Annotated in this window: 39 protein-coding genes; 19 read left to right on the top strand and 20 right to left on the bottom strand. The window is 64.7% G+C overall.

Annotated features, from left to right (window positions below; translation table 11 throughout):
* Positions 1 to 429: 429 nt before the first annotated feature.
* The 4 genes from ACX80V_RS20905 to ACX80V_RS20890 form a co-directional block, all read right to left on the bottom strand.
* Complete coding sequence (locus tag ACX80V_RS20905) at positions 430 to 2,478, bottom strand: ABC transporter ATP-binding protein (RefSeq protein ID WP_485844756.1); 2,049 nt, start codon at positions 2,476 to 2,478, stop codon at positions 430 to 432.
* Positions 2,475 to 4,208, bottom strand: coding sequence for an ABC transporter ATP-binding protein (locus tag ACX80V_RS20900; RefSeq protein WP_485844755.1), 1,734 nt, complete (start codon positions 4,206 to 4,208; stop codon positions 2,475 to 2,477). Before ACX80V_RS20900 ends, ACX80V_RS20905 begins: the two co-directional genes overlap by 4 nt.
* A gap of 323 nt (positions 4,209 to 4,531) precedes the next feature.
* A complete protein-coding gene (locus ACX80V_RS20895; RefSeq protein ID WP_485844754.1) occupies positions 4,532 to 5,170 on the bottom strand; it encodes an NUDIX domain-containing protein in 639 nt (212 codons plus the stop codon).
* Between the two features lie 38 nt (positions 5,171 to 5,208).
* Entirely contained in the window at positions 5,209 to 5,601 is a 393-nt protein-coding gene (locus ACX80V_RS20890; RefSeq protein WP_485844753.1) for a DUF4406 domain-containing protein, read from the bottom strand.
* 47 nt (positions 5,602 to 5,648) lie between these two features.
* Between ACX80V_RS20890 and ACX80V_RS20885 the strand changes: the two genes are divergently transcribed.
* On the top strand, positions 5,649 to 6,410 hold the full coding sequence (locus ACX80V_RS20885) for a DeoR/GlpR family DNA-binding transcription regulator (protein ID WP_485844752.1): 762 nt from the start codon (positions 5,649 to 5,651) through the stop codon (positions 6,408 to 6,410).
* Between the two features lie 80 nt (positions 6,411 to 6,490).
* The gene (locus tag ACX80V_RS20880; protein WP_485844751.1) at positions 6,491 to 6,847 is read left to right on the top strand and encodes a VOC family protein; all 357 of its coding nucleotides are present in this window, start codon (positions 6,491 to 6,493) and stop codon (positions 6,845 to 6,847) included.
* Positions 6,848 to 6,930: 83 nt separating this feature from the next.
* On the opposite strand, the gene ACX80V_RS20875 is transcribed toward ACX80V_RS20880, so the two are convergent.
* Positions 6,931 to 7,554 (bottom strand): TetR/AcrR family transcriptional regulator, encoded by a 624-nt coding sequence (locus ACX80V_RS20875; protein ID WP_485844750.1) that lies wholly within the window; start codon positions 7,552 to 7,554, stop codon positions 6,931 to 6,933.
* A 132-nt stretch (positions 7,555 to 7,686) separates the two neighbouring features.
* On the opposite strand from ACX80V_RS20875, the gene ACX80V_RS20870 reads away from it, so the two are divergent.
* Positions 7,687 to 8,400: an SDR family oxidoreductase gene (locus ACX80V_RS20870; protein WP_485844749.1), complete on the top strand. Its 714-nt coding sequence runs from the start codon at positions 7,687 to 7,689 to the stop codon at positions 8,398 to 8,400.
* Positions 8,401 to 8,538: 138 nt separating this feature from the next.
* On the opposite strand, the gene ACX80V_RS20865 is transcribed toward ACX80V_RS20870, so the two are convergent.
* Complete coding sequence (locus ACX80V_RS20865; RefSeq protein ID WP_485844748.1) at positions 8,539 to 9,405, bottom strand: alpha/beta fold hydrolase; 867 nt, start codon at positions 9,403 to 9,405, stop codon at positions 8,539 to 8,541.
* Positions 9,406 to 9,471: 66 nt separating this feature from the next.
* Positions 9,472 to 10,467 (bottom strand): NADP-dependent oxidoreductase, encoded by a 996-nt coding sequence (locus ACX80V_RS20860; RefSeq protein WP_485844747.1) that lies wholly within the window; start codon positions 10,465 to 10,467, stop codon positions 9,472 to 9,474.
* Between the two features lie 578 nt (positions 10,468 to 11,045).
* Between ACX80V_RS20860 and ACX80V_RS20855 the strand changes: the two genes are divergently transcribed.
* The 6 genes from ACX80V_RS20855 to ACX80V_RS20830 all read left to right on the top strand — a co-directional run bounded on the left by ACX80V_RS20855 (position 11,046) and on the right by ACX80V_RS20830 (position 18,608).
* Positions 11,046 to 12,599: a glycoside hydrolase family 32 protein gene (locus ACX80V_RS20855; RefSeq protein WP_485844746.1), complete on the top strand. Its 1,554-nt coding sequence runs from the start codon at positions 11,046 to 11,048 to the stop codon at positions 12,597 to 12,599.
* A 239-nt stretch (positions 12,600 to 12,838) separates the two neighbouring features.
* Positions 12,839 to 14,275: a glycoside hydrolase family protein gene (locus tag ACX80V_RS20850; protein ID WP_485844745.1), complete on the top strand. Its 1,437-nt coding sequence runs from the start codon at positions 12,839 to 12,841 to the stop codon at positions 14,273 to 14,275.
* Positions 14,276 to 14,322: 47 nt separating this feature from the next.
* Entirely contained in the window at positions 14,323 to 15,657 is a 1,335-nt protein-coding gene (locus tag ACX80V_RS20845; protein WP_485844744.1) for an ABC transporter substrate-binding protein, read from the top strand.
* 49 nt (positions 15,658 to 15,706) lie between these two features.
* Positions 15,707 to 16,588, top strand: a complete 882-nt coding sequence (locus ACX80V_RS20840) for a carbohydrate ABC transporter permease (protein WP_056341101.1) — start codon at positions 15,707 to 15,709, stop codon at positions 16,586 to 16,588.
* Positions 16,585 to 17,490, top strand: coding sequence for a carbohydrate ABC transporter permease (locus tag ACX80V_RS20835; RefSeq protein WP_485844743.1), 906 nt, complete (start codon positions 16,585 to 16,587; stop codon positions 17,488 to 17,490). The genes ACX80V_RS20840 and ACX80V_RS20835 overlap by 4 nt, the downstream gene beginning before the upstream one ends.
* A gap of 38 nt (positions 17,491 to 17,528) precedes the next feature.
* Positions 17,529 to 18,608 carry a LacI family DNA-binding transcriptional regulator gene (locus ACX80V_RS20830; RefSeq protein WP_485844742.1) on the top strand — a complete coding sequence of 360 codons (1,080 nt, stop codon included), beginning with the start codon at positions 17,529 to 17,531 and terminating at the stop codon, positions 18,606 to 18,608.
* A 140-nt stretch (positions 18,609 to 18,748) separates the two neighbouring features.
* Here ACX80V_RS20830 and ACX80V_RS20825 read toward each other — a convergent pair whose 3' ends face one another.
* From ACX80V_RS20825 to ACX80V_RS20815, 3 genes are all read right to left on the bottom strand, one after another.
* A complete protein-coding gene (locus tag ACX80V_RS20825; protein ID WP_248764054.1) occupies positions 18,749 to 19,336 on the bottom strand; it encodes an adenylate kinase in 588 nt (195 codons plus the stop codon).
* A 66-nt stretch (positions 19,337 to 19,402) separates the two neighbouring features.
* Positions 19,403 to 20,926 (bottom strand): acetaldehyde dehydrogenase ExaC, encoded by a 1,524-nt coding sequence (exaC, locus tag ACX80V_RS20820; protein WP_485844741.1) that lies wholly within the window; start codon positions 20,924 to 20,926, stop codon positions 19,403 to 19,405.
* A gap of 174 nt (positions 20,927 to 21,100) precedes the next feature.
* Positions 21,101 to 21,484, bottom strand: a complete 384-nt coding sequence (locus ACX80V_RS20815; protein ID WP_485844740.1) for a MarR family winged helix-turn-helix transcriptional regulator — start codon at positions 21,482 to 21,484, stop codon at positions 21,101 to 21,103.
* 84 nt (positions 21,485 to 21,568) lie between these two features.
* Here ACX80V_RS20815 and ACX80V_RS20810 point away from each other — a divergent pair, with 84 nt between their 5' ends.
* Positions 21,569 to 23,080, top strand: coding sequence for an MFS transporter (locus ACX80V_RS20810; protein WP_485844739.1), 1,512 nt, complete (start codon positions 21,569 to 21,571; stop codon positions 23,078 to 23,080).
* Positions 23,081 to 23,187: 107 nt separating this feature from the next.
* Here the strand turns inward: ACX80V_RS20810 and ACX80V_RS20805 are convergent, their stop codons facing one another.
* The gene (locus ACX80V_RS20805; RefSeq protein ID WP_485844738.1) at positions 23,188 to 23,592 is read right to left on the bottom strand and encodes a class F sortase; all 405 of its coding nucleotides are present in this window, start codon (positions 23,590 to 23,592) and stop codon (positions 23,188 to 23,190) included.
* A 340-nt stretch (positions 23,593 to 23,932) separates the two neighbouring features.
* The gene (locus ACX80V_RS20800; RefSeq protein WP_485844737.1) at positions 23,933 to 25,012 is read right to left on the bottom strand and encodes an ice-binding family protein; all 1,080 of its coding nucleotides are present in this window, start codon (positions 25,010 to 25,012) and stop codon (positions 23,933 to 23,935) included.
* A gap of 459 nt (positions 25,013 to 25,471) precedes the next feature.
* Between ACX80V_RS20800 and ACX80V_RS20795 the strand changes: the two genes are divergently transcribed.
* Positions 25,472 to 27,115, top strand: coding sequence for an alkaline phosphatase D family protein (locus ACX80V_RS20795; protein WP_485844736.1), 1,644 nt, complete (start codon positions 25,472 to 25,474; stop codon positions 27,113 to 27,115).
* Positions 27,112 to 28,410 carry an alkaline phosphatase family protein gene (locus ACX80V_RS20790; RefSeq protein ID WP_485844735.1) on the top strand — a complete coding sequence of 433 codons (1,299 nt, stop codon included), beginning with the start codon at positions 27,112 to 27,114 and terminating at the stop codon, positions 28,408 to 28,410. The genes ACX80V_RS20795 and ACX80V_RS20790 overlap by 4 nt, the downstream gene beginning before the upstream one ends.
* Before the next feature lie 54 nt (positions 28,411 to 28,464).
* On the opposite strand, the gene ACX80V_RS20785 is transcribed toward ACX80V_RS20790, so the two are convergent.
* The 6 genes from ACX80V_RS20785 to ACX80V_RS20760 form a co-directional block, all read right to left on the bottom strand.
* A complete protein-coding gene (locus ACX80V_RS20785; protein WP_485844734.1) occupies positions 28,465 to 30,219 on the bottom strand; it encodes a thiamine pyrophosphate-dependent enzyme in 1,755 nt (584 codons plus the stop codon).
* Positions 30,220 to 30,273: 54 nt separating this feature from the next.
* Positions 30,274 to 31,794, bottom strand: coding sequence for an amino acid permease (locus tag ACX80V_RS20780; RefSeq protein ID WP_485844733.1), 1,521 nt, complete (start codon positions 31,792 to 31,794; stop codon positions 30,274 to 30,276).
* Positions 31,795 to 31,865: 71 nt separating this feature from the next.
* Positions 31,866 to 32,798 carry a glutaminase gene (locus tag ACX80V_RS20775; RefSeq protein WP_485844732.1) on the bottom strand — a complete coding sequence of 311 codons (933 nt, stop codon included), beginning with the start codon at positions 32,796 to 32,798 and terminating at the stop codon, positions 31,866 to 31,868.
* Complete coding sequence (locus ACX80V_RS20770; protein ID WP_485844731.1) at positions 32,795 to 34,393, bottom strand: PucR family transcriptional regulator; 1,599 nt, start codon at positions 34,391 to 34,393, stop codon at positions 32,795 to 32,797. Before ACX80V_RS20770 ends, ACX80V_RS20775 begins: the two co-directional genes overlap by 4 nt.
* Positions 34,394 to 34,816: 423 nt before the next feature.
* Positions 34,817 to 35,566 carry a hypothetical protein gene (locus ACX80V_RS20765; protein WP_485844730.1) on the bottom strand — a complete coding sequence of 250 codons (750 nt, stop codon included), beginning with the start codon at positions 35,564 to 35,566 and terminating at the stop codon, positions 34,817 to 34,819.
* Positions 35,567 to 35,694: 128 nt separating this feature from the next.
* Positions 35,695 to 36,546 (bottom strand): LysR family transcriptional regulator, encoded by an 852-nt coding sequence (locus ACX80V_RS20760; RefSeq protein WP_485844729.1) that lies wholly within the window; start codon positions 36,544 to 36,546, stop codon positions 35,695 to 35,697.
* Between the two features lie 85 nt (positions 36,547 to 36,631).
* On the opposite strand from ACX80V_RS20760, the gene ACX80V_RS20755 reads away from it, so the two are divergent.
* The gene (locus ACX80V_RS20755; RefSeq protein ID WP_485844728.1) at positions 36,632 to 37,597 is read left to right on the top strand and encodes an EamA family transporter; all 966 of its coding nucleotides are present in this window, start codon (positions 36,632 to 36,634) and stop codon (positions 37,595 to 37,597) included.
* On the opposite strand, the gene ACX80V_RS20750 is transcribed toward ACX80V_RS20755, so the two are convergent.
* Together ACX80V_RS20750 and ACX80V_RS20745 are read right to left on the bottom strand one after the other, a co-directional pair.
* The gene (locus tag ACX80V_RS20750; protein WP_485844727.1) at positions 37,506 to 38,849 is read right to left on the bottom strand and encodes a formimidoylglutamate deiminase; all 1,344 of its coding nucleotides are present in this window, start codon (positions 38,847 to 38,849) and stop codon (positions 37,506 to 37,508) included. The genes ACX80V_RS20755 and ACX80V_RS20750 overlap by 92 nt on opposite strands.
* Positions 38,849 to 40,048 (bottom strand): allantoate amidohydrolase, encoded by a 1,200-nt coding sequence (locus tag ACX80V_RS20745; RefSeq protein ID WP_485844726.1) that lies wholly within the window; start codon positions 40,046 to 40,048, stop codon positions 38,849 to 38,851. Before ACX80V_RS20745 ends, ACX80V_RS20750 begins: the two co-directional genes overlap by 1 nt.
* A 258-nt stretch (positions 40,049 to 40,306) precedes the next feature.
* Here ACX80V_RS20745 and ACX80V_RS20740 point away from each other — a divergent pair, with 258 nt between their 5' ends.
* The 6 genes from ACX80V_RS20740 to hutU all read left to right on the top strand — a co-directional run.
* Positions 40,307 to 40,993, top strand: coding sequence for an IclR family transcriptional regulator (locus tag ACX80V_RS20740; protein ID WP_485844725.1), 687 nt, complete (start codon positions 40,307 to 40,309; stop codon positions 40,991 to 40,993).
* Positions 40,990 to 42,096: an ABC transporter ATP-binding protein gene (locus tag ACX80V_RS20735; protein ID WP_485844724.1), complete on the top strand. Its 1,107-nt coding sequence runs from the start codon at positions 40,990 to 40,992 to the stop codon at positions 42,094 to 42,096. The genes ACX80V_RS20740 and ACX80V_RS20735 overlap by 4 nt, the downstream gene beginning before the upstream one ends.
* On the top strand, positions 42,093 to 42,743 hold the full coding sequence (locus tag ACX80V_RS20730) for an ABC transporter permease (RefSeq protein ID WP_058930984.1): 651 nt from the start codon (positions 42,093 to 42,095) through the stop codon (positions 42,741 to 42,743). The genes ACX80V_RS20735 and ACX80V_RS20730 overlap by 4 nt, the downstream gene beginning before the upstream one ends.
* Positions 42,740 to 43,456: an ABC transporter permease gene (locus ACX80V_RS20725; RefSeq protein WP_248763816.1), complete on the top strand. Its 717-nt coding sequence runs from the start codon at positions 42,740 to 42,742 to the stop codon at positions 43,454 to 43,456. The genes ACX80V_RS20730 and ACX80V_RS20725 overlap by 4 nt, the downstream gene beginning before the upstream one ends.
* A 96-nt stretch (positions 43,457 to 43,552) precedes the next feature.
* Positions 43,553 to 44,458: an ABC transporter substrate-binding protein gene (locus ACX80V_RS20720; RefSeq protein WP_485844723.1), complete on the top strand. Its 906-nt coding sequence runs from the start codon at positions 43,553 to 43,555 to the stop codon at positions 44,456 to 44,458.
* A 27-nt stretch (positions 44,459 to 44,485) separates the two neighbouring features.
* A partial coding sequence (gene hutU, locus ACX80V_RS20715; RefSeq protein WP_485844722.1) for a urocanate hydratase occupies positions 44,486 to 45,320 on the top strand: 835 nt, incomplete at its 3' end.

The raw sequence follows: 45,320 nt of genomic DNA, 5'->3' as shown, positions 1-45,320 counted from the left end.
ATCACCAGACGCCAGAGGAATATGAGCAGACATATTATGATCTACAAACCGGCTCGTTACCCGACGACGCCGCCAACAAACAGGCGGCATGATTCCCGGGACGGTTCAGGCCTATCCGGGCCGGGCTTGAATATGGGGCCCGATACGGGCGTCATGTTTGAGTGTGCTTTGCACCAGGCACAAACGGTGGTTGTCATGGGGTCCTATTCTTTGGGTCGCTGCCACTCAGCATAACGAGCGGGACTGACAGTCAACACGACACAAACCGCCTAGAATAAGTAACCTTTCACCACCGGCACCACCATGTCGTTCCCTTTTTTTGATTCCGGCTTCGATTAGGTCCCCGTCGACAGTGTTACAGTCATCCCGGTCCGAGGCAGGAAGCACGTCTGGCAGGCGTGCGCCCACGCCACAGAACCGAAGGTACCCCTAGACCTCCGCCACCGGAGCCGCGAACTGGGCCTCGTACAGGCGCGCGTAAGCCCCACCCGCCGCCAACAACGAAGCGTGCGTCCCCTGCTCCACGATCTGCCCGGCTTCCATCACCAGGATGAGGTCGGCGTCGCGGATAGTGGACAGGCGGTGCGCGATCACGAAGCTCGTCCGGTCGGACCGCAGCGCACGCATGGCCTTCTGCACCAGCACCTCGGTCCGTGTGTCCACTGAAGAAGTCGCCTCGTCCAGAATCAAAACAGAAGGCCGGGGCAGGAACGCCCGGGCAATCGTCAGCAGCTGCTTCTCCCCCGCTGACACGTTCGAGCCCTCGTCCTCCAAAACCGTGTCGTACCCCTCCGGCAGTGAGTGCACGAACCGGTCCACGTACGTCGCCCGCGCAGCCTCCAGGATCTCGTCCTCGGTCGCTGAGGGTCGGCCGTACGCGATGTTGTCCCGGATGGTCCCGCCGAACAGCCACGTATCCTGCAGCACCATGCCCAGCCGCGAGCGCAGCTCACGCCGCGGCACTGAGGTGACGTCCACGCCGTCGAGCGTTATCCGCCCCGCATCCAGCTCGTAGAACCGCATCATCAGATTCACCAAAGTGGTCTTGCCCGCGCCGGTCGGCCCGACAATCGCCACCGTCTGCCCCGGCTCCGCCACCAAAGAAAGCGAAGAGATGAGCGGCTTGTCCGGCGAGTAGGAGAAGGAGACGTCCTCAAACACCAGCCGCCCGCGCCCGGCGCCATTGGCCGAAACGCCAGCAGCAGGATCCGGCGACTCCTCATCCTCATCCAACAACGAGAACACCCGCTCGGCGGAAGCCACCCCGGACTGCAGCAGGTTGGCCATGGACCCCAGCTGCGCCAGCGGCATGGTGAACTGCCGCGAGTACTGGATGAACGCCTGCACGTCGCCCAGCTGCATGGTCCCGGACGCCACCTGCAGGCCGCCCACCACTGCGATCCCCACGTACACCAGGTTCCCGATGAACGTCATGGCCGGCATGATCAGCCCGGAAATGAACTGCGCCCCGAAGCTCGCGTCGTACAGCTCCACGTTCTTCTGCCGGAACCGCTCCTCCACCTCGCGCTGCCGGCCGAACACCTTCACCAGCGCATGCCCGGTGTACGTCTCCTCGATCTGCCCGTTCAGCTCCCCCGTGTTCTTCCACTGCGCCACAAACAGCTTCTGCGAGCGCTTGGCGATCAGCGCCGTGATCCCCAGCGTCAGCGGCACGGTCACCAGCGCGATCAGCGCCAGCGTGGGCGAGAGGATGAACATCATCACCAGCACACCCACCACTGTCAGCACCGACGTGACCGCCTGGCTGATGGACTGCTGCAGGCTCTGGGAAATGTTGTCGACGTCGTTGGTCACCCGGCTCAACAGCTCGCCGCGCTGGATCGAATCGAAATACCGCAGCGGCAGCCGGTGGATCTTCGCCTCGACCTCCCCGCGCAGCCCGAACACCGTCCGCTGCACCACCCCGTTCAGCACATACGCCTGCACCCACATAAACGCCGACGCCAGCACGTACAGCACCAGCGCCCACAGCAGCACGCTGGACAGCGCCGCGAAGTCGATCCCCTCCCCCGGCGTCAGCGCCATGGGCGTCAGCATGTCCGCCCGCTGGTTCTCCCCCGCCGCCCGCAGCTGCGCGATCAGCTCCGCCTTACTCACCCCCGCGGGCAGCTCCCGGGACACCACCCCGGCGAAAATCAGGTTGGTGCCCTCCCCCAGCAGCCGCGGCCCGATCACCGAGAGCGTCACGCTGGCCACCCCCATGATCAGCACCAGCAGCAGCCACGCCCGCTCGGGCCGCAACGTGCCCAGCAGCCGCTTGGCCGACGGCCCGAAACTCATCGCCTTCTCCGCCGGAACGTTCATCCCCGCAAACGGCCCGCCCTGGCCCGGTCCCCGGACCGGACGGGGAATACGTGCGACGTCGGCTGTCCCGGTTTTGGAGGCCGGTGCGGTTCCGCCGGGGGCAGCATTGTGAGAAGCGGCAGCGCCCGACGGCGGCCGGTGCGGCGCGCTCATACCGTCTCCTCCGCTGCCAGCTGGGAGGAGACGATCTCGCGGTACGTCTCGGACGTCTCAAGCAGCTCACTGTGCGTTCCGCGCGCGACGATCCTGCCGTCGTCGAGCACTAATATCTGGTCCGCGTCCACGATGCTGGACACCCGCTGGGCGATGATCACCAGCGTGGCACCGGCGGTACTTCGCTTGAGGGCACGGCGCAAGCGGGCGTCGGTGCCGGTGTCCAGCGAGGAGAACGAGTCGTCAAAGATATACAGCTCGGGCCGTTTCACCAGTGCCCGGGCGATGGCCAGCCGCTGCCGCTGCCCGCCGGAGACGTTGGTGCCGCCCTGGGAGATGGGCGCGTCCAGGCCGCCCTCCATTTCCTCCACGAAGTCCCGGGCCTGCGCGATCTCCAGCGCGGTCCAGAGCTCGTCCTCGGTGGCGTCCGGCTTGCCGTACTGCAGGTTGCTGCGGACGGTTCCGGTGAACAGGTAGGGCCGCTGCGGGACCAGGCCAATGTGCCCCCAGAGCAGGTCCGGGTGCAGCTCACGCACGTCCACACCGTCGATCCGTACCGAGCCGGTGGTGGCGTCGAACAGCCGCGGCATGAGGTTCACCAGGGTGGTTTTGCCCGCGCCGGTGCTGCCGATGATCGCCGTCGTCTGCCCTGCCTTTGCGGTGAAGCTGATCCCGGAGAGGACGGGCTGGTCGGCACCCGGGTAGGCGAATCCGGCGTCGAGCATTTCCAGCTCCCCGCGGCGCACCGCGCTGCTGACGGGATTTTTCGGCGGCCGGACGCTCGACTCGGTGCCCAGCACCTCGCCGATCCGGTCCGCGGAGACCGCGGCGCGCGGGATCATCACGGCCATGAACGTGGCCATCATGACGGACATCAAGATCTGCATAAGGTAGCTCAGGAACGCGATGAGGGTGCCCACCTGCATGGAACCGTCCTCGATCCGGAACGAGCCGAACCAGATCACCGCCACGCTGGAGACGTTCAGCACCAGCATCACCACGGGGAACGCGAGCGCCATCAGCCGGCCGGCACGCAGCGCGGTGTCCGTGACGTCCTCGTTGGCCTGGGCGAAGCGGGCGGTCTCGATGTCCTCGCGGACGAAGGCGCGCACCACCCGGATGCCGGTGAGCTGCTCGCGGAGCACCCGGTTCACGGTGTCGATCCGCTTCTGCATCTTCCGGAACAGCGGCACCATCCGGATGATGATCAGCCCCACCCCGATCATAAGCACGGGCACGGCGACGGCGATCAGCCAGGACAGCTGCACGTCCTGCCGGACGGCCATGATCACGCCGCCGATGGCGAGCATGGGCGCGGCCACCATCATGGTGGCGGCCATCAGCACAAGCTGCTGTACCTGCTGGACATCATTGGTGGACCGGGTGATCAGGCTGGGCGCGCCGAACTTCGTGACCTCCTGCTCTGAGAACTCCCCCACTCGCGCGAAGATCGCACCGCGCAGGTCCCGGCCCACGCCCATGGCGGCCTTCGCCCCGAAGTACACGGCAATCACGGCGCACACGATCTGCAGCAGCGTGATTCCCAGCATGAGGCCGCCCAGGCTGAGGATAACGCCGGTGTCCCCCTTGGCCACGCCCTCATCGATGATGTCCGCGTTCAGCGTGGGCAGGTACAGCGACGCGATGGACTGCGCCAGCTGGAAAACCACGACGGCGATCAGCAACTGCCGGTGCGGCCGCAGGTATTCAACAAGCAGTTTCCAGAGCAATGCGGCTCCAAAGGTTCTGTCCCGCTGGTGTTCGAGCTGGAGGTAGTGCGAAGGTCAGTTTACGTCCGGAGGCTGGGATTCATCCGGGCTGCGACGGGGAAAATGGGACGGTTCTCCGACAGCGTATTCGCCTTGTCTCTGGGGCGCTTACTTCGCGTGTTGCCCTACCTCTTCAGATCCTGCCCTGCTCCTAAGTAAAGGACGCGGCGGCAAGGCAAGGCGGGGCTCGACGTGGAGCTTCGTCATCGCCGACGAGTGGTGGTTACGCACCATGCCATGCGCAAGGTGCAGTTGGTTAGCGAGGCCTTCGACTTCCGACCGGCTTAGAAAAGGTGCGTGATAGCGGCCCATTGAAGAAGAATGACGGTCTTGCCGTCGACGATCCTGCCATCGGATGTCATGGCGAGTGCTTCGTCGAAGGGAATCTCGACAACTTCAATATCTTCTCCCTCCTCCTGGAGGCCGCCCCCGGGGCCTGTCCGATCGTTGGGGGCGTAGGGTGCGGCGTAGAAGTGGACGCGCTCGGTGACAGACCCGGGGCTCATGTAGAGGTCGAACACGTGCTGTAGATCCCCGAGCCTGACGCCGAGTTCTTCGCTTGCCTCCCGTCGGATCGCGACATCGGGAGCATCATCATCCAGGAGGCCAGCGGCTGTTTCGATGAGCATGCCGTCTACGTGCTCGTTGACGTATGCGGGGAACCGGAACTGTCGGGTCAGGAGGACAGTTCTCCGAACCGGGTCGTACACCAGGATGGTGGCACCGTTGCCTCGGTCATAGGTCTCCCGCTGCTCAATGACCTGCTGCCCGTCCCGTCGGCGGTACGTGAAAGTGGTTCGTCGCAGAACATGCCACCCTTCCGATGTCACCTCGACACGAGTGATCCCGACGTCTGGGTTACGGCGCAGGCCGAGACCTTCACGGTCCAGTCCTGTTCGCCCCCTGCTATCCGGAGTGTCCACGCCCGGCTGTCCAAGCGAAGCATCCAGCCAGGTCGATTTCACTGCATCACGCCCGTTCGCGTCCGGACGACGCCGGGGATCTCATCGAGACTGTAGTACACAGGGATGCCGCGTCCTCGGGCTATCGCAACGTCCTGGTCTGCGCCGCGTGACTCGCCGGCAAGCCGCAGTACGGCATCGCATCGCTCGAGCAGGCGTTCAGCTGTCGGATACATCACCTCGCCGGCCAGCGGATCCGAGAGATCATCTACTCCCGCGCTCTCCAGGACGGGGAGTGCGACCCACTCACCGATCATAGGCAAATGCCCGGCCTGGAAGATCGGCCACGCCGCCTTCTCAAGGCGGGCAAGGTTGCGGCGCAGCAGAACCGGGTCATCACCTGTCCCGGAACGGTATGGGCCAGCGATCAGGATCATCATGGAAGTAGTCATGACCCTTAGAATAGTGTAAAAACATGCGAAACTCGGAAGGAACGTGAATGCTAGCTGCTGAACGTCACACTCTCCTCCTCAACCGCCTCGCGGAAGAAGGAAAGCTTGTCGCCAAGGAAATCGCGGCGGAACTCGGTCTGTCCGGTGACAGTATCCGCCGTGATCTTCGGGAACTCGCCGCCGCCGGACTGTGCCAACGCGTGTACGGCGGAGCCCTGCCTATCTCTCCGGCGATTGCGGACTACGACGCCCGCACCACCGTTCAGCCGGAAAGCAAAGATCGGGTCGCCCGCCGCGCCGCCCGCCTTATCGATCCAGGCAGCACCGTCATCCTCGACGGCGGCACCACAACCCTCGCCGTTGTTCGGGCCCTCGCACCCTCCCTCTCATGCACAGTCATTACGCACAGTCCCACGATCGCAGCAGCGCTTGTGTCGCATGCGGGCATCGACGTCTTCCTCATCGGTGGTCGTCTGTTCAAACATTCGGCGGTAACCTGCGGTGCCGCGGCGGTTGAGGCCGCACAGTCAGTCTCGGCCGACCTGTTCCTGCTCGGCGTGACCGGCGTGCACTCCTCCGAGGGGTTGACCACGGGGGACGTTGACGAAGCTGCCATGAAGCGGGCACTCGCAAGGCGGGCAGCCGACACCTACGTTCTCGCTAGCGCCGAGAAGATTGGAGTCTCCTCCCGCTACAAAGTCCTGCCCCTCGACGAGATCGCGGGAATCATCACAGACGGCCCAAAGAGTGACCCCACCCTCAGCGATCTCCGGAGGAATGGCACGTCCATCCTTTACGCAAACGACTAACCACCGGGACTCGCCGACCGGGCGACGGCCGAGGCGGGTATCTGGACTTCGCGTCTCCGGCGCGGCGGTAGGCTCAGGAAATGATTGGACGCGTTGATGAGGTCGTAGTGGATTGCCAAGAGCCCGCCGCACTCGCCGAGTTCTGGTCCACGGTCCTCGGTGGTGAACCAGTGCATCGAAGCGATGCGTGGTCCTTCATCGATCCGCCGGGGTGGTCGCGCCTAGCCTTCCAACGAGTGCCCGAGACCAAGCAAGGGAAGAACCGTCTACACATAGACGTGCACGTTGACGACGTGCCGGCAGCCTCCGTCGCCGCTGAAGCCCTCGGAGCTGTCAGAGTGGGCACGATCCAGGTGAGTGCCGTGGGTACGTTCCAAGTGCTCCAGGATCCGGAGGGCAACGAATGGTGCGTTGTGCGATCAGCAACTGCTGGATGACAACGCGTCGGGAGAGCGTCGTCACATCGTAATTCCTGGCCAACGGCACTTGCACCGAAGGCCAGACGGTCGCGGATTCCTCTTCATCGACCTGCGGCACTTTTCTTCGGGCTCAGGAGGACCTCGGTCTGCCTCCTAATGTCCTGCAGAAGGTCGTCGACGGTGCTGCCGATATTGACGGTTGCCGCCATGCTGACAAACATAATGGCGGAGATGATGTGCGCCTGGGCCGCGGCCTCGGGTTCGCCGACGCTTTCATCGCGCCGCAGGATCGCGACGATGGCTTCCTCAGTTTGACCCGTCAGGGCGAGTGCGTCCCGGTGGTGAGGTTCTTCGGGATCCCCGAAGATCATTTCCCGCAAGTAGGTCCGTCCGTTGTCAATCTGGGTGCGGTTGCATTCCACGACGGGCCGCACGATTGCCATCACGGCATCAAGGACTTCGGGGATATCCGCGGCCGCCGCCCGGCCGCGCACCAGCGCGTCGACATAGCTGGAGTTCTGAACGAGAAGGAGGAGCTCGCCCTTGGTCTTGGCGTAGAGGAACAGCGTGCCGGTGCCGATGTCGGCCCTATCGGCGATCTGCTGCGTGGTGACCTCGTCGACGCCATGCGTTGAGAAGAGTTCCCTGGCCGCAGCGGTGATGCGGTCAAGCTTCTCCTGCTTGTTGCGTTCGCGCCGGCCGACGGACTTGGATGCGAGCGACATGGTGACCTTCCCGGGAATAAACTCTGACTACACTCAGTTATGATCGCAGTCACTAATGCTGCTGCTCAGATACTGCTCTCATCTTCGCATGGCCTCTGAACACGGCTTCATCGCAACGGAAGAAGACACACCATGCCCTCACTTAAGGGATCCATCGTTCTCGTAACTGGTGCGAACGGAGGCATTGGAACGGAGTTCGTTCACGACGCCCTCGCCCGCGGCGCAAGCAAGGTGTACGCCACAGCCCGGTCTCCCCGCAACTGGGAGGACGAGCGCATCGTCCCGCTCACCCTCGATGTCACGGACCCGGCCTCCATACAGGCAGCGGTCGAGGCCGCCGGGGACATCACGGTGTTGATCAACAACGCCGGAGCCTCCGTGGCCAGCAGTGGCATTCTCACCCACACCATTGAAGAAATCCGAACCAACGTCGAGACGAACTTCCTCGGCCCATTGTTCCTCACCCGGGCATTCGCTCCGACCCTGTCAGCGAGGGAAGAGTCTGCGATCATCAACATCCACTCCGCCCTGAGCTGGTACGCCGTCGCCGGCATCTACAGCGCCACCAAGGCGGCCCTCTGGTCGGCCACCAACTCAATGCGCCTGGAACTCGCCCCCGCAGGCGTCCACGTTGTGGGCGTACACGTCGGCTATGTCGACACCGCGATGGCAGCACACACCACCGAGCCCAAGACGGACCCGGCCGATCTCGTGCGTACCGTATTGGATGCCGTGGAAGCCGGTGAGTACGAGGTTCTCGCCGACGACACGTCCGTACAGCTCAAGGCCGGACTCAGTGCCCCCATCGAGGCCGTATACCCACAGCTGACCGCCAAGACGTCGTAGGCGTGGACCGAGGGAGGCGAAGACGCCAGGGGGTCGGACAGGCCAGGGGTGTCCCAGAGCTTCTCGTTTTCTCAGGCTCAGCTGCCGCCGTCGGGGTGGTGTTCATTTCTCTCCTGCTTTGCTTCCTAAGGAACGCCGTCAGCGGGAGAGGAACTGTGCCGCGATGGGGGCGAACTTGTCGTGGAACTGAAAGATACCGCCGTGGCCGGAACCCGGGTAGATGATCAGCTCGGAGCCGTTGATGCGGCGGTGCAGATCCTGAGAGAGGATCGAGGGCGCCATCCGGTCGTTGTCCCCGTTGGCGATCAGGGTGGGCTGGGTGATCTTCGACAGGTTAGCCGGCGTCCCGCGCCCCCACTTCCTGATGGCTTTCAACTGGGTCTGGAACGCCTTGACCTTGATCGGCGCGTCGCGGTCGGCGGTTCGCTCCTCGAGTCGCTTCACGAATGCTTTACCGGCTTGCTTGCCCGCGGTGTCGCGGTTGAAGAACAGGAATTCCTTGGGGTCGGACCGGGTCAGGGCCGCGCGGAGCATGTCGTAGTAGGTGGTCCCGGCGACCTTGTCCATGTCCTTGCCGCCCCTGGGGCCGGTGCCGGTGAGGACGAGCTTGCGGACGAGGTCGGGGTGCTTGAGCACCAGGTCCTGGGCAACCATGCCGCCGAGGGAGAAGGAGAAGATGTCGATCTTGTCGAATCCGAGCGCCTTGATGAAGGTGTAGGCGTCGTCGGCCATCGCCTCGATGCTGTCGGGCACCCGGCCGGTCGAGGCGCCCACACCCTGGTTGTCGAACGTGATGACGTGGTGGTTTTTTGCGATGGGGTCGATGATGCGTGGATCCCAGTTATCCAAGGTCGCGGCGAGATGGACGAAGAAGATGACGGGAATGCCGCCCTTGGGTCCAAGCTCGCGGTAGGCGTAGGTGACGCCGCCGGCGCTGATGGCGCTGGCCGGCGCTTTGGCGTAGGACATAACTACGGGTTCGTTCAAGGGCTCGTGCGCGTTCATGACGGTTCTCCTGTGAAGTTGGTTGGTAGTCGCCTGGTGAAGATGGTGTCGGTGCCTTGGTTGTCCTCAGGGGTTGCTGATGACGGCCTTGCCACGGATGCCGCCCTTTTCCAGACCCTCGAGGGCCTCGATGGTCTGGCCGAAAGGGAAAACGCGGCCGACGACGGGGCGGAGCGCGCCGCCGTCGATCAGTGCGGTGATCTGGCGCAGCTGGTCGCCGCTGGCGCGCATGAACAGGAACTCGTAACTGACGCCGAGCTTCCTGGCCTGCCGGCGGATCCCTGCGCTGAGGCCGCTGATCGCCAGGCGGAGCACCGGGTTCAGGCCGGCTTCGCGGGCAAATGCCGGGTCCGGAGGCCCGGCAATGCCGATCGCTTTGCCGCCAGGCTTGAGCACGCGCAGGGACTTCTCGAGATTTCCGCCGCCCAGGCTGTCCAGCACCAAGTCGTAGCCGCTCAGGAGCTGTTCGAAGTCTTGGCTGCGGTAGTCAATGACGGTGTCTGCGCCGAGCTCGCGCACGAAGTCCATGTTTGAGGCACTTGCTGTGGTCGCGACGGTTGCGCCGAGGTGCTTGGCGAGCTGGATCGCGATCGATCCGACTCCCCCGGCGCCGGCGTGGATGAGGACCTTCTGGCCGGGCCCCACGTTGCCGCGCTCAACAAGCGCCTGCCACGCGGTCAGCGCGACCAGTGGAAGCGAGCCCGCCTCCTCCATGCTGATTGAAGCCGGTTTCAGCGCCAGATCGGCCTCGGCGATGGCGATTCGCTCGGCGAACGTGCCGATGCGGTCCTGGCCGGGGCGTGCGTAAACCTCGTCGCCAGGCTTGAACGCGCGTACCTTCGAACCGACACGGATGACGGTTCCCGCGACATCATTTCCGGCGATCAAAGGAAGCCGGTACGGCAGGATCTGCTTGAACTCGCCCGCCCGGATCTTCTCATCGAGCATATTGAGGCCCGCGGCCTGCACCTGCACCAGCACATCCCGCTCCCCCACTGTGGGCTCAGGAACATTCGATTCCTGCAGTGCGCCCTTGTACTTTGTGACGACGAACGCTCTCATGGTTCCGACTCCCTCTTGGTGATGTGGCACCACTCAATTACTGACTGAACTCAATTCTGAGTCCAGTCAGTAATTGATGTGGCACCACTCAATTACTGACTGAACTCAATTCTGAGTCCAGTCAGTAATTTTGTCAAGGGAACCTACCCCTGCCCAACATCCGACGTAGGCGTCAGCCGGTCCGGGTGAAGCGGTACAGAACCACCTGGTCGGGGTGGATCCGCGGGGATGCGACACCGACCTTTGACAGCACCCTGCCGGGCAAGCTGGCTCCGGGAAAGATCACGTCATCCTGGGCGGCTCGCCGCAGGGAGGCGGGTTCAATCGCCTGGCCGGCGGCTGTCGGCCGGCCCCACCACTCGGGCGGCAGAAGCCCCGAGGGCGTGGTCCCGCGAAGGTCAGCTTGCGCCCGGAGGCTGGGATTCCGCCCGGCCCATAGAAGAGATTCAAAAAATGATCCGCTAAAACGCTTGATCACGACAGGCGCCAACACTTATCTTTAGCTTGATCAAACGCTTAAGCAGGACCGGGCATCAAAGTTGATGCCTGCAGCTACCACCCTTTGCGAGGAAGCAAACATGACCCACGATTTTTCTCGGCGCCACGTCCTGCAAGGCACAGGAGCAGGAGCACTCACCCTGTTCATGAGCAGCGGCATGCCCATCACGGCCGCCCAGGCCCAGGGATCACTGCGTGCCGTCTACCACCTGACCCCGCCGTCCGGTTGGCTGTGCGACCCGCAGCGCCCGGTGTATGCCAACGGCGCACACCACCTGTACTACCTGCACTCCGGGCAGAACAACGGCCCCGGCGGGTGGGACCACGCCACAACCACCGACGGGGTGACCTTCACCCATCACGGAGTCGCGCTGCCGCTGCAGCCGGACTTTCCCGTGTGGTCGGGCTCGGCAGTCGTCGACACGTCAAATACTGCGGGCTTCGGCGCGGGGGCCATCGTGGCGCTCGCGACGCAGCCCACCGACAACATCCGCAAGTACCAGGAGCAGTACCTGTACTGGTCAACCGACGGCGGCTACACCTTTACGGCACTCCCCAATCCGGTGATCGTCAATACCGACGGCCGGACCGCGACGACACCGGCGGAGATCGAGAACGCGGAATGGTTCCGCGACCCGAAGATCCACTGGGATGCGGCGCGCAGCGAGTGGGTGTGCGTCATCGGCCGAGCCCGATACGCAGCGTTCTACACCTCACCGAATCTGCGCGACTGGCAGCTGAAACGCAACTTCGACTACCCGAATCACGCGCTTGGCGGCATCGAGTGCCCCGACCTTTTCCAAATGACCGCCAATGACGGCACACGGCACTGGGTGCTCGGCGCAAGCATGGACGCCTACAGCATCGGCCTGCCGATGACCTTCGCCTACTGGACAGGCGCCTGGGATGGCGAACAATTTATCACCAAAAACCTCGACCCGCAGTGGCTCGATTGGGGCTGGGACTGGTACGCCGCCGTGACCTGGCCGGCGGTCGATGCACCGGACGAACGACGGTACGCCGTCGCCTGGATGAACAACTGGAAGTACGCCGCGCGCGATGTTCCCACCGATGCCTCCGACGGGTACAACGGCCAGAACTCGATCGTGCGCGAGCTGCGCCTGGAGCGTCAGCCAGAAGGCTGGTACAGCCTACTCAGCGCCCCGGTCGGGGCGCTCTCAAACTACGTCAGCTCGACAACCGTGCTGCCCGACCGCAGCGTGAACGGCAGCGCCGTGCTGCCGTGGAGCGGCAGCGCCTACGAACTCGAACTCGACATCTCATGGGATGCTGCCGCGAACGTCGGCGTATCGGTGGGGCGCTCCGCCAACGGCACGCGCCACACGAACATCGGCAAGTACGTTGACGAGGTCTATGTCGACCGCGCCCCTTCGGACCAGGGCGGCTTCTCGCTCGTGCCGTACACTCGGGCGGCGGCGCCCATCGACGCCGCCGCACGCTCAGTGCACCTGCGCATATTCGTCGACAAACAGAGCGTCGAAGTCTTCGTCAATGCCGGGCAAACGGTGCTCTCGCAGCAGGTGCACTTCGCAGACGGCGACACCGGAATCTCACTGTACGCCGACGGCGGCCCTGCGACCTTCTCCGGAATCACCATCCGCGAATTCAGCTAGTACCTGAACCAGACTGCCGGCCCTCAGGAGCTTCCTGTCGGCCGGCAGTGCTGTTTCGTCCGAAGCTTCCGGAACCGGGCCCGTGGGAAGTCTGAGGCTGCTTCCGCGCTGTCCGCATCTTCCGGATTAAGACCAGCGAAAGAATAAACCTAAACTTTGCTAAAACGCTTGATCAGGATTCCGATTAGGGCTAGATTACAGGTGATCAAACGTTTTAGCAGAAATGGACATCAGTGCCGATGAAACGCTCAGTTTTCTTCCAGCCCTCCGATGGATGGGTTGGCGATCTTATCCCCTTCGAGAAGGACGGGGAGTTCTGGCTCTTCTACCTTCACGAGGTCCGCTCAGACCCGAAGCCGGGGACCTCGTGGAACCTGGTCACCACCAAAGACCTCACGCAGTTTGCGGACCAGGGTGTTTCGCTCCACCACGGAAGCGACACCGACCTGGACTTCAACGCTTACACGGGCAGCGTCGTCGTCGATGAAAGCGGCAACCACCGCCTGTTCTACACCGGACAGAACCCACGGAACCTCGGACCGGACGGCGTTCCCCTGCAACTGGTCATGCAGGCCACCAGCACCGATGGCATGCAGACCTGGGTGAAGCACCCCGAGCTCACTTTCGGCGCCCCGGACGGCTATGAGTCCGGGGACTGGCGGGATCCGTTCGTCTTCCGGGATGAGGCGTCAGGCCAGTGGCGGATGCTGCTGGCGGCACGGCACTCCACAGGACCTGAACGCCGACGCGGCGTCATTGCGCAGTGCGTGTCCGATGACCTGATGAACTGGCGGCACACCGAACCGTTCTGGGATCCGCGCCGCTACATCACGCATGAATGCCCGGATGTCTTCGCGTGGGGTGACTGGTGGTACATGGTCTACTCGGAGTTCTCCGAATCGTTCACCACCCGGTACCGCATGGCCAAGAGCCCCGACGGCCCGTGGACGGTACCGGACCTGGACAGCATCGACGGGCGCGCCTACTACGCCTCAAAGACCGCGGAGCGGGACGGGCGCCGCTTCTTTTTCGGCTGGATCGCCAGCAAGGAAGGCAACCGCGACGACGGACCCTGGCAGTGGGCAGGCACGATGTCCGTCCTGGAAGCCCGCCAAAATGCGGACGGAACGCTCGGGTTCGCCTTCGCCGATGAACTGGTGGACAGCTTCTGGGAGGACGTCCCGGTGTCTCTGGCGCACGATCTGCCCACCCGGCTCAACGTCCCGGACGGATACACCGCGGTCGTCTCGGAGGAAGAACTGCCCAGCCAGTTTTACGCGAAGGCAGTGCTGGACATTGCCCCCGGGACAACGGAATGCGGTCTGCTGCTGCGCTCAGGGCCAGACGGTGACCAGTCCTACGTGCTGCGCCTGGAACCGAAGCGCGGCAGGCTCGTCTTCGACCGATGGCCAAGGACCAGCACCGGAGACGCGCAATGGCATGTCTCCGGCGACATTCCGTTCCACATCGAGTTGGAACGCCCGTGCGACCTTTCCCCCGGCGAACACACCCTGGAAGTCATCGTCGACGGCGACATCTGCGTTGCCGTCCTGGACCGGCAGGTGGCCCTCAGCACCAGGATCTACGACTTGCCCGCGGGGCGGATCGGCGTTTTCGCCGGCGAAGGATCCGTCACCGTCACTGAACTTCAAATACGTCAGCGCACCGACAACTAAATACACACCACCCTCATCCTCCGTTCCAATCAAAGGAGATTGCCCTCATGAAAAAACTCTTCCGTGCTGCCGCTGTCGCAGCCGTCACCGCCCTGGCTTTGACAGCCTGCGGCGGCGGAGGGTCCAGTGACCCTTCCAACGTCAGCCCCACCGGGGAAATCAAAGCCCGTGAAATCTCGTGGCTGCTTTCGCGGCCGGCCGACGGGGCCGTCATCAACATCATGAAGAAGCTGGCGGACGAGTACGCCAAAGACCACCCGGGCTTCGAACTGAAGCTCATCACCACTCCCGACCGGCCCTCCTACATCCAAAAGCTCGAGACGCTGGCCGCGGCCAACAAGCTCCCCGAGCTCTTCGACACCGACGCCACGCCCTTCGCCCAACAACTGGCCAAACAAGGCAAAATGGTCGACGCCGAAAAGCTGCTGAAGTCCCTGGACGTCTACGACGACTACCGGCCCAGCGCGCTGGATTACCAACGGTTCGACGACGGGTCCCTGAACATGATCCCGTTCCAGTTCGAGCTGGAGTTCGTCTGGTACAACAAAGCCCTGCTGCAGAAGGCCGGGGTCTCCGTCCCGAAGTCCCTCGATGACATCCCCGCCATGTGCACCGCCCTGCGCGATGCCGGCATCACCCCCATCGCCATCGACGGCCAGGACCAGTGGCCGCTCGAGCGGTACGTCGCCTACCAGCCGTTCCGTGAAGCCGGGCCGGACTTCATCCAGAAGCTCAAGAAGGGCGAAGCGAAGTTCTCTGACCCCGCAGGCCAGAAGACCGTCGAATGGCTGGCGGCGCTGGGCAAGGCCAAGTGCTTCCAGGATGGCTTCTCATCGCAGGGCTACTCCGACGCCCAGAACCAGTTCACCTCCGGCCAGGCAGCGATGTACAACATCGGCACCTGGGAGCTGCCCAGCCTGGCAACGGACAAGCTGAATCCTGAAGTGCGCGAGGACATCGATTTCTTCACCTTGCCAACCACTGCAGGATCCGTCACGGCGGCAAACGAGTTCGTGTCGCCGTCGGGCATTGGAATGGCCGTCAACTCCAAGACCTACGACCCGCTGGTCAGCGACTTCCTGAAGTTCGCGCTGAAGAAGTACCCGGCCGAATACGCTGCCACCGGTGCACTCTCGCCGACCACCAATGTGGAGACCGCCCTGCCGGCCAACGCCACACCCTTGTACAAGAAGGCCCTGGAGAAGGCCAACGACCTCGGGGGCAAGCAGGCCATGCCGTGGGACACCCAGCTTGACCCGACAACCAACGGCCGGCTGCAGCAGGAGCTAGTGCTCCTCGTCCAGGGCAATATCACGCCCGAACAGTTCACCAGCACGATGGACAGCACCATCGCGCAGAACGCCCCGAAGTTCTTCAAGTAATCACAGCGGTGGGGGCTGCGGCTGCGGCCCCCACCCGAAAGGCCTAGCCATGCTTCCCAACAGGTCACGACTTTCTGTCCTGGTGTTCCTGCTCCCACCCTTGCTCCTTTACTGCGTCGCCGTGCTGTTCCCCATCGTGCAGTCGCTGTTCCTCAGCTTCTTCTCCTGGAACGGCATCAGCGACATGGAGTTCGTAGGGCTCGCCAACTACGTGCGGATGCTCACCGCAGACGACATCTTCTGGCGCTCCTTCTTCAACGCCCTCGGATATCTCGCCATCTGCCTGGTGCTGCAGCTCGGCGGCGCCCTGCTCGTGGCCAGCCTCCTCACCTCAATGCGACGCGGCCGCGAGCTCATCAAGACCCTCTACCTGCTGCCGGCGGTGATCTCCACCGTGGCCATCGCGTTCCTCTTCGTGCGCATCTACTCGATCGAACCGGTTGGCCTGCTCAACCAGCTCCTGCACTGGATCGGCCTCGGCGCCCTTGAACGGCCGTGGCTCTCGGACATCAACACCGTGCTCACCGCAGTATCGGCTCCGGAAGGGTGGCGGTTCACCGGCCTGTACATGCTCATCATCTACGCGGCGCTGCTGTCCGTCCCGCAGGAACTTGAGGAGGCGGCCCGCCTCGACGGCGCCTCGCGGTGGCAACTGTTCACCAAGATCCGCTTCCCGCACATCATGCCCGTCTGGATCACCACCACGATCATGGCAACCACCTACGGCCTGCGCGGATTCGACATCCCCTACCTCATGACCAACGGCGGCCCCGGACAGTCCTCGGAGCTGCTGACCACCTACATGTACAAGACGGCCTTCTCGAGCACCGACTTCGGATACGCCAGCACCATCGCCGTATTCATCGTCGTCGAGTGCCTGGTGGCCGTAGGGCTCATCCTCTTCCTGCTCAAACGAAAGGCGGACGCATGACCGCGCCGGCAGCTCCGATCACCAGGCCTGTGGCAGTCCCATCAGACGGCCTGCCGCCGCTCCGCCGACGCAAGCCGCCCACGCTTCACAGCACCCTGTCAAGAGTGCTCATCGCCCTCATCGTCATCGTGCAGGTCTACCCTCTCGCCTGGCTTTTCATCACCAGCCTCCGCACCGAACACGACTTCGCGACCGGCGACCCCTTCGCACTGCCAAAGTCCCTGACGTGGGAGAACTACGCCCGCGCCTTCGAGACGGGCAACCTCTGGTTGAACATCCTGAACAGTTTCATCGTCACCATGGGAGCCAATGTCCTGATTGTGCTGCTGGGAATGATGGCAGCCTATGCGTTGCAGGTCCTCGGGTTCCGGTTCAGCAAGTTCGTCCGCAGCCTTTTCCTGGTCGGCATCATCGTGCCCGTCCAGATCGCCCTCGTGCCGCTCTTCATCGACTACTCAACCATCAACCTGCTCGACACGTACCCGTCGATGATCATTCCCCTGGCCGGCTTCGCCCTTCCGATGTCGATCTACCTTTTCTCCTCGTTCTTTGAATACATCCCCCGGGAAACGTACGAGGCCGCGTCCCTTGACGGAGCAGGTCCATACCGGATCTTCGGACTCATCACGCTGCCCCTTTCGGTAAATACCGTCGTGACGGTCGTCCTGGTCAACAGCATCTTCATCTGGAACGATTTCATCTTCGCCAACACCTTCGTCCTTTCCGAAGAACTGAAGACCATTCCACTGGGCCTGCAGAACTACATCGGCGCCATGGGAAAGACGGACTGGACGGCCACGTTTGCCGCCGTCTGCATCACCATCACGCCCCTGCTGCTGGTCTTCCTCGTGCTGAACAAAGCCATGATCCAAGGCCTGGAGAGCGGTGGGAGCAAGGGATGACAGCAGGAACAGCCGGATATACTCCTCAAGGAGGACTCATGAATTCGCAGGAGAACAGTTCGGTCACACCCCTGGGTGCGGCTGCACCCCTCGAACGTCCCGGGCGCCCTCAACCCGTCACGCTCCGGCAGGTAGCCGAGGCCGCGGGCGTTTCGACTGCCACCGTCTCCCTGGTAGTGAACAAGAAAAAGACTGCCCGGATATCCGACGAAACCCGCCAGCGCGTGCGGGACGCCATCCGGGACCTGGGCTATCGGCCGAATGCCATGGCGCAAACCCTGGTCAGCGGGAGTTCGCGGTTCATCGGGCTCGTAGCCGATGCCATTGCCACCACCCCGTTTGCCGGCCAGATCATCCACGGCGCCCAGGATGAAGCCTGGAAGCACGGCTACGCACTTCTCATCGCCAACACCGAAGGCAACCGCGAGCTGGAGACGGACGCGATTGCCATGATGCTCGAATACAAGGTGCGCGGAATCCTCTACTCCACCTGGTTCCACCGGCCCACGGACATCCCGGCCTCCCTTAAGGAGTCGGACTTCGTCCTCGTCAACTGCTTTTCCACGGAACCAGGCTCCCGGGCCGTGGTCCCGGATGAAATACAGGGCGGCCGTTCAGCCACGGAGATCCTGCTGAAACACGGTCACCGCCGCATCGCCTTCATCAACGCCACCATCCCGGCCCCGGCTAAGGACGGACGACTCCAGGGCTACAGGGAAGCGCTGGAAGCGGAAGGCATCCCGTTCGACGCGGGCCTGGTCTTGGAAGCCTACCCAGACCAGGAAGGCGGGTACGGAGCGACCGAGGAACTCCTCAAGCGCGAAGCCACTGCCGTGTACTGCTACAACGACCGAATGGCGATGGGGCTATACGACGGGCTACGCGAGCACGGGCTCTCCATCCCCGAGGACATGGCAGTGGTGGGATTCGATAACCAGGAAGTCATCGCCGCCCACGTCCGGCCCCCACTTTCCACCGTAGCTCTCCCCCACTACGAACTGGGCGCAGCCGGAGTGCGGATGCTCCTGGGCCTTGAAGAAGCACCGGCCGCTGACCCCACAAAAATCCACTGTCCCACCGTGGAACGAAACTCGGTGCGGGCTCTGGCCCCCGCATAGCCGCACCCAGGAATTGGCCAGTGCCGCCGTCAATCGTCCGTGCGTTCGCCCGTACAGCCAGGTCGAGCCTGTCGGATTCCGGTGGTGGTTTCCGACAGGCTCGATCACCGCTATTCATCAGCGGTGCAGGCGGTTGAGTACTACCGTCCGATTACGGCGGAGACCTTAAGAAGATCTCCGAGCGTGCTCATCACTCTGTCCGTGACCTCGCCGACCCCGCCGATGCCGTCAACCTGGGTCAGGATGCCGCGTTCGGCATACTTGGCCACAACGGCCTCGGTCTGCTCGTGGTACAGGTCCAGGCGGTGGCGGATCACGGCTTCGTTGTCATCGCTCCGGCCGGTTTCCTTGGCACGGCCCAACAGGCGCGAGACGAGTTCCTCGTCGTCGGCCGTGAGCTGCAGGACGACGTCGAGCTTTTCTTCGCTGTTCGCGAGGATCCCGTCAAGGTAGTCCACCTGCGCCGTGGTGCGCGGGTAGCCGTCCAGGAGGAAGCCGTTTTCGACGTCGGACTCGCTGAGGCGGTCGCGGACCATCTTGTTGGTGACGCTGTCCGGAACAAAGTCCCCGGCGTCCATGTACTTCTTGGCCTCGATGCCAAGAGGAGTTTCGCCCTTCACGTTGGCGCGGAAGATGTCGCCGGTGGAGACCGCGGCTACACCGAGGCGCTCCGAAATCCGTTCGGCCTGCGTTCCTTTTCCGGAACCGGGTGGTCCGATAATCAGCATTCTCGTCATGTAAAAGCCCCTTCGTGGTACCAGTTTGTTGAACGCTAGCTGTGCTATCTGCCCGGGCTAGAAGAAGCCGAGCTTGTTCTCTGAGTGGCTGACCAGGAGGTTCTTAGTCTGCTGGTAGTGGTCCAGCATCATGGAGTGGTTTTCACGTCCGATGCCCGAGGACTTGTAGCCGCCGAACGCTGCCCCGGCAGGGTAGGCGTGGTAGTTGTTCACCCACACCCGGCCGGCCTGGATCTCACGGCCGGCACGGTAGGCCACGTTGCCGTTACGCGACCAGACGCCGGCGCCAAGGCCGTACAGGGTGTCGTTGGCCATGCTGACTGCGCCCTTGTAGTCGCCGAAGCGTGCAACGGAGACCACCGGGCCGAATATCTCCTCCTGGAAAATCCGCATGCTGTTCTGACCCTCAAAAATGGTCGGCTGGACGTAATAGCCGCCGGCCAGGTCCCCATCGAGCTCCGTCCGTGCACCGCCGGACAGGATTGTGGCGCCCTCTTCGAGTCCGATGTCGATGTAGGAGAGGATCTTCTCCATCTGGCCCACGGATGCCTGGGCGCCGATCTGGGTGTTGGTGTCCAGCGGGTTGCCCTGGATGATCTGTTCTGTCCTGGCCACGGCATCGGCCATGAAGGAATCGTAGATACCGTCCTGGACGAGGGCACGGGAGGGGCTGCTGCAGACTTCGCCCTGATTGAAGGCGTAAAGGGTGAAGCCCTCCAGCGCCTTGTCGTAGAACGCGTCGTTGGATTCGGCAACATCGTTGAAGAAGATGTTCGGGCTCTTGCCGCCGAGTTCCAGGGTGACCGGGATCAGGTTCTGGCTGGCGTACTGGCTGATCAGGCGCCCGGTGGAGGTCTCGCCGGTGAACGCGATCTTGCGGATCCGCGGGCTGGAGGCCAGCGGCTTACCCACTTCCGCCCCGAAACCGTTGACGATATTCAGCAGGCCCGCAGGCAGCAGGTCCGCAATGAGTTCCGCCAGGACCAGGATGGAGGCCGGGGTGTTGGAAGCGGGCTTGAGCACCACCGCGTTGCCGGCCGCCAGGGCAGGAGCCATCTTCCAGACGGCCATCAGGATGGGGAAATTCCACGGGATAATCTGGCCCACGACGCCGAGGGGTTCGTGGAAGTGGTAGGCCGTGGTGTCGTCGTCGAGCTGGGACAGCCGGCCTTCCTGGGCGCGGATGGCGGAGGCAAAGTAGCGGAAGTGGTCCGCGGCGAGCGGAATGTCCGCATTCAACGTTTCGCGGATGGGCTTGCCGTTGTCCCACGATTCGGCGACGGCGAGCATCTCAAGGTTCGCGTCGATCCGGTCGGCGATCTTGTTCAGCACGGCGGCGCGCTCTGTGGCCGAAGCCTTGCCCCACGCCGGTGCGGCCTTGTGCGCGGCATCGAGTGCGAGCTCAACGTCCGCGGCGGCGCCGCGTGCCACCTCGGTGAATTGCTTTCCGTTCACCGGGGAAACGTTCTCGATGTATTGGCCGGTCGTTGGAGCCACCCATTCTCCGCCGATCCAGTTCTCATAGCGGTCCTTGAACTGGACCTTGGATCCTGATTGGCCGGGCTGTACATAAACAGTCATGGTCACTCCTCTGGAAAACAGACGTCTTCGTCCTGGCCCCCATGCTAGAACTTCAAAGGTTGCGACCAGGCTGCAAAGGGTGCCGCCAGCTACCGACCTCGGACCGGACGCGTCGTCCCCGCCACTTGACTCGGCGGCCGCGACGACCTTGGCCCGTTCCCTACGGAAAGTTGGTTAGTCTTCGCCCAGGTTTTCCCTGAGCAGGGCGCGATGTTCGATGGCGGCTTGCCTGTGGAGCGCGCGGCCGGCGTCGGTGAGTTCCAGGAACAGTGAGCGCCGGTCATCTTCGCAGGACTGGCGGGAAATGAGTCCGGCTTTGTCGAGCCGGTCCACCACCTTGGACATGGCGCTCTGGGTCATGGGCGTGCGCTCACCGAGCTGCTTCATGCGGCATGCCGCATCCGTGCTTTCGGCCACAAGGTCCAGGATTTCAAACTCCGTCAGGCCGATGCTGAACTTCGATTCCAGCGCACGGTCGATCGCGGCCGCGGTGCGGAAGTAGGTGCTCTGGATGCCGCGCCATTGGTCAACCAGCTGGCGGTCCTGCGGTGTTGCCATGCAGCGATTCTAGTTCATGACTAATTAAAAGTCCACGTCATAATATTCCTTGTCATTCAATGACGTGTCATATAAGTTGTTCCCATGACTTCAACTTCCACCCTTGAAAGATCAGCCGGAGACCGGCTTACGGCCGTGCGCTGGACCCGTGCACAATGGATGCTCCTCCTGGTCCTGTGCACCGTTCTGGCCCTCGACGCACTGGACGTATCAATGGTCGGTGTGGCCCTGCCCTCGATCGGCACCGAACTTAGTCTCGGAACCGAATCCCTGCAGTGGATCGTCTCCGCCTACGTGCTCGGCTACGGAAGCCTGCTCCTGCTCGGCGGTCGCATGGCGGACCTGCTCGGCCGGCGGCGCATCTTCCTGATTGCGCTCAGCGTTTTCGCCGCCGCATCCCTGCTCGGCGGACTGGTGGATGACCCGGCCCTGCTGATCGCCACCCGTTTCGTCAAGGGCCTGGCCGCCGCATTCACGGCTCCCGCTGCCTTCTCGATCATCACCACCAGCTTCGCTGAAGGGCGCGAACGCAACCGTGCCTTGTCCATCTTCACCACGTTCGGCGCCAGCGGATTCTCCCTCGGCCTGGTCGTGGGAGGCCTCATGACTTCCCTGAGCTGGCGCTGGACCTTCCTGGTCTCCGTTCCGGTGGCAATCGCCGTCGTGATCCTTGGCCTGAAGTACATCCCCCGGGACGGAGCGCCAGGCCGGGCCGCCGACGGGGAGCAGGAAAGCGGGCATGACGTCTGGGGCGCCATCACGCTCGCGGGCGGCATGCTGGGGCTGGTGTACACGCTGGTAGCGGCGCCGGGGAACGGCTGGGGATCTGTGGCAACTATCGCCGGATTCGTAGCCTCCACCGCGGTGCTGGCAGCGTTCGCCGTGATCGAAAACCGCGTCAAGCACCCCCTGATCCGGTTCAGCATCCTCAAGGAAGGCTGGGTTGCCCGGGCCAACCTCAGTGCCGTGGGGCTGTTCGGCTCCTACCTGAGTTTCCAGTTCATCCTGACGCTCTACCTGCAGTCCGTACTGGGATGGAGCCCCCTTGGCATGGCCATGGCGCTGCTCCCGACCGGCCTGCTGGTTGCCTCGAGCGCACCCTTCGCGGACCGGCTCATCGAGAGATTCGGTGCCCCGCGGCTGATCCTGACCGGACTGGCGTCGTTGACGCTCGGATACGTGCTGTTCCTTCGCGTAGGCACCTCACCAAATTACGTGACCGACATTCTGCCGTCCGTCCTACTGCTGGGGATCGGTTTCGCCCTGGCCTTCCCGTCCATCAACGTCCAGGCTACCGCTGGCATCCGTGACTCCGAGCAAGGTCTGGCCGCGGGCCTGATCCAGACCAGCACCCAAGTCGGTGCCGCCCTGGTGCTGGCCGTCACCACGGCAATGGTGAGCGGTCACGGCAACGCGCCCGAGGCAGGTGCCGCCGTCGATGCTGCCGCGATGCTGGAACAGTACCGGCCGGGCCTGATCCTGAGCGCGGCGGTGGCCGTGGCTGCCCTCATTATTGCCGCGACGCCCAAGCTGTCGCTGGGCAAAAGGCGACAGTCGGAAGTGGAGTCCGACGAGCGCCTCTTGGACACACAATGAGCCTTGAGCAACCGAGAGCAGTTGAAACCGGCCTAAGCCGCGCCGAGACCACAGCCCTAAAGCTCCCCACGCCCCCCCGGAATGCCGATAGCGGATCCGCCCTGTTGCTATGCGGCAGGCAGCGGGCTGGCTTGAATGATGATGTTTTTCCCCCATAGGTCTTCCGTAAAACACGTGATCAGGACGAGACGGCCCGGCGCCTTGTCCCAGATCGCGCTGTCCTTCAGGGTGTCCTTGTACTCCGTGGTGACCCGATCGATTTTGTAGTAGACCGGTCCTTCTGCCGTGGTGACGGTCAATACATCACCAGGTTGTGACAGGGAACTGATGTTGTTGAATGGGGACGCCCGCCCCTCCCAGCTGTGCCCAACGATGTAGGTGGTGTTAGTGGACCAGGCGCCAGGGACCCCGTACGGGGTAAGCCAGTAGGCGTCCGCGGTGTGTGGAGGAACGATGGAACCGAGGCTCGTCTCCTGCTCAGTCGGAGACAACGGCAGGACGGCTTGATCCATCTCCACCGCCCCATACGTGATGTGCAATGGCGGTGAGCCAGTAGAGGAAGCGTCGGCCTCCTCCAGTGCATTGTCAGGCGGGCGTGCGGCAAGGAAGGACTGCGGTGGGGCGGAAGTTTGCGGACTCGTTGTAACTGTCTGTGAAGACCCCCACCCCAAAAGCACTGCGGCCAGCGATACCACACCACCAAGCGAGCGGACCACCGCCGCCCTGCCCACGGTTCTCGCCTTCCGCTTTCCAGCACGAGCGCGCCCGGCCGACGACGAACGCCCAACCAGGTGTGCCGGGCCCGGCGTGCGGAGGTGCCGGCCGCTTGGAACAGATCCCCGCCGCAAGCCTCTACTCCTGACTGCTCCGACGCCTACCTGCTACCGGCCTGACGGCAAATACGATTGCTGTGGTTACTGCAAGAGCGGCAGCGATTCCGCCGAAAACCGCCGGGCCTCCGTTTGAACGGCTTACCGCCGTGTCAACGTTGGTGCCTTTGTTCCTGCCCAACCCGCCCGTGTCGGCCAGTGGCACTGCCGATGCAGAGGGGGTGGATTCCGTCTCGTTAGCCCGCGGTGTGGTGGTGTCAGTTGCCGTCGGTGAAGGGCTTTGGGTTGTCGTTGCAGACGTCGTCGCAGCGTCGGTCTCTGTCGCAGTGGCGGTCTGACTGGTTGTCGTCGTTGGCGTCCCAGTGGCGGGGGCCGATGTGCTGGGCGTTGTGGCGCAGGAGGGACTGGTAAACACGTTCGTATCCAGTGCGACCTGCCCGTTACGGGCCAATGCCCGCCCCTCTACTGTTGCGCCAGTCTCGACAGTTATCGACGTAAGGGCAAGAATGGTCCCTTTGAAACTTGAGGCGGTGCCCAAAGTAGCTGAGCTGCCAACCTGCCAGAACACGTTGCAGGCTTGGGCCCTGTTGGTCAGGATGATGCTGCTGGTCGACGCGGTGATTAGCGTCGAAGCTGCTTGGAAGACAAATACGGAGTTGGGATTGCCTTGGCCGTCAAGCGTGAGCTGTCCGCTGAGGGCCAACGAGGAAGTGGACCCGTAGACGCCTTCCGTCAGGGTCCTGCCCACAAGGTCTCCCGAAACGCTGGTAGTCAACGGTTGGCCTGCGGCGTTGTTGTAGGCAATGGTCACGTCCGACTGCGCTTGCAGGGCCACCGCATCTGCTGCGTGGGTGGCTCCGGCCGAATTGCCCGGCGGAAACCCGGTGATCGCAGTCCCCGGGCTGACGCCAAGGTCCCTCTGGAGTGTGGTGGGACCGGTGTTGGTCACTGTGGTGCCGGCAAGCACGGAGTAGGAGGTGGCGGTGCCTAAATTGACCGGGGTGGCCGCGAACGCCGGCGCCTGCTGCCACAGGATGGCTGCGGCCAGGATGACAACGCCGGCTGCCCCGCCTGCTGCTGCTGCTGTTCGACGGCGAAACACCGTCGATGTGTGCTTATATGACCCATGTTGCGCAGAGTTGTGTTCCATGGCAGTCCCTTCCCCGGTAGGGCAAACGCCCTAAGACACTGCCCCACAAATTTGTAAGGGAGCTTACTGTCGGACTCTACGCCCGAAACTGCGGCGGACCTAAGACGTGGGTTGACTGAAAACCAGCCCTTCGGGCGGCCCAGCAATTGCCGGCGAGCGCGTGGGTTCCTATCCACGCAGGTCAGTGTCGAATGGTGCCGTTCTGGCCGATTTCCGACGCCGCCATATTCACCGAATAATTAAACAATTATTTGGATAAATTTCGGCCGTTCACGGCATCCCACCTCTCGCTTCCCTAGCGCTGGATAAGCCAGGACATGGACTGCGCCACGGAAAACACTGGGTGAACGTCTGGCTAACCAGGCTAAAGAGCCGCCCCTTGACCCTTTGAACGTGCGGATACTGGAAGGCATGACTAACTTTACTCGTCGTCAAGTACTGCGCTCAGCAGGGGTCGCTGCCGTGGCTGGGGCCATGGTCTCCGGCACCGCAGCAAGTGGCTTTTCCGCCTCGCAGGGTGGCGTCTTCTGCCACGGGGTCGCCTCGGGAGACCCGATGGCGGACAGCGTGCTGCTTTGGACCCGCGTGACGCCAGCGCCCGCAGCGCTGCCAGGCACCGGACTGGGCCCGGATGTGTCCGTCGGCTGGGAAATCGCTGCGGACGCTGGCTTCAAGAAGATCGTGGCCAGGGGTACTGCCGCCACCGGCGCGGCCCGGGACCATACGGTCAAGGTCATCGCGGGCCGGCTGGCCCCCGCCACCAACTACTGGTATCGCTTCAAGCTGGGACAGGCCGTATCGCCGGCGGGCCGTACCCGCACCGCCCCCGCGGCGGGTGCGGCCGTGGACCGGCTGAAGTTCGGCGTCGTGTCGTGCGCCAACTGGCAGGCGGGCTACTTTTCGTCCTACCGCCATCTCGCCGCGCGCGGCGACCTCGACGCCGTGCTTCACCTCGGCGACTACCTCTACGAATACGGGCCCGGCGAATACCAGGCGCGCGACGTCGTCGTCCGCCCCCACGAACCCGCTCACGAAATGACACAGCTCGCGCACTATCGGCGCCGTCACGCCCAGTACAAAACCGATCCTGACCTGCAAGCCCTGCACGCCGCCGCCCCGTTCATCGTGACCTGGGATGACCATGAATCGGCCAACGACGCCTGGAAGGGCGGCGCCGAAAACCACACCGAGGGCGCCGAAGGCGCGTGGAGCGAGCGCGTCGCCGCCGCGCAGAAGGCTTACGCCGAATGGATGCCCGTGCGCTATGAGCCTGGCGGCCAACTGTACCGACGCCTGGACTTCGGCTCCCTCGCCAGCCTGTCCATGCTGGACCTGCGCTCCTACCGTGACCAGCAGGCCGCCAACGGTGCCGACCCCTCCGTCAGCAGCCCCGCCCGCACTATCACCGGCGCCGCACAGATGGACTGGCTGCTGGGCAACCTCAAGTCCACGGGCCCGCAATGGAAGCTTGTGGGCAATCCCGTCATGATTGCGCCCGTCCGCGTTCCCTCGACCCTGAACACCGCAGAACTGGCCGGTGTGCAAAAGCTGATGGGCGGCACGAGCATCAGCGGCGTGCCTTATAACGTGGACCAATGGGACGGCTACGAGGCGGACCGCAACCGCGTGGTCCGCCACCTGCGGGATAACGCCGTCAAGGACACCGTGTTCCTCACCGGCGACATCCACTCCGGCTGGGCCTGCGACATCCCCGCGGATCCGGCCAGCTACCCGGCCACCGGCGATTCCGTGGCCGCGGAACTCGTCTGCACTTCCGTCACGAGCGACAATCTCGACGACATCCTGAACGTTCCGCCCCGGACCGGATCCGTCGGCGTCGAGAACGCCATCAAGGCGGCCAACCCGCACGTGAAGTACCTGGACTTCGACTCGCACGGCTACTCCGTCCTGGACGTGACAGCCGCCGGCGTTCGGATGGACTGGTACGTCCTCGCCGAACGCACCTCCGCCAGCTCAGGAGCCACACTGTCCACATCATTCAACGTCCAAGCCAACTCCGGCAAAGTCACCCCGACTCAGGGAGGACTCCAGTGAGCCGTTCACCGCAGCAGGGCACGCCCGCCAGCAGCGGACTTTCGACGCCGGGACGCCGGCAGTTCCTGCAAATCGCCGCCGCCGGCGGGGCCGCCGTCGTCCTTTCAGCGGCACCGGGCACCGTCTGGGCTGCCCCCGCCGCTGGACGGACCCGAAGCTACGTGCTGGTGGTGGACGGCTGCCGGCCGGATGAGATTACGCCCGCCCTGACGCCGAGGCTGGCTGCACTGCGTGATGCAGGCACCAATTTCCCGGCGGCACGCTCCCTGCCGGTGATGGAGACCATCCCCAACCACGTCATGATGATGACGGGTGTCCGCCCGGACCGCTCGGGCGTGCCGGCCAACTCCATCTTCGACCGGACCGAAGGCATGATCCGGGACCTCGACCGGCCCACGGACCTGCGATTCCCAACCCTCCTGGAGCGGCTGCAGGAGCTCGGCCTCAGCACGGGCTCCGTGCTCAGCAAGAAGTACCTTTACGGCATCTTCGGTGCCCGCGCCAGCTACCGGTGGGAACCCCAGCCCGTGCTTCCCGTAACCGGCCACGCGCCCGACGCCGCCACCATGGACGCCCTGCTGGCCATGGTGAGCGGCCCGGACCCGGACTTTGTGTTCACCAATCTGGGCGACATCGACCGCGTGGGCCACTCAGACGTTTCCGGAACCACGCTGCGTGCGGCGCGTGAGACCGCCCTGGCGGAAACAGACCTGCAGGTGGGCCGCTTCATCGACCACCTCAAGAACACCGGCAAATGGGACTCCAGCGTGGTGATGGTCCTCGCCGACCATTCCATGGACTGGTCCATCCCCAGCAACCTCATCTCGATCAACCTCATCCTCCAGTCCCGTCCGGAGCTGCAGTCGAACATCACGATTGCCCAGAACGGCGGCGCGGACCTGCTCTACTGGACCGGCCCCGAACCGGACCGCGCGGCCGGACTGGCCGCCGTCGAACAGCTGGTCCGGGCGCATGAGGGCGTGCTGTCGGTCAACAGGCCGTCAGACCTCCGGCTCGGGGCCGAGGCCGGCGACCTGGTGGCCTACTGCCGCGCGGGCTGGCGCTTCTCCGATCCGTACGTCGCGTCCAACCCGATCCCCGGCAACCACGGTCACCCCGCCACAGAGCCCATTCCCTTCTTCATATCAGGCGGCAGCCCCGCGGTGGTCAAAGGCTCGGTATCCTCCGAACCAGCCCGGACCGTCGACGTCGCGCCCACCATCGGCGGAATATACGGACTCAAGGCCCCGGCGGGTGGCTACGACGGCACGGGCCGGGTCTCGGGCAAGGCGTAAGGATCGTACTGAGCAGTCCCGCCGTCGTCCGTTGTTCTGTCAGGATTACTGGGCTCAGTAGGCCTTAACGCGCTGTTCCACGATGAGATGGATAAGGGCGAAGACACCGTCCTCGTCGATGGCCGCCAGGGCGGCGTCCAGTGCGGCCGGAACGTCACTGTCCTCGGTGACAGTGATCCCGAAACCGCCGAAGGCCCGGGCCATCAGGCCGAAGTCCGGGTTCTTCAGCTGTGTCCCGGACACGCGTGCGGGATAGTGCCGCTCCTGGTGGGTGCGGATGGTGCCGTATTCCTGGTTGTCCATGACGATCACCAGCGGGGTGGCCCCGTACTGGGCGGCGGTGGCCAGCTCCTGGCCGTTCATGAGGAACTCGCCGTCCCCGGCGATAGTGACCACGCGGCGCCGGGGGTCGGCCAAGGATGCCGCGATGGCTGAGGGAACCGAGTAGCCCATTGAGCCGTTGCGGGCGCTGATCATGGAGGCGTAGCGGCGGGTGGGGAAGTAGCGGTGGGCCCAGTTGGTGTGCTCCCCCGCACCGAACGTCACCAGTGAATCCTCGGGCAGCCTCGGCACCAGGTTCGCCATCAGAGTGTCCATTCTTGCCTGCCCCGCTGCCGGCGCCGCCGGGGGAAGCGCGGCAAACCGCTCCTGCTCGCCCCGCATCCGGTCCGTCCAAGCTTTCCACTTTTCCTTCGCCGGCAGGTTGATGCCCACAAGGTCGCGGACGAAGGCCTCGGGCTTGGCCAGAATCTGCCGCGAAACGGGTCCCGACCGGCCCCGGAGTGAGGGGTCGGCTGTGACCAGGAAGTTCTTTTTGTTCCAGTCCTGCCGGCAGACGAAGCCGTCCGTAATCACGTCGCCCGGCACTGTCCCCACAAACACCAGCAGGTCGGTTTCCTCCAGGAGGTCGTAGGTGGGGCGGGGGCGGCCGTAGCCAATGGGGCCCACGTAGGACGGGGAATCGAAGGAGACCGTTCCCTGCGTCCGCCATTCAGCTGCGGCCGGAATATGGTGCCGTTCCAGCCATCCGGACAGCTGGTCAGCTGCTCCCTGCGTCCAGTCGTTGCCGCCGGTGACAAAGAGCGGCTTGCTGGATTCTGCCAGCGCAGCCTCCAGGGCGGCGGCGTCGGAGCTGCTCATGCCGCCTGCCGCCACCGGAATGGCGGGGTGCAGCGCCGGGTCAATCTGCTGCCGGATAATGTCCTCCGGCAGGCCCACCACCACCGGGCCAGGCCGCCCGCTCATGGCCGCAAACATCGCCTCGGCCACGATCTCGGACGCCCGCTCCGCGTGGTCAAGGACCATCACGCGCTTCGCCCCCGTACCGAACCAGGCCTTGATGTCGAACTCCTGGAACGCCTCGCGGTCGCGATGTGCGAAGGGGATCAGGCCGACGAACAGCAGCATGGGGGTGGAGTCCTGCCACGCGGTGTGCAGGCCCACATGCGCGTTGGCCGCGCCGGGCCCCCGGGTCACCATCGCTATGCCCGGGCGCTGGTGCATCTTGCCGTCGGCCTCGGCCATGTAGGCGGCGCCGCCCTCGTGCCGGCAGACGATTGTTTCAATATCCGAGTTGTGCAGGCCGTCCAGGACGTCCAGGAAGCTCTCGCCGGGAACCACATAGGTGCGCTCCACACCATGGGCCACCAGCGAATCAACAATCACGTGCCCGGCTGATTTCAGTGCCTGGCCGGTGCCGGCGTGGGGCACCTCCGGATGGCTTGCCTGCCGGGAGCCGTGCTCGGAATTCCCGACGGCGGCGGGCAGGGTGTGGGATGCGGTCAGGGTTGCTTCGGTTTCCGTTGTCATGGGCTTTCTTTGGCTGTTTGGACTGGTTGGCGTTCGCAGCGGATGGTGCGGGCTTTATCTGAAGGACTCCCCGGGCGGGTTGGCGATCACGGGGGCTGTGCCGGTGAAGCCTTCGCGGGTCTCGGCGATCTCACGGATGCGGGTGCGGCAGGCGTACCAGCCGAACACCATCAGCACGGAGGCGATGGCGGTGACGAGCATGGTGAGGGGTGAGTCGATGAACACCATCACCAGGACGCTCGCGAGGAAGAGCAGCGAGAGGTAGCCGGTGTACGGGGCGCCGAACATGCGGAAGGAGGGGCGTTTGAGCCAGCCCTTGTTCGCCCAGCGTTGGAGCTGGATCTGGCAGAGCACAATGGTTGCCCAGGTCATGATGATGCCCACGGACGCGACGTTCAGCACGATTTCGAAGGCCTGTGCGGGGACCAGGTAGTTCAGCGGGACGCCGAGGAGGGACACTCCGGCGGTGATGGCGATGCCGCCGTAGGGGACGCCGGCCTTGTTCATCCGGCCCGCGAACTTCGGGGCGGAGCCGTTCACGGACATGGAGCGGAGTATGCGTCCGGTGGAATATAAGCCGGCGTTCAGCGAGGAGAGCGCGGCGGTGAGGACCACCAGGTTCATGATGACGTCCACGCCCTGGATGCCGATGGAACCGAAGAACGTCACGAACGGGCTGACGCCCTTTTCATAGGACGTGTACGGCAGCAGGAGGGCGAGCAGGATGACGGAGCCGACGTAGAAGACCGCGATCCTGAAGACCACGGAGTTGATGGCCTTGGGCATGATCTTTTCCGGGTTCTCGGTCTCGCCGGCGGCGGTGCCCACGAGTTCAATGGAGGCGTAGGCGAACAGGACGCCCTGCATCAGGATGATCATGGGGAGCAGCCCGTTGGGGAAGATCCCGCCGTTGTCCGAGAGGAGGCTGAGGCCCACCGGCTGGCCGTCCACGGGGGTGCCGAAGATGACGAAGTAGGTGCCCACCACGAGGAAGACCACCAGCGCGGCGACCTTGATCAGGGCGAACCAGAACTCGAGCTCACCGAACACCTTGACGGAGACGAGGTTCAGGGCGAGGACCACCACGAGGGCGATCAGGGCCCAGGCCCATTGCGGGACAGCCGCCATCCAGGGGATGTAGTTGCCGAAGAAGTTCATGTAGAGCGCGGCGGCGGTGATGTCCACGATGGTGGTGGTGGCCCAGTTGATCCAGTAGAACCAGCCGGAAACGAACGCGGCTTTCTCGCCGAAGAATTCGCGGGCGTAGGAAACAAACGAGCCCGACGACGGCCGGTGCAGCACCAGCTCGCCCAGCGCCCGCAGGATAAGGAACGCGAAGAAACCGCAGACGGCGTAGGCGATAACCAGCGACGGGCCCGCAGCGTTCAGCCGGCCGCCGGCGCCGAGGAACAGGCCGGTGCCGATCGCGCCGCCGATGGCGATCATCTGGATCTGCCGCGGTTTGAGGTTCTTGTGGTAGCCCTTGTCCTCCGCGTGCAGGGCAGACTCAGAGGCGTGCGCGTGGCCGCCGTCGGCCTGTTTCAGTACAACCTCGTCATTGGGGCTGATGGGCATGGTTGATCCTTTCGATACGGAGAAGATCCTGCTGGGTTGGGAAAGAAAGTGTGGGGGTGCAACCTGGGGGTTTAGAAAACGGACCAGCCGGTGCGGTCGGAAAGGTCGGCGAGAGCGGCGGTGCCGGCCAGGGAGTTTCCTTTGGCGTCCAGCCGCGGGCTCCAGACGCAAATGGCACAAACACCTGGAACAATGACCAGGATCCCGCCGCCCACACCGCTTTTTCCGGGAAGGCCCACGCGGTAGGCGAACTCGCCAGCGGCGTCATACATCCCGCACGTCAGCATGATGGAGCCGATGCGTTTCGCGTCGCTGGGGGACACCACGGTTCCCAGCGCTCCCTGGCCGTCGCGGGCGAGGAAGAGCCCGGCTTTGGCGAGTTCCACGCAGGTCATCATGATGGAGCATTGGCGGACGTAGTTTTGCACCACTGATTCCGCGGCCTGCTTCAGGTTGCCGAAGCCCTTCAGGAAGTGCGCCAGGGCCCGATTGCGGCTGCTGCTGGCGAGCTCGCTGGCTGCGGCGGCCTCATCGATGAATGGCCCAGTGCTGGCCGCCTGGGCGGTGAGGAACCGCAACACCTGGGCGGCGGCGTCGGACGTTTCTTCCATCAGGTGATCGGTGACCACCAGGGCGCCGGCGTTGATGAAAGGGTTCCGCGGGATGCCGTGCTCCAGTTCCAGCTGAACCAGGGAGTTAAACGAGGTGCCGGACGGTTCGCGCAGCACGCGGGACCACAGTATCCCTGAGCTGTCGCCTCGAAGCGCCATTGCGAGCGTGAACACCTTGGAGATGCTCTGGATGGAAAACGGGACGTCGGCATCGCCGGAACTGAACACCTCACCGGAAGTGGTGGCGACGGCGATCCCGAACCTGTCGAAAGGTACCGCTGCCAGGAGGGGGATGTTGGCCGGGACAGAACCGGTTTCCTGCTGTGGCCTGTGGCTGCGGACGATGTCGTCCAGTATTGGGTCCAACGGCGGTGCTTTGAGTGCTGTGGTCATTTCCTGCCCAGTTGTTCTTTAGGTGTGCCGGCCCATTCCTGGATGTGGAGCAGGGCCACCAGGGAGTCCCGCGGGTTGCCGAAGTTCAGCCCAGTCGCCCGGGATGCCTTGCTGATCCGGTAGTAGACGGTGTTCTTGTGCAGCCCCATCCTGCTGGCGCATTCGGCGACATCGAGCGAGGCTTCGAAGTACGCGTGCAGGGTTTCCGCCAGTTCGGCGTCCTGCCGCAGCAGGGCGGAAAGACTGCGGTGGCGGAATGTGGAGGACGTGAAATTCTGGACTGCCTCGCGGAAGAGGACCTCTCCCTCGAAGTCGTCCACGGTGGCAACGGCCGTATCCGGAGACGTGCCTACGCAACTCAACAGGGCCTCGGTGATACGGGTGGTTGAGTGGATGGACAGCAGGTCCGGGACTACCGGACCGACGGCTGCGAACGGGCTGATGCCGAGGTGCTTGCCGGCATCACGGACGATGGATTCGGCCAGGCTCCGCAGCCCGGGCTCCGCGACGGTTGACTGCAGGCCAGGGACAATCACGGCGGTGTCGCCCTTGAACTGGCCCACGACGGCGGACGCCTTGTAGGCGGCGGCGTGGATGGACGCCAGATTGGCGAGTTCGCCGTGCTTCAGTGCTGCGTCGTCGGCCTGAGCATCGGCATCGGACATTCCTATCAGGATCAATGCGGCCGGGCGCTCAGCGGAGATCTTCTCGCTGTGTGCACTGGCCGCGGCTTCCGCCGGACCTGACAAAATCCGGGCAATGCGGTCTTCGCGCATGTGTACGGACTGCTGGTTGCGGAATCGGATCAGCTCGGCGGAGGCCCGTGCAGCAGATCCGGTGAGCACGTGATCAACGTCCGTGCCGAAGCCCGCCCCCGTTTCCTGCAGCCAGATGTAGCCCATGATCCGGTCCCCGGCGAACAGAGTGACGGCCACGCGTTCCCGCAGCCCGTCCTGGGGCCGGGCCGGTACCCGCACCGGCAGCCGGGTCCTGTGCAGTTCACGGTAGGCGCCCAGGTCCTTCAGCAGCAGCTCGTATTTACGCGGACCGCGCCGGGCCAGGATGGAGGCCTTGCGCAGCTCGTCGATGTCGTTCGAAACAGTGGAGTATGCCAGGACCTTGTTGGCGGCGTCTTCGATGACCACGTGGCTGGATGTGAGCCTGGCGGTGGTCTGGGCGATGGCAAACAGGTCCTCTTCCAGCAGCGTCAGCACTTCGCTCTGGTAGCTGCGTGGCTGGATGCGGTCCTTGGCGATGGACAGCAGCCGGTCCCAGTCAGCCCCCGGATCCACCAGGAGCAGGCCGGTGCCGGCATCGCGGAGCAGCTCTTCAGCCTCGGCGAGCTCTTCACGCCTTCCCTTGACGGCCACCACCGGCGGAGGGTTCTTCAGGAGCCGCCGCAGCGCAGGCAAAGCCGAGCGGCCGCGGACGCCGATCAGCAGGACAAAGGCCGCGCCGCCGTCGGACGTTTCATCATCCGCATCCACTATCAGGAACCGTTCGATCGCAGAGCCGGCGGGAGCAGGCCGGAGGATGAGGCTGGCGAAACCCAGGGGGAGGTCCGAGAGAATATCGTCCACCGTAACAGCGGCCATGGGCTTCCTTCTGCGTCGATCTGGCCGGACGACTCTGTCCGGTCACCTCATGCTATCGAGGCAGGCTCCCCCAAAATATGGAAAGGAACCCAAATGCAGTGGCAGCTTTTCAGTTAGCGGACCAAGTTTCTACGGTTCATGGCCCTGTATGGCCTAGGGCCGGCCTTCGGGCGCGGTTAGCGTTACAGGCCGGCCGTTACAACGAAGCCGGGGAACGGATGACCAACCTCTAACGCGGCAGCTCCAGCCGCAGGCGCCCTGGTTGGAAGCCCCCACGCGAGTAGAACTCGAGCGCGGGGGCTTCCAGGGCTTCGGTGGGGGAACCGAAACCGAGATCAATCTACCGAGTCTGCACGGGCGCAACGATCGAAAACGGCCTGCCCGCACAAATCTTGTGGGAACCTTGAGCCAGCCCGCAGGCGCCTAACCCGCCGGCCTCAACGAGGTGATCATCCGTTTGATGTCCCGATATTCCGGGGTCTCTGCGTACTTCTTGGCCTGCTCCAGATACGGCAGGGACTCGGCCCCCGGCGTCACGTTGTTCCCGGGGTTGTAGAACGCACCGAACATGGCGGCGGTCGGCGGCCACGTGAAGAACTGGAAGATGTAGCACGTCGAGTCGCCGGTCGGCGGCGGGCCCGAGGTGATCCCATAGGCGGCCGCCGGCGTGTCGGCCGGCCCCGGCGTTGCGGCGGTCCCGCGGGCCTCGTAAACGAACCGAGGTGCCGCCGCGCCCTGGGTCAGCAGAGGCAGCTCCTGCGTCTCCAGCACCTCGTACGGGTACCGTTCCGTGCATGTTGAGCCGGTAGCCATATTGGTGCGGAGCGTCGCCAGCGGCTTGCCTGCTGCATTGGTTACCTCCGCAAAGGCGCCGCCGCCCTCAGGCAGTTCCCCGGCCGGGTCCCTGACGCTCCACGCTGCGGGGTGATCGAACGTCAGCTGGCCGTCCGCCGTCGTGTAGCTGGTCCAGGAGGCCGCCGCCGGTGCGGTGGCACTCGGAGAGTTGGTCGCCGTGGGCTTCGCAGTGGTGGTTCCGGTGGCCGTCGCTGAGGTGACGGTGGGGCTGGGACTCGACGTCGTCGTCGGTCCCGCCTGGGGGCCGCAGCCCGTGAAGAGCAAAGCCATCAGAATGGCTGTAGGAAAAACTGCGCCTGACGCGGCGGGACTGCGCATCACACCCTCCTTTGGGTCCGAGTTTGGTCCTTAAATTGTGAGGCCGGCGGGCGCGCCAGGATCCGGCGGCGGCCCGATTGGCGCCGAACCGTTGCGGGGATAACGAACAGATCCCGCAAACGCCCGGCTCAGGAATAGAGGGCCGCGAGCAGCTCGACGACGCCCTGCGTCCCCGCAGGCGGGTCGGACTTGGACCAGGCGACGTAAACGGGAACCGGGGCGGCATCACGCACGTGCCGGTACACAACACCCTTGCGCCGGTACTGGTGCGCCGTTGATTCCGCAGTGATGCCCCGCGCCTTGCCGCCGCCGATCACCGTCAGCCAATCGTCGACGTCGTCCGTGGCGATAGTGCGCTGCGGCTGCTGGCCTTCCGGCCACAGGTCCAGACGAGTACTTCCGGTCCGCCGGTCCAGGGCAATCGGTTTGCCCGCGGCTTCTGCAAGGGTGATGCTTCGCTTGCCGGCAAGGGCGTCATCCGCTGCCATGGCGCAGAAGCGGCTCTCCAGCCCGATGAGGACAAGGCTGATGGCCGCCGTGTCGGGGACCCGCCGCAGGATGGCGAAGTCGCTGGTTCCTTCCGCCAGTCCCGCCGTCGGGGTGTTGGTCCGGATGAGTCGCAGCTCCGTGTTGGGAAACGCGTCAGCCCACCTGCGTTGGAATTCCGTGGTGTGCCGGCCCAGCGCGGACCAGGCGTAGCCGATCCGGACTGTGCCGCCGCCGTCGGCCGCCTCCTGCTGGATGGCCTCCAGAATCGAGAGAACACGGCGGGCATGCCGGACAGTCCGGTCGCCGGCGGCCGTGAACTCAACGCTCCTGGTGGTGCGATGCATCAGGCGCACACCCAAGGCGCGCTCCAGTGCAGCGATGTTGCGCGACACGGCCGCCTGCGAGATGCCCAGCTCAATGGCGGCGTCAGTAAACGTCCCCGCTTCGGCCACCCCAACCAGGCAACGCAGGTGCCGCAGCTCCATCTCCATAAGCTCATTCTATTCATACGCTGCACGCATAAGAGAGCCCGTCTATGCATTTTGGACGAACCCGTTGCGGCCCCACACTCCAAGGATGGAGAACACACTAACTGCCGGCCGAGGCCGGGCTGGCGCCATCCTGGTGGCGAGCGCGCTCTCAAACCAGCTGGGTGCTGCCAGCGGTTCACTGGCCTTCCCCGCAATAGGCCCGGTGGGCGTGGTCGCAGCGCGGCAGCTCATTGCCGCGGCGGTGCTGCTGCCACTTGTCCGGCCACGCATCTTCTCCTTCACCCGCCACCAGTGGTGGCCCGTTCTTCTGCTGGCGCTGGTGTTCGGGACGATGAACCTCTCCCTGTACGCGGCCGTGGAGCGCATCGGGCTGGGCCTCGCGGTCACGCTCGAATTCCTGGGCCCCCTGGCCCTCGCCCTGATCGGTTCACGGACCAAGGTGGGCGCCGCCTGTGCCCTCCTTGCCGCGGCCGGGGTTGTGGCCATCACTCAGCCGGAGGCGTCCACGGACTACGTGGGCATCGGCCTGGGACTGGTTGCCGCGTGCAGCTGGGCCGCCTACATTCTCCTGAACAGGACCGTGGGCAAGCGGATCCCGGGCATCCAGGGGACGGCGGCCGCAACCGGAGTGTCGGCCGCACTCTTCCTCCCCGTGGGGCTGGTGACGTTCCTCAACCACCAGCCGGACGCGTTCACCGTCCTCTGTGCAGCAGGCGCCGGCGTACTGGCGTCCGTGGTTCCGTACGTCGCGGACGTGATCACCCTGCGCCGCATCCCCACCAGCCTGTTCGGCGTTCTGATGAGCATCAACCCCGTCTTCGCGGCATTGGTCGGGGCGCTGGCCCTGGGTGAAGCCCTGGGCATTGTGCAGTGGGCCGGCATTTTCCTGATCGCAGCGGCGAACGCGGCCCTGACCGCCGGGGCTGGCCGGCGCCCGCCAGTACCGCTGATGCCGACGGTCAGGAGAAGTTCTTCAGGGCCGCCGTCAGCAGGTTCCCCGCCGCTCCCAGGCGGTGATGCACTCCGTCGGACGCCACCAACTCCCCGTTGATGACCACCGACGTGACGTCGGCGGCGGTGGCGCTCAGCGGGAGCTGCTGCGGTTTCGATCCCGCGGTCCGTGCAGAGCCGGCGGCCACAGCCACCAGATCGCAGACAGCACCAACCCGCAAGGCCTCCGGTGCCACCGGCGTGGCCATGGAGCGGACTGCCCCCTCCGTAGCGGCGTGGAGCAGCTCCTCCGGCGAGAACCGGCCGCGCTCCCCGGAGCCCAGGCGCTCCCCGTACTCCAGGGCCCGCATCTCGATCCAGGGGTCGATCACGGCATGCTGGTCAGTCCCCAGCGCGATGGAGGCGCCAGCGTCGGACAGCGCCCGGGCGGGCCCGATGCCGTCGGCCAGGTCCGCCTCGGTGGTGGGACACATGACCGCTGTTACCCCGGCGTTTCCGAGCAAGGCGATGTCTTCAGCCGTCAGGTGCGTGCAGTGGACTGCAGACAGGCGCTGGCTGAGCAGGCCGTGCCGGGCCAGGAGTCCTGTGGGCGTCAGACCGTGCGCTGCCAGGCACGCCGCGTTCTCGGCGGGCTGCTCGCTCAGGTGGATGTGAAGCGGCAGGTCGTGCGGCAGCTGTTCGGCCACCACAGCCAGGTCCGCCTCCGGTACCCCGCGGACGGAGTGCAGCGCGGCCCCCACACTGACCATGCCCGGCGGGAAGGTACTTGCGATGTGGGTCCGAAGGGAAGCCAGCCGGTCAAGCCAAGCGTGCACGTCAGCGTCACCGAACCGTGCCTGCTCCTGGCTCAGCGGCATGCCAATGCCGCCGGCCAGGTACAGCGTGTCCAGCAGCGTCAGCCGGATCCCGGCGGCAGCAGCAGCCCTCGCCAGGGCAAGCTCCATGGCATGCGGTTCCGCGTACGGTTTCCCGCCGGGCTGGTGGTGAACGTAATGGAACTCGGCCACGCTGCTGAAGCCGGCCACGACCATCTCCGTGAAGACCGCCGTGGCGAGCTGCTCGTAGGCTTCGGGCGTCAGCTCGGCTGCGCTGCGGTACATGTGCTCCCGCCAGACCCAGAAGTCGCCGCGGTTGTGGTGCGTGCGGCCGCGCAGGATCCGGTGGAACGCGTGAGAGTGGGCGTTGGCCGCGGCCGGGAAAACCACGCCGGACAGGACATGCGCCTCAGGGGAAGGGTCAACGGACGGGGAGATTCGCGTGATCCGGCCGCCCTCCGCTTCAATCTCCACCCGCCCGGCAACTGCGGGACCGGCGCCGCCGTCGAACATTGCCGCCTCGCACCAGTACCGCATCACAGCAGGCCTGCCAGGACGTCGGCGAGGGCGGCAGCGCCAGCGCCGGCGTCCTCATCGGTGACGAATTCTTCCGGGGAGTGCGAGATACCGCTCGGGTTCCGGACGAACAGCATGGCGGACGGCACAAACCCGGCCAGCACACCGGCGTCATGACCTGCCCCGGTGGCCAGCAGCGGCGCGTCCGGCAGCATCCCGCTGATGCTTCGGGTCAGGTCCGGATCAAAATGCACCGTCCCGCTGTAGGACTCCTCGGTCAGCGTCACCGTGCAGCCTTCCTCCGCTGACACCCGCTGGGCCCTCCCATGGATGGCTTCGATCAGCCGGGCCGTGACGGCATCGTCCGGGTGGCGCGCATCCAGCCACATGTCCACCCGGGAGGCGATGACGTTGGTGCCGCCCGGCACCGGGATCAGGCGCCCCACCGTGGCGCGCGCATCGGGTTGGCGGGCGGCGGCCTGCCGGATGGCCACGATGATCTGGGCGGCCGCCACCATCGGATCCGCCCGGTCCGCCATCAGGGTGGTCCCGGCGTGGTTGCCCTGGCCGCTGATGCTCAGCTTCCAGCGCCCGTGGCCCAGGATGGAACTGCCGACGGCGATGGCCGGGCCGCCCGCGCCGAGGCCCTTGCCCTGCTCCACATGCAGTTCAACGAAGTCACCGATCCGTGCCAGCGCCTGCGGATCCGGCCCGATGTGGCGCGGGTCCAGGCCATTGGCGCGGGCGACGTCGGCGAACGTGTTGCCGTCGCCGTCGCGCAGGTTCCGCGCTTTGTCGACGTCGATGGCTCCGGTCAGGAGGCGGGATCCGAGGCAGGCAACTCCAAAGCGGGAACCCTCCTCTTCCGGGAAGGCAGTAATGGCCAGGGAGCGGCGCGGCTGGACGCCCCGGGCCTTGAGGAGATCGACGGCGGCCAGCGCGGACGCGACCCCCAGGGGACCGTCGAAGGCCCCGCCGCCGGGGACGGAGTCGAGGTGGCTGCCGGTCACCAGGGCACCATCCTGGGGCTTGCCCCACCACGCCCAGATGATGCCGTTCCGGTCGGTCTCGACGTCCAGGCCACGCTGCGTTGCCTGCTCGATGGACCAGGACCTCAGGTCGAGTTCCGCCGTCGAGTAGACGGCCCGGGAATAGCCTCCGCGGACCGCATCGCGGCCCACGTCCTTGATGGAATCGAGGAGTTGGTTGACGGTTTCCACATGAACCTCCGATTGGTACGAACTGCCACCAAGTAAAAGCCACTTTCCACTCCATGGCAAGGCTTGGGGACAACTGCCCTTGACATTTAACGAGCCTGCAACACGCCGGAAACGGGACTGTTGCACTGGCGGCGATCAACCCGGATTTTGTGAAGAACGAGTGAAATTTAGGCGCCATCTATTGTCATCGAGTGAAAGTTGGTTTTTACTTAGTGGCAAGACATTAGTGATTCACACCACTCGAAAGCGGGTCAACCAGTGGCTGCAGATTCTTCAACCCGGACGGTGGAACGGGCCCTGGCGCTGCTGAGTGCCGTCTGTACAGACGGTGCCATCAGCCTCAGCGACGCGGCCCGGCTGGTTGATCTGTCCGCCAGCACGGCCCTGCGTCTGCTCCGGACGCTGGAGGCCAGCGGGTTCGTCTCACGGGATCCGGGCGGGAACTTCAGGCCCGGCGCCAGCGTCATCCAGCTGGGGGCACTGGCCCTGGGCCACGAATCGCTGGTCTCCCTCTGCACCCCGGCCATGAAGGGACTCGTCGCAAAAACCGGTGAGTCCTGCTACCTCAGCATTCCCGGCACTGGCGACACCGGAATCTACATAGCAATCGTTGAAGGAACCCACTCGATCCGGCATGCCAGCTGGGTCGGCAGAAGTATCCCGCTGGAGGGATCGGCTGCAGGCAAAGTCCTCACCGGCGGCGAGTCCGAACGCGGCTTCGCAGTCATGCGCAGCGGCGTTGAAGATGACGTGACGGCGGTTGCCGCCCCCGTCATCATGGGCGGCCGGACCGTGGCCGCCCTGAGCATCGTGGCCCCCAGTTACAGGCTGAACGAGCTGAAGGCAACGAAGATCGGCGAGGACCTGGCGAGGGTGGCCAAAACCATTCTCACTACGCCCTCCGAAAACCATGAAAAGCCCCTGGAAAGCATGGATACAAAATGATCAGGTTTGAAAGTGTTACCAAGACCTACCCGGACGGGACAGTGGCCGTGGATGGGCTGGACCTCGAAGCCCCCACCGGCAAGCTGACCATCCTTGTGGGCCCGTCAGGCTGCGGGAAGACCACCTCGCTCCGGATGATCAACCGCCTCATCGAGCCCACCGCCGGAACCATTTACCTTGATGACCAGCCCACCTCCGGGATGGATGCAGCATTGCTCCGCCGCCGGATCGGCTACGTGATCCAGCACGCCGGACTCTTCCCGCACCGCACCATCGTGGACAACGTGGCCACCATGCCCCTGCTCCTGGGCGAGAGCCGGCAGAAAGCCCGCATGAAGGCCCTTGAGCTCATGGAGCGCGTTGGCCTTCCGGCGAACTTCGCCAAGCGCTACCCCTGGCAGCTCTCGGGCGGCCAGCAGCAGCGTGTTGGCGTGGCCCGTGCCTTGGCATCGGACCCTGCGTTCATGCTTATGGACGAACCCTTCAGCGCCGTGGACCCCGTGGTCCGTGCGCAGCTCCAGGACGAATTCCTCCGCCTCCAGCGTGAAATCGGCAAGACCATCATCATGGTCACCCACGACATCGACGAAGCCCTCAAGCTGGGGGACCAGGTGGCCGTGATGCGCGTCGGCGGGAAGCTCGCCCAGATGGCCACGCCGTCGGAGCTGCTCACCTCCCCGGCCGACGAGTTCGTGGCCGACTTCGTGGGACGCGACCGGGGCTACCGTTCCCTCGGCTTCACCAGCGCGGCCGGAACCGTGACGGTGAGCGAAGAGGCTGTGGTTCAGCTCGGAGACTCCGCCGCGGAGGCACACGCCAGGGCCACCGGCGCGTGGGTCCTGGTGGTGGACGGCGGACGGAAACCGCTTGGCTGGGCACAGCCCGAGCTGATCGTCGGCGAGCTCAAGCGGGAGCATCTTAACCTCAGCGGCACGTCCGCAACATCGGCCGGCACCATGCGCCAGCTGCTTGACGCAGCGCTGTCCTCCCCCAGCCGGCGCGGCGTCGTCGTCAATGACACCGGTGAGCTCATCGGCACGGTCACTGCGTCCGACATCGTCAAGGCCATCGAGGCCGAACCGCACCTGGAGACGGCGCGATGAACATTGAATGGCTGGGCCGCCAGTTCGACAATATTGTGTTCCTGCTCGGCTGGCATGTCCTGCTTGCCGTCACCCCACTGATCCTCGGCCTGCTGATTGCCCTGCCCTTGGGCTGGTGGGCACACCGCAGCCGCCGGATCTACCCCCTCTTGGTGGGCATCGCGGGCCTGCTGTACACCGTGCCCTCGCTGGCATTGTTCGTGCTGCTGCCGCTGGTGCTGGGCACCAAGATCCTGGACCCCCTCAACATCGTGGCCGCGCTGACCATCTACACTGTGGCGCTGCTGGTCCGCGTGGTTGCCGATGCCCTGGATTCCGTTCCTGAGGACACCGCCCAAGCAGCCAAGGCCATGGGCTACCGCGGCTACCAGAGCCTCCTCAAAGTTGAACTTCCCGTCGGCGTTCCGGTGATCTGCGCCGGTCTCCGCGTCGCAGCGGTCTCCAACGTCAGCCTGGTGTCAGTGGCCGCGCTGCTGGGTATCCCCCAGCTCGGTTCCCTCTTTACCCAAGGCTTCCAGCTGCGGTTCTTCACCCCGATCATCGCCGGCATCATCCTCTGCGTGGTCCTGGCCATGATCCTTGACGGCCTGATCATCCTCCTCAACCGGTGGCTGACACCGTGGACCCCCAAGGTGGTGGCATCATGAACTACTTGTTCGACCCCGCGCACTGGACCGGCGCCGACGGCATCCCGAACCTGATCGGCGAGCACCTCGTCTACTCGCTCATCGCCCTCGCCATCGCGGCCGTCATCGCAGTTCCGCTCGGCGTCTACATCGGTGTCACGGGCAAGGGCGTCTTCATGATCGCCGGCCTGGCCAATGCCCTCCGCGCCCTACCCAGCGTGGGACTGCTGATCCTGCTCGTGCTGCTGATCTCGCCGGCCTTCCCGTCCAAGATGGGCTACATCCTGCCGAGCCTCATCGTCCTGGTGCTGCTCGCGGTGCCGCCCATCCTGACCAACACCTATGCCGGCATCCGGGCAGTGGATGCGGCCGCCGTCGACGCTGCCAAGGGCATGGGCTTCCGCACCATGAAGATCCTCACGGATGTTCAGCTTCCCTGCTCGCTCCCGCTGGTGCTGTCCGGCGTCCGCAGCGCATTGCTGCAGATCATCTCGACGGCGACCATCGCGGCCTACATTTCGCTCGGCGGACTCGGCCGCCTGCTGATCGACGGCAAGGCCCAGAACGACTACAACCAGATGGTTGCCGGCGCCGTGCTGGTGGCCCTGATGGCCCTGGTCTTTGACCAGCTGCTCGCCTTCATCACGCGCCGGATCGTCTCACCAGGACTGACCCGGCGCACCGTCAAATCGGCCGCCGCGGCCGACACCGTGAAAATCCCCGTCACGGTCTGAATCACCGCCCTACGCATCATCCCCCTCGCCGTCCGGCGAAAACCCCCAGCCTGGCCACTGCGTACCCTGCGCCAGCCTCCCCCAGAGAGTATCGACATGAAAAAGTACCTGACCGGCATCACCCTCGCGGCTGCTGCCGCCCTTGCCCTGACCGCCTGCGGCGGGGATCCCATGAGCAACTCCAACACCCAGGCAGGCTCAAGCGACAGCATCATTGTGGGCTCCGCGGACTTCCCGGAAAGCCAGCTCATCGCCAAGATCTACGCCGAGGCGCTCAAATCCAAGGGCGTCCAGGTGACCGAAAAGCCCAGTATCGGCAGCCGCGAAGTCACCATCCCGGCCCTCAAGGACGGCTCCATTGACCTCATGCCCGAATACGGCGGGGCCCTCCTGCAGTACCTTGATTCCGCGACCAAGGCAGTCTCCTCCGAGGAAGTCGCCAAGGAACTGGCCACCAAGGTCCCCTCCGGGCTGACCATGCTGACGGCATCTGAAGCCGAGGACAAGGATGTCCTGGCCGTCAAGAAGGAAACGGCCGAAAAGCACAACCTCAAGTCCATCAGCGACCTCCAGCCCGTGGCCAAGGAGCTCGTCCTGGGCGGCCCGCCTGAGTGGAAGACCCGCCTGAACGGTGTGGCCGGCCTCAAGTCGGTTTACAACCTGGAGTTCAAGGAATTCTCAGCGCTCGACGCCGGCGGTCCCCTGACGCTCAACGCGCTTCTTTCCGGCCAGGTACAGGTAGCCGACCTCTTCAGCACCGACCCCGCACTGGCCGCCAACAACCTGGTTGCCCTCGAAGACGACAAGAACCTCTTCCTGTCCGAGAACATCGTCCCGGTCATCAACGAGAAGAAGTCCACGGCCACCGTCAAGGAGGTCCTGGACAAGGTCTCGGCCGCGCTCACCACGGAAGACCTCATCGAGATGAACGGCCGCGTGGCGAAGTTCGAGGACATTGGCCAGATAGCCCAGGACTGGCTCAAGTCCAAGAACCTGGCTTAGGCCGCGCAGGATATTAGGAGAATTACATTGAAAGCCGATTTCACTACCGGTGCCCGCCCGGTCAAAGCTGCCCGCGGCACCGAGCTCACCGCCAAGAGCTGGCAGACCGAAGCCCCGCTGCGGATGCTGATGAACAACCTGGACCCCGAGGTCGCCGAACGCCCCGATGATCTGGTGGTTTACGGCGGGACCGGCCGTGCCGTCCGGTCCTGGGCCGCGTTCGATGCGATCACCCGCACCCTGGAAACCATGGAGAAGGACGAGACCCTCCTGGTCCAGTCGGGCAAGCCGGTGGGTGTGTTCCGGACCAACGAGTGGGCGCCGCGGGTGCTGCTGGCGAACTCCAACCTCGTGGGCGACTGGGCCAACTGGCCCGAGTTCCGCCGGCTCGAGGCCGAGGGCCTGATGATGTACGGGCAGATGACCGCCGGGTCCTGGATCTACATCGGCACCCAGGGCATCCTGCAGGGCACCTTCGAGACCTTCGCCGCGATCGCCCGCAAGCTCACCGGCGACCAGGACGGCACCCTCGCCGGGACCCTGACCCTCACGGGCGGCTGCGGCGGCATGGGCGGTGCCCAGCCGCTCGCGGTCACCCTGAACGAGGGCGCCTGCCTGATCGTCGACGTCGACGAGACCCGCCTGCGCCGCCGCGCCGGCAAACGCTACCTCGACGAGGTCGAAACCGACCTCGACACCGCCATCGCCAAGGTCCTGGCGGCCAAGGAAGAGCGCCGCGGCTGGTCCGTGGGCTACGTCGGGAACGCCGCCGAGGTCTTCCCCGAGATCCTGCGCCGCCACCGTGCGGGTGAACTCACGGTCGATATCGTCACGGACCAGACCTCCGCCCACGACCCCCTGT

Source organism: Pseudarthrobacter arbutini, from assembly GCF_054510915.1.
The sequence above is the reverse complement of the archived record's forward strand: the minus strand, read 5'-3'. Positions and strand labels throughout refer to the sequence as shown.

What these genes read in the sequence shown, in the direction of transcription:
- ACX80V_RS20905 (WP_485844756.1), bottom strand. Translation starts at nt 2,478, where the DNA reads ATGAGCGCGCCGCACCGGCCGCCGTCGGGCGCTGCCGCTTCTCACAAT.
- ACX80V_RS20890 (WP_485844753.1), bottom strand. Translation starts at nt 5,601, where the DNA reads ATGACTACTTCCATGATGATCCTGATCGCTGGCCCATACCGTTCCGGG.
- ACX80V_RS20885 (WP_485844752.1), top strand. Translation starts at nt 5,649, where the DNA reads ATGCTAGCTGCTGAACGTCACACTCTCCTCCTCAACCGCCTCGCGGAA.
- ACX80V_RS20880 (WP_485844751.1), top strand. Translation starts at nt 6,491, where the DNA reads ATGATTGGACGCGTTGATGAGGTCGTAGTGGATTGCCAAGAGCCCGCC.
- ACX80V_RS20875 (WP_485844750.1), bottom strand. Translation starts at nt 7,554, where the DNA reads ATGTCGCTCGCATCCAAGTCCGTCGGCCGGCGCGAACGCAACAAGCAG.
- ACX80V_RS20870 (WP_485844749.1), top strand. Translation starts at nt 7,687, where the DNA reads ATGCCCTCACTTAAGGGATCCATCGTTCTCGTAACTGGTGCGAACGGA.
- ACX80V_RS20865 (WP_485844748.1), bottom strand. Translation starts at nt 9,405, where the DNA reads ATGAACGCGCACGAGCCCTTGAACGAACCCGTAGTTATGTCCTACGCC.
- ACX80V_RS20860 (WP_485844747.1), bottom strand. Translation starts at nt 10,467, where the DNA reads ATGAGAGCGTTCGTCGTCACAAAGTACAAGGGCGCACTGCAGGAATCG.
- ACX80V_RS20855 (WP_485844746.1), top strand. Translation starts at nt 11,046, where the DNA reads ATGACCCACGATTTTTCTCGGCGCCACGTCCTGCAAGGCACAGGAGCA.
- ACX80V_RS20850 (WP_485844745.1), top strand. Translation starts at nt 12,839, where the DNA reads ATGAAACGCTCAGTTTTCTTCCAGCCCTCCGATGGATGGGTTGGCGAT.
- ACX80V_RS20845 (WP_485844744.1), top strand. Translation starts at nt 14,323, where the DNA reads ATGAAAAAACTCTTCCGTGCTGCCGCTGTCGCAGCCGTCACCGCCCTG.
- ACX80V_RS20840 (WP_056341101.1), top strand. Translation starts at nt 15,707, where the DNA reads ATGCTTCCCAACAGGTCACGACTTTCTGTCCTGGTGTTCCTGCTCCCA.
- ACX80V_RS20835 (WP_485844743.1), top strand. Translation starts at nt 16,585, where the DNA reads ATGACCGCGCCGGCAGCTCCGATCACCAGGCCTGTGGCAGTCCCATCA.
- ACX80V_RS20830 (WP_485844742.1), top strand. Translation starts at nt 17,529, where the DNA reads ATGAATTCGCAGGAGAACAGTTCGGTCACACCCCTGGGTGCGGCTGCA.
- ACX80V_RS20825 (WP_248764054.1), bottom strand. Translation starts at nt 19,336, where the DNA reads ATGCTGATTATCGGACCACCCGGTTCCGGAAAAGGAACGCAGGCCGAA.
- exaC (WP_485844741.1), bottom strand. Translation starts at nt 20,926, where the DNA reads ATGACTGTTTATGTACAGCCCGGCCAATCAGGATCCAAGGTCCAGTTC.
- ACX80V_RS20815 (WP_485844740.1), bottom strand. Translation starts at nt 21,484, where the DNA reads ATGGCAACACCGCAGGACCGCCAGCTGGTTGACCAATGGCGCGGCATC.
- ACX80V_RS20810 (WP_485844739.1), top strand. Translation starts at nt 21,569, where the DNA reads ATGACTTCAACTTCCACCCTTGAAAGATCAGCCGGAGACCGGCTTACG.
- ACX80V_RS20805 (WP_485844738.1), bottom strand. Translation starts at nt 23,592, where the DNA reads ATGGATCAAGCCGTCCTGCCGTTGTCTCCGACTGAGCAGGAGACGAGC.
- ACX80V_RS20795 (WP_485844736.1), top strand. Translation starts at nt 25,472, where the DNA reads ATGACTAACTTTACTCGTCGTCAAGTACTGCGCTCAGCAGGGGTCGCT.
- ACX80V_RS20785 (WP_485844734.1), bottom strand. Translation starts at nt 30,219, where the DNA reads ATGACAACGGAAACCGAAGCAACCCTGACCGCATCCCACACCCTGCCC.
- ACX80V_RS20780 (WP_485844733.1), bottom strand. Translation starts at nt 31,794, where the DNA reads ATGCCCATCAGCCCCAATGACGAGGTTGTACTGAAACAGGCCGACGGC.
- ACX80V_RS20775 (WP_485844732.1), bottom strand. Translation starts at nt 32,798, where the DNA reads ATGACCACAGCACTCAAAGCACCGCCGTTGGACCCAATACTGGACGAC.
- ACX80V_RS20770 (WP_485844731.1), bottom strand. Translation starts at nt 34,393, where the DNA reads ATGGCCGCTGTTACGGTGGACGATATTCTCTCGGACCTCCCCCTGGGT.
- ACX80V_RS20765 (WP_485844730.1), bottom strand. Translation starts at nt 35,566, where the DNA reads ATGCGCAGTCCCGCCGCGTCAGGCGCAGTTTTTCCTACAGCCATTCTG.
- ACX80V_RS20760 (WP_485844729.1), bottom strand. Translation starts at nt 36,546, where the DNA reads ATGGAGATGGAGCTGCGGCACCTGCGTTGCCTGGTTGGGGTGGCCGAA.
- ACX80V_RS20755 (WP_485844728.1), top strand. Translation starts at nt 36,632, where the DNA reads ATGGAGAACACACTAACTGCCGGCCGAGGCCGGGCTGGCGCCATCCTG.
- ACX80V_RS20750 (WP_485844727.1), bottom strand. Translation starts at nt 38,849, where the DNA reads ATGCGGTACTGGTGCGAGGCGGCAATGTTCGACGGCGGCGCCGGTCCC.
- ACX80V_RS20735 (WP_485844724.1), top strand. Translation starts at nt 40,990, where the DNA reads ATGATCAGGTTTGAAAGTGTTACCAAGACCTACCCGGACGGGACAGTG.
- ACX80V_RS20730 (WP_058930984.1), top strand. Translation starts at nt 42,093, where the DNA reads ATGAACATTGAATGGCTGGGCCGCCAGTTCGACAATATTGTGTTCCTG.
- ACX80V_RS20725 (WP_248763816.1), top strand. Translation starts at nt 42,740, where the DNA reads ATGAACTACTTGTTCGACCCCGCGCACTGGACCGGCGCCGACGGCATC.
- ACX80V_RS20720 (WP_485844723.1), top strand. Translation starts at nt 43,553, where the DNA reads ATGAAAAAGTACCTGACCGGCATCACCCTCGCGGCTGCTGCCGCCCTT.